This window comes from Gordonia sihwensis (assembly GCF_029632925.1).
Taxonomy (GTDB): domain Bacteria; phylum Actinomycetota; class Actinomycetes; order Mycobacteriales; family Mycobacteriaceae; genus Gordonia; species Gordonia sihwensis.
This window is the reverse complement of the sequence record NZ_CP121248.1, coordinates 1-56,235: the sequence shown is the minus strand read 5'-3', so window position 1 is coordinate 56,235 and position 56,235 is coordinate 1. Positions and strand designations below refer to the sequence as shown.

Below are 56,235 nucleotides of genomic sequence, written 5' to 3'. Positions count from 1 at the left end.
GTGCGCCCGTGAAGCGCGGCGACCGTGGAGACGGTCTCGGCGACGGTGAAGTCGTCGAGCAGTCCGCCGGTCTGCATGACCGCGGCGATCCGGCCGGCGCGCGCCGCCTCGCGCGGATCGCGGCCGAAGACCCTCACCTCGCCGGAGTCGGGTGTGGTGAGGCCGAGGATCATGTCGATGGTGGTCGTCTTGCCCGCGCCGTTGGGTCCGAGGAAGGCCACCACTTCGCCGGGCTGGATCTGAAGGTCGATGCCGTCGACGGCCTGGACGGTCTCGCCCTTCGAGCCGCGGAACCGCTTCGACAGATCGGAGATGGCGATGGCCGGAACCGTCGACGCGGTTCGCGCTGGGGTGAGATGTCGTTGTGTCATGACATTCACTCTCCCGCCGGGGGACGCCGGTCACCCAGAGCGGATGTCATCGGTTCGCCATGACGTTTGTCATGGGCCCGGCACAACGCTTCGCGATCGCGGCAATCGGTGTAGCCCGGGCCGCAGACGGGGCCGGTCGTTGCCCGGGTCACACCGTGCAGGCACAATCGAAGGACGAGGACCTGCGAAAACAGTCGGGAGTTGAACGCGATGAGAGACGGCGCCGGCGTGTCGACTCGCGTCCGCCGTGCCTACGAGCAGTTCCTCGCCGGTGTCTCACCCGCCGACGACTCCGTGCGCTCGCTGGTCCGGGAATCGTGGGAGCGGTCCCGCAGCCGAGGAGTGGATCCCGGTGAGGTGGAACCCGGCCACGACGCCGGTGCCCCCATGTCGGGTGATGCCTTCGACGCGTACCGCTCGTCGCATCGGCTGGCGGCCGTGCGGCCGCTGGTGCAGTCGCTGATGCTCGACGACATCGCCGATTCCGGCGTGGTGGTCGCGCTCACCGACAACCAGGGCCGGCTTCTGTGGGTGGAGGGCGACCACGGAGCCCGTGACGCCGCGGCCCGCATCAACTTCGTCGAGGGCTCGGTGTGGAGCGAGGACACCGTCGGCACCAATGCGCCCGGACTCGCCCTGACGATGAATCGCGGTGTGCAGATCATCGGTCCGGAGCATTTCTCCGGTCCCGTCCAGAACTGGAACTGCGCCGCGGCCCCGGTGCACGATCCGGTGTCGGGCGAACTGCTCGGCGTCGTCGACGTCACCGGCGGACCCGCGGCCGCGGCACCGTTCGCTCTCGCGGCGGTCCGATCGGTGGTCGCCGCGGTGGAGCGGGAACTGCAATCACGCGCCGTCGACCTCGCCGCACCCGAGACCTTCGTCCGGCCCGACACGCGCCCCCGGCTCACCGTGCTGACCGACGGCCCCGCCCACTGGCACGATGCCGCGGGCGCCGCCCGACCGCTGTCGCCGCGGCACGCGGAGATCCTGCTCCTGCTGCAGAGCTACCCCGAAGGTCTGGGGACCGAGCAACTCGCGACGATGCTCTCGGACGAGGGGCTCGGCGCGGTCACCGTGCGCGCCGAGATCTCGCGGCTGCGGCGCGACCTCGGCGATGTGATCGCCGCCCGCCCGTACCGGCTCACCGTCGACGCCGGCTCCGACGTCGACGAGTTGCGCGGGCTCATCGCCGCGGGCGATCTGACCGCGGCGGTCCGGGCGTTGGGGCGCGGCGGACTGCTGTCCGAGTCCCTCGCCCCCGGCGTGGTGGAACTGTTCGACGAAGTGCGCGAAGACCTGCGATCGCGCATGTTCGGCACCGGCGACCTCGTCGCCCTGAACGCGTGGGTCGCCTCGCCGCACGGCCGGGACGACATCACCGCGTGGAACGCGCTCGCCCAGCGGCTCCCCGCCGGACATCCGCAGCGGGCGGTCGCACAGGGGCGGGTCCGGCTGCTCGATCGGCGGTTCGGAGTGCGGCGCTGAGGGCGCCGGGCGCACCCCGCGCCGCGATGCAACGCGACTGCAACCACATCACCCCTAGTGTGTGATTCACCTCACCGATTGAAGTGAATCCACGAAGGAGTGCAAGCATCATGACCGTCTTCGCAAAGCCCGGAGCCGACGGCTCGCTGATGAGCTACCAGTCCCGCTACGACAACTGGATCGGCGGCAAGTGGGTTCCGCCGGTGAAGGGTCAGTACTTCGAGAACCCGTCGCCCGTCGACGGCAAGACCTTCTGCGAGGTGGCCCGCTCCACCGCCGAGGACATCGATCTGGCGCTCGACGCCGCGCACGCCGCCGCACCGGCGTGGGGCAAGACGTCGGTCGCCGAGCGCGCCGCCGTCCTGAACAAGATCGCCGATCGCATGGAGGAGAACCTCGAGGCGATCGCCGTCGCCGAGTCGTGGGAGAACGGAAAGGCCGTCCGCGAGACACTCGCCGCCGACATCCCGTTGGCGATCGACCACTTCCGCTACTTCGCCGGCGCCATCCGCGCCCAGGAGGGCGGCATCTCCGAGATCGACAAGGACACCGTCGCCTACCACTTCCACGAGCCGCTGGGCGTCGTCGGTCAGATCATCCCGTGGAACTTCCCGATCCTGATGGCGACCTGGAAGCTGGCCCCGGCCCTGGCCGCGGGCAACGCGATCGTCATGAAGCCGGCCGAGCAGACCCCGGCGTCGATCCTGTACGTGATGAGCCTGATCGGCGATCTGCTGCCGGACGGCGTCGTGAACATCGTGAACGGCTTCGGCGTCGAGGCGGGCAAGCCGCTCGCCTCGAGCAACCGCATCCGCAAGATCGCCTTCACCGGCGAGACCACCACCGGCCGCCTCATCATGCAGTACGCGTCGGAGAACCTGATCCCGGTGACCCTGGAGCTGGGCGGCAAGAGCCCGAACATCTTCTTCGAGGACGTGATGGCCTCCGACGACGGCTTCCTCGACCGTGCACTCGAGGGCTTCTCGATGTTCGCCCTGAACCAGGGCGAGGTGTGCACGTGCCCGAGCCGCGCGCTGGTGCAGAGCAGCATCTACGACGATTTCCTCGAGCGCGCCGTCGCCCGGGTCGCCGCCATCAAGCAGGGCAACCCGCTCGACACCGACACCATGATGGGCGCCCAGGCGAGCAACGATCAGTGGGAGAAGATCAAGTCGTACCTGGAGATCGGCAAGCAGGAGGGCGCCAAGGTGCTCACCGGCGGCGAGCCCGCCGATCTGGGCGGCGACCTCTCCGGTGGCTTCTACATCCAGCCGACCGTCTTCGGCGGCAAGAACGACATGCGGATCTTCCAGGAGGAGATCTTCGGACCGGTCCTGTCGGTGACCTCGTTCACCGATTACGACGACGCGCTCTCCATCGCCAACGACACGCTGTACGGCCTGGGCGCCGGCGTGTGGAGCCGTAACGGCGCCGTCGCCTACCGCGCGGGCCGCGACATCCAGGCCGGCCGGGTGTGGACCAACACCTACCACGACTACCCGGCGCACGCCGCCTTCGGCGGCTACAAGCAGTCGGGCGTCGGCCGCGAGAACCATCTGATGATGCTCAGCCACTACCAGCAGACCAAGAACCTGCTGGTCGGCTACGCGCAGAGCGCCAAGGGCTTCTTCTAAGCCGGCGTGCGATGAACGAGCCTGCAACCGTCGCGCGCGTGGTTGCCACCGACTCCGCCGTGGAGCTCCTGACCAAGCTGTCGGAGCTTCACGGCGGGCTCATGATCCATCAGTCGGGCGGATGCTGCGACGGCTCCGCTCCGATGTGCTACCCGGTCGGCGAGTATCGGGTCGGCCAGCGCGACGTGCTCGTCGGCGAGGTCGAACTGCCCGAACCGCTGCCCGCGGTGCGCATCTGGATCAACGGCGACCAATTCGAACTGTGGAAGCACACGCAGCTGATCCTCGATGTGGTGCCCGGCCGCGGAGCCGGATTCTCCCTCGAAGCCCCCGAGGGCGTCCGGTTCCTGTCCCGATCGCGGGTGTTCACCGATGAGGAGAACGCCGCACTCGCGGATTCGCCGCCCCTGACCGGGGCAGACCTGGGCGTGTAGCGGCGACCCGCAGAATTCTTGGCTCCCGGAACGGTCTGAGAGACCGTTCCGGGAGCCAAAGTTTTCCCGATCGGAGCTCACCCGGCGAGCAGCACCCCGCCGAGTGCCACACCGGCCACCAGGACGGTGGTCAGCGCCGCCTGGACGAAGGGACGCCATCCCACCCTGCGCATGACCTCCATGCGGACGCCGAGTCCGAGAGCCGCCATCGCGATCGTCAGCAGCACCACCTGCGCCTCGTGCCCCACGGAGATGACCGCCGAGGGCAGCACTCCGGTGGACCGCAGGATCGCGCACGCGACGAATCCCACCACGAACAGCGGAACGATGGGAGGCCGCTTGCCCGCTACCCCGGTGGCGCGGCGCTGACGGATGCTCAGCACGGTGACGACCGGCGCGAGCATCATCACGCGGGCCAGCTTCACCACCACCGCGACGGTGAGCGCGCCTCCGCCGATCATCCCGCCGGCGGCCACCACCTGCGCCACCTCGTGGATCGAGCCGCCGGCCCACAGCCCCGCGACCTCGTCCGAGAGCCCCATCGCGTGGGAGAGCAGCGGGATCGCCGGAATCATCAGCGTTCCGAAGATGACGACGGTGCCGACCGCGGTGGCGGTGTCCTCGTCGTCGGCCTCCACCACGCCGTCGACCGCCGCGACCGCCGCCGCACCGCAGATCGACATGCCGCAGGCGATCAACAGCCGGCGGGCGAACGGAATGCCCAGCGCCCGTCCGATGAGCAGACCCCCGACGATGCCGCCGACGACGATCGCGACGACCACCAGAATCATCCCGAATCCGAGTCCGAGCACATCACCGAGAACCAATTGCAGCCCCAGCAGCGCGACACCGATGCGCAGCAGCGTCTTCGACGCCAGCGTCAGTCCGGGCGCCGCGGCGGCAGGCAGCCGGACCACGTTGGCGACCACCGCGCCGATCACGATGGCCAGCAGGAGCGGACTGACCGCAGGCAGGAGCATGGTGATGCCGGTGGCGGCGAGGGCGACCGCGCCGCAGATCAGCAGCCCCGGAACCACGGCGCGGGGATCGGGCCGGTCGCCTCTCCCGGACTTTCCGGCACGATGCAGTGTCTGAGTCATACCTCCACGGTCGGCGAACCGGAGGCGATCGGGAACCCGGAGATCCGATATGCAGACATATCAAATCGATATGGTCATGACCCCGTCCGTCTCGCTAGAGACTGGCCTCCCGGCCGAGCCGGGAGGCGAGCTTCTGCAGCATCAGCAGCCCGGCGCCCATCCGGTCGGCGAACTCCAGCAGCCGGTCGACGGCGGCCGAGTCGGGATTCTCCAGCCGGAAGGCCAGCAGCTCCCGGGCACCCGCGTGCATCACGCGCGCCGTCAGTTCCGGATCGAGCTGGTCGAGCCCGATGTCGGCGACGACCTCCGCCAGGTACTTCCGCACCCGCTCCTGCGACACTTCGAGCCGCCGGCCGAACTCGGCAGGCGCCCCCAGCGGGGGCGACAGGAACAGCCGCCAGCTCGCCGGATTCTCGTCGATCGCCTCGATCAGCCGCGCGAGCACCGCACGCAGTTGCTCGAGTCCGGCGAGACCCTCCGCGCTCGCGACAGCGGCCGCGAAGTCGGCCTGGTCTCGGTCGCTCTCGCGATCGACCAGCGCGACGAACAGTCCGGTGACGTCGCCGAACTGCTGATAGATCAGCGTCCGGTGCACTCCGGCCTCGTCGGCGATGCGGGCGGGGGTCGCGGCGTGAAAGCCCTCGCGGTCGACGATCGCGAGAGCGACGTCGAGAATCTGCTCACGCCGGGCCGCACCGCTCATCCGCCGACGCACGTTCTCCGAAGTCACCCTTGACATCGTAGTTCACACATTGTTAGTTAGTAACTAACAATGTGTTAGTTACCCCGGAGGGCCGCCGTGACCACCTATTACCCCGATCTCGCCGACGTGGTCCGCCGACAAGCCGACGCCCTGCCCGAGGTGTACGGCGACGTCGACTTCAGCGGCGTTCCCTACCGGTTCACCACTGACCCGGACGTCGAATCGGCACTACCGGCGTGGGTGGGCGGCCGGTCCCGCTACCTGTCGGACGAGCGAATCGTGGAGCTGATGACCACGTCGACGATGCTCGGCGACGTGGTCGCCGACAGGTATGCGGCGCTCGCGGCCGACCACAGCGTCTCGGAGCTGATCTCGATGCTCCGCACGGCGTGCCGCGAGGGGATCGACGCCGTCGAAGACGCGCCTTCCGAACTGGCGTCGTTCCTGGAAGCGATGGAGACCACCCCCGACTGGATCGATCTGGACCTGGTCGCCGAAGGCGCCCGCCTGTCGCGAGTGCCGTCCGCGCTGCTCTCGCCGTTCATCACCCGCGGGGCGTTCATCGCCACCTTCACGAATCTGTACGCCGCACTTCCGATGGTGATGACCGGCGCACTGACCGGCAAACGCGCGGCACGGCGGGTCAACGAGACGACGAGCTTCTTCGCGGTCACCACGCTGCCCGGCGCACTCGACCGCGACGGCGCGGGGTTCGAGGCCGCCGCGATGGTGCGACTGATGCATTCGATGGTGCGGTACAACGCCTTGCGCCGATCCGGAACCTGGGATGTCGACACCTACGGAATCCCGATCCCCCAACTCGATCAGGCACCGGCCGGTCTGATGGGCGCGTTCATCCTCGCCCAGCGCGCATTGCGACAGGGTCGCTCCGAGTTCACCCGGGCCGAGCGGGCGACGGTGGAGTTCCACCGGTACCGCTGCTTCCTGCTCGGGCTTCCCGAGGAACTGGTCCCCGCCACGCCCCGGGGAGTGGTCGACGTGTTCACCGGCCGCGCTGCGCTGCTGCGCGCCGGATTCGACGGCTCGTGCGCGTCACTGGTCTCGTCGACGATGAACGCCTACCTGCGCTCGGGACACACCGCCTTCGACCGTGCCGCCGAATCCGTCGAGCGCAGCTACAGCAAGATCGCGTTCATGATCGCGTTCTGCCAGGGGAATCGCCGTGCCGCGGCACGGATGGGCGTCGAGATCGCCGCCGCCGACTTCGCCAGGATCGCGGTCACCGCACCGTTCATCGTCGGTCGCCTCGCGGCCGCCCAGTACGCGACGCGGATCCCGTTCCTCGCCCCGCACGTCGACCGGTACGCGACGCGGATGGTCGAGCGACGGCTCGCCGACTACGGCAAGCCGGAGTTCCGGACCGACCACACCGAGTACGCCGTCGCGCACTGAACGATGCACGACCGCCGGCGCGACCGGGGTACTGTCCAGCCGTGGACTTGCGATCGATCGACCTGGGGGCGCTCGAGTTGCTCGTCGGAGTCGACGACCACGGCAGTCTGAGCGCGGCGGCCCGCGCGTTGCACGTCGCACAGCCCAATGCGTCACGGGCCATCGGGCGGCTGGAACGCCTGCTCGGCGTCCGTCTGCTCGATCGGGTCACCACCGGCTCCCGCCTCACCCCGGATGGGACCGTGCTGGTGCATTGGGCCCGACGCACCGTCGACGATGCGCGCGCACTGCTGGATGTGGCGGCCGGGCTGCTCAGCGATACCGCCGCCGAGGTGACCGTCGACGCCTCGATGACGGTCGCCGAACACCTGATGCCCCTGTGGCTCGGGACATTCCGCACCGACCATCCCGAGACCACCGTGCACCTGCGGGTCCGCAACTCCAGCGCGGTGTTCGAGGCCGTCGCCTCGGGCGGCTGCGACGTCGGCTTCGTCGAGAGCCCGTCGATTCCGTCCGGACTGCACAGCGCGGTGGTCGCGCGCGACCGCCTCGTGCTCGTCGTTCCGCCCGGCCACAAATGGTCGCGCCGTCGGCGCCCCATCGACATCGCCGAACTCGCCGCGACGCCGCTGCTGGTCCGCGAACCCGGATCGGGCACGCGCACGACGCTGGAGGTGGCGTTGACCGGATACGACATCGCCCCGCCGATCCTCGAACTCGGCAGCAGCGCCGCGATCCGCACCGCGGTGGCCGGCGGGGTCGGCCCCGCCGTGCTCAGCACCCTCGCCGTCCAGGAGTCCGCGCGCAGCGGCGAGTTGCGCGTGATCGATGTGGACGGACTCGATCTGACCCGGGAACTGCGCGCCGTGTGGCGACCGCCACGCACTCTTCAGGGCCCCGCGGCCGAACTCGTCCGGATCGCCCGCCGGTCGGCACAATAGATCCGTGACCGCCGACCAGCCCGGCTACGACGCCCTCGCCGATCTCTACGACAGAACGTTTCCGGATCCGTTTCAGACGGCGCTCGAGCGCCGGGCCGTCGACGCCTTCGCGGACATGGTGCTCGAGTCGCGGCCGGATGCGGGGGTCGTCGACGTCGGCTGCGGCACGGGCGGTGTCTCCGCGCATCTCGCCGGACGCGGGCTGAGCGTGTGCGGCGTCGATCCGAGCGCCGGAATGCTGGCGGTGGCCCGACGGAGGCACCCGCAGCTGACGTTCCGGACGGACGACGCCCGGCTCGTCACCGTCGACCTGTCACGGGTGGGCGGCGTCGTGGCGCGGCACAGCCTGATCCACGTACCTTCGGACGAGGTGCGCGAGATCCTCGTCGACTGGTCGGCACGACTGTCCGCCGGCGCCGTGGTGCTCATCTCGACGCAGGCCGCCGACGAGCCCGGTGTGCACGAATTCGATCACGCCGTCGCAAAGGCGTGGCGCTGGCATCCGGACGCGCTCGCCGACGCGGTCGTCGCGGCCGGCTTCGCGGAGATCTGGCGCACGGTGAGCCGAGCGGACGCCGACCACCGCTTCCCCGACGTCCATCTGGCGGCGCGGCGCCCATGACCGATCACGCTCCGGTCCCGCCGTCGCGACCGTCGGTCCGCGCACTACTCCTGTCGCGGCCGTCCACCCGTGGACGCTGGGCTCCGGCACTGCGCGGAGGGCTGGCCTTCCTGCTGCCCGCGCTGACGCTGTACGGGCTGGGATTCGAGCGAAACGCGGTCCTCGCCGCACTGGGCTCGTTCGCGCTGATGTACGGCGAACGTCGCCCGTACCGGATCAGGTGGCGCGTGAACCTCACCACGGGTCTGCTGCTGGTCGCCTCCGCGGCCCTGTTCGGCGCGCTCGGCTCATGGATGGGTCCGGGTGGATCGACGGCTCGCGAGATGACGATGGTCGGCGCGCTCGCGGCGCTCACCGCCGTCTCGGTATTCGGGGTGAACACCCTGCGTCTGGGGCCTCCCGGTCCGTTCTTCCTGGTCTTGGTCGGAGGTGTCGCCGTGGTCGTCTGCCGCGCCGGCGGCTCCGCCGCGACGGTGGCCCTGTGTACGGCCGCGGGCGCGGCCGCCGCGTTCATCGTCAGCATGTCGCCCGGACTGTGGCGCCCGCACGGACCCGAGATCGCCGCCACCGAGACCGCACTGGCCGAGGGCGAGCGCTTCCTCGCCGACAACCGCGAGCCCTCCCGCAGGCACAGTGTCGCGGCGTCGACGCTGAACGCGTGGTCGGTGCTGCACGACGCGGCGCAGATCGACGGCGATCTCGCACATCGTCTCTGGCTCACTCATCACCGCGTTCACGGCGCCGAGGCCGGCGCTCTGATGGCGCCGCTCCCCCGTCCCAGCATCGTGCACCGCCTCAGATTCGGAGCGCGCCTCGACAGCCACGCGACAGTGACGGCCACCCGGGCGACGGTGGCCACGCTGCTCGCGGGCGGGGTCTCGGTCCTCGCCGGCCTGGGACGCCCCGACTGGGCGATCATGGGCGCGGTCCTGGTGCTGCAGTTGGGGCCCGACCGTGTCCGCGGCGCGGTGCGCGGTGTGCACCGCGTGCTCGGAACGCTCGGCGGTCTGGCGATCTTCGCCGTGCTGCACACACTCGATCTGCACGTCGCCGCGCTGATCGTGGTGCTGGCCGTGCTGAACATCATGATCGAGCTGACCGTCACCACCAACTACGCGCTCGCGGTCACCTTCATCACGCCGCTCGCGCTGCTGATGGGAGCGCCGACTCAGCCGCTCGGCGAGCAGATGCTCTCACGCGTCATCGAGACCCTGTTGGGCGTCGCGTTCGCGGTGGCGACGATGTGGCTGCTGTTCCCGCGGATCCACCGCAGCACCCTCCGCTCCGCGGACGAGGCGGCCAGGGCGGCGTGTTCCGATGTGTTGAACCGGGCGAGCACGGATGTCCCCGCGTCGGCGTCCATGCGCGTGTCGCGGCGCGACCTCCAGTGGCAGTTGCTGGAAGCCGAGCTGGCCGCGACCGACAGCGCGAACGACGAGCCCGCCTGGGCGTACCGCTACTGGCCCGCCCATGCGGCGGTCCGATCCGTGGGCTACGACACGCTCGGCGCCTGCTGGCGCGCCGGCCCCGACACCCTGATCGGCGAGACGATCCGCGCCGACCTCGCCGACCGCGTCACCGCGAGCCGCACGATCGGCCTCACCCCTCCCCCGACTGAGCGAGGCCCTGAACAGGCAGGTTGAGCAGCCTTCATATAGGCCAGTTGAGCGAGCGCAGCGAGTCGAAACCCTCCCGACCCAGCGACCTCCAACAGGCCAGTTGAGCGACCTCCAACAGGCCAGTTGAGCAGCCTTCAACAGGCTGGTTGAGCGAGCGCAGCGAGTCGAAACCCCACCGACCGCCACACCCACACTCACCGACCCCCTCAGTACCCCGCATCCGGCTCGACCACCGCCAGCAGCTCCTCGCCCGCTTCGAACCGCCGGATGTTCTCCGCGAGGAAGGGCGCCATCTCGCGCGTGAGCCCGGACGCCGGATTGGCCACGTGCGGGGTGATGATGACGTTGGGCAGCGACCAGAGCGGGTCGTCGTCCGCGGGCGGTTCCGGATCGGTGACGTCGAGCGCCGCGCCCGCGATCACTCCCTCCGACAACGCCCGGTGAAGAGCAGCCTGATCGATCAGCGGCCCGCGGGCGATGTTGACGACCCAGCTGTGCGGGTGCAGTCTGCCGAGGGTCTCGTCGTTGAGCAGGTGACGGGTATCCGGAGTGTCGGGTGCGGCGAGCACCACGTGGTCGGTCCGCTCCCACACCTCGTCCATTCGGTCGGCGGGCAGCGTCAGCTCAGCGCCTTCGACGGCGCGGCCGCTGCGGTTGACGGCGATCACCGAGGCGCCGCACGCCGCCAGACGCGGCGTCAGTTCGCGCCCGATCCCGCCCGCACCGATGATCGCGACCGTCGCACCCCGCAGTGTCCGGACGGCCGGGTCGATCCGTTCCTTCGCCCACCCGTCCCGGACCGCCGTGGTGATCTGCCGCAGCCCGGCCAACAGCAACGCGAGGGCGTGTTCGGCGACGCCCGCTGCGTAGAAGCCCGAGGCGTTGGTCCAGAGTCGACGGCCGTCCAAGACGCCGGCGTCGACGAAGCGTTCGATACCGGCGGTACTGAGCGCCACCCAGCGGACGGCGTCGCCGAGTTGCGGGAAGCCGTCCGGCCCGCCGATCCAGACGAGAGCCTCGGCGTCGTCGAGCCCGGTCACCTCACTTCCGGCTCCGGTCACCGCCTCCGACAGGTGCCGGTCCACAACCGGTTCGATCGCGATCTTCACGAGCGCCTCCTCAATCTCCGGTCCCACGGTAGACCGAATGCTCTGTTCCGATCACGCGTGCCATTCGTTCGATTCACCATCGGCTCGCATGGCACACTTGCCCGGTCGATGCTGCGACCGAAAAGAGCACTTCATGGAGATGACGGAAATCGCCGGGTACAGGATCCTGCGCACTCTCGGCGCCGGCGGGATGGGACAGGTGTTTCTCGTCGAGCATCCCCGTCTGCCGCGTCGTGATGCATTGAAACTGCTCGACGCGGGTGTCTCGAGGAACAGCGAGTTCAAAGCCAGGTTCCAGCGTGAGGCGGATCTTCTGGCCCAACTGTCACACCCGAACATCGTTACGCTGTACGACCGCGGCGAGTACGACGGCCGTCTCTGGGCCACCATGGAGTTCGTCGAAGGCACCGATGCCGGCCAGTTGCTCGAATCGACTGGCCCGCTGTCGCCTACCCGAGTGATGTCTCTAGTCGCGAGCGCAGGGTCAGCGCTCGACTACGCGTGGCGTAAGCAGCGGATCACCCACCGCGACGTGAAGCCCGCGAACATCCTTCTCGCGATCGACGATCACGACACCGTCGAGGCAGTGAAGCTCGCCGATTTCGGCATCGCCAAAGCGGCCGAAGAGACGACGACCTTGACCTCCACCGGAATCACCGTCGGCACCTTGGCGTATATGAGCCCGGAAGCGATTGAGGGCGCGGAAATCGACAACCGATCAGACATCTACTCACTCGGTTGTACCGCGTTCCATTTGTTCTCTGGTCAGGCTCCCTTCACAGGTAAGACTATGACCGCGCTGATGTCGGCTCATTTGAACGGTGAGCCGCCCAGCCTCTCGAAGGTCGCCCCGCATCTGCCGGCGACGTTGGATTCGGTGTTCACTCGAGTCCTGTCGCGAGAGCCCGACTCGCGATACTCGAGCTGTGCCGAATTCGTGGCTGCGTTGTCCGATGCGATGGATGGCAGAACGACGCCGCTGACCGGTCCGGCCTACGCCCAGACGATTGTCGGAACGCACCCGGGTCCAGGGCGCCATCCGCACCACCGATCGTCGTCGCGCCGGAACCGATGGATCACGGCGGTCTCGGCACTCGCCGCGACCGCGGTCCTCGCAGTCGGTGGAGCCGCCGCGTACGCGTACTTCCAGCAACGGGACGAGACGCCGACAGCTTCGGCACCCATCACACAGACCACACAGACCACGGTCACGACGCACGTCACGTCCACGCCAGCGACCACCGCCGCTCCTGCGATCGCCACGGTCTACGAGCAGGTCACGCCGACCGAGGAGCCCGAACCCGTGACCGTCACGCCCGAACCCGTCGAAGGGCAGGAGTGCGGGTTGGATCAGTTCGGTGACATCTCCGCTGACGGCACACTGTTCTGCAGCGCAGAGAACGGCGCGTGGACCGACCGTACACACCAGTCTCGTCCTGCTGTGACGTACGGTACTGAGTGTTCCGAACCCGGGGCGCGCGCCCGGATCAGCGGTACCGACGCAATCGCAACCTGTGAGTCCGACACTGACGGGACTCTGACCTGGGGCTACTAGACTCCGACCCTCATCGTTACCGCCGACCGCGTCGTGCGGCCTTACCGAAGTTCTTGCCTGCGATCTTGCCCGCCGCCTCGCGGTTCGCCCGCTTGGCGGCAGCCTTCTCCTTCGCGGTCCGCTTGGGCTGCGGCTCCCTGCCGCGCGACGAGTTCGCCCCGCGACCACGGACGAGTCCGACGAATTCGTCGGCGAGTTGGGACGTGGGCGACGGCCAGACCAGTCCCACCCGGCTGACGGGGGCGTCGAGCAGCGGCCGGTAGACGAGGTCGCGGCGATGGTGCAGCCGGGCCAGCGACTGCGGCACGGCGAGCAGTCCGGTGCCGGCCGCCACGAGTTCGATCGCGTCGGCGGTGGTCGCCGGACGGTGGTCGAGCAACGGCCCGGGCCACCGATCCCAGGTGAGGGCGTCGTCGAGGGGCGACAGAAAGGTCTCGTCGGCGACGTCGTCGGCGCGCAACTCGTCCGCCAGGGTCAGGTAGTGGTCCTTCGGAACCACGACCACCGTGGTCTCGACGTACAGATCGATGGTGTGATGGGGTCCGGGATCGACGGCGTCGAGGGCCTCCGGCAAGCGTGTGACGGCCGCGTCGACCGCGCCGTCGGCGAGCAGCCGCACGCTGTCGGACACACTGCACGCCACCAACTCGAGCGGCACGTCGGCGAACCGTTCGCGCCATTTGCGTTCCCATTTCGCCGGCGTGACGCCGGGGACGTACGCCAGACGGAAGCGGCGGTGCGCAGCGGCGTTCTCGGCCGAGTCGGGAGTCACGGGGAAAGACTATCGGGGCCGGGCGGTCACGCGCCGCGTCCGGCGACGGCGAGCAGCCGGTCGGCGGGGTGATCGGAGGCGGCGGGCAGCTCCGGACCGAACAACCCGAGCGCGCGAAGGTCCTCGATGATGGGCGTGCCCACATCGAGCAGGTGAGCGACCAGTTCCGCCGGGGGCGACCATTCCACGCCGAGCGCGTCGGCGAGGTCCTTGCTGTGCAGGGTCAGTTCCAGCAGCCGCAGATGCATCAGCGAGGCGCCGGTGCGCCGCCCGGCCCGGTGATCGACGAGCGCGGTCAGATCCGCGTGCTCGGCCGCCTCCCGCAGTCGGTGCTCCTGTTCCCAGAAGCTGCCGACAGCATCGGCGCCGATGTAGTCGACGCCGCGGGTAGCCGCCGTGTCCGCCGCGCTGCCGCCGTCGAGCAGGATGGCGTACCGCTGCGCACCGCCCGCGACATGGTCGACGAGCTGTCGGACCGTCCAGTCGCCGCAGCCGCCGGCGCGGTCGAGATCGCCGTCGACCCGCTCCAGCAACTCCACCCACAGCGTCTCCGCGGAACCGAGCAGTTCGTCGCCGGCCAGTGCCGCGACCACCTCGTCGGCGGTGCGCAGCTGCACGCCGATCGACTCCAGATCGGCCAGCCGAGCCGGCGTGACCTGCGAGGTCGCGTCGGAGATCAGGACGGTGCGGTAATCGAGTTCCGAGGCGTCGAAGAGGGTGGCCCGGGGGCAGTTGGGCAGATTGCAGCCCGCGACCACCACGGTGCTCACGTCGTGGTCACCGAGCAGCGAGTCGAGGGGCGTGCGGAAGAACGCCGACCACCGGGGCTTGTACACCACGTACTCCGCAGCGCCGATCTGCTGCACCGCACCGAATCGCAGTGAATCCCAATCGAACTCGACGGGACCGGGCAGCAGATCTGGGGGAATCTCAGCTCCCGGAGTGCCCGGCGCGACGACCGCGTCACCGGCCTCTACCGCGGCGCGCCGGAGCAGGTCGACGTCGCTCTCCCCCGGGCGGTACGACCGCACGATGTGGACCACCGGCCGGCCGAGCCGACGGAACTCCGCGACCGCCGCCGTCATCGCCGGAATGGCTTCGCGCGTACCCGGCACAGCGGCCGGGCCGTCGACGAAGTCCCGCTGGACGTCGATGAGCACCAGCGCCGCGTCGGCCCAGTCGGGAACGAGGTAGTCGGCCACGTCATCGATGGTCGCACAGCGCTGCGCAGAGCGTCAGTCGCCCGCCGGCAGCGGAATGTTCTGAAGGCGCAGCTGCCCGCGGGCGAGATCCTTGCCGGTGGCCTCGTCGCTGATCCGGACGAGCCAGAGCTGCTGCGTGCGGCCCTGAACGATCGGTTCGGCGACCACCCGCGCACGAGTGCCTCGCGACGACCGCAGGAAGTCCGTCGAATTGTTCAGCCCCACCGCGAACTGCCCGCGGTCGGCCACGGCCACGCTGGCGCCGATGCTGCCCGCGCTTTCGACGATGGCCGCGTACACGCCGCCGTGGACCACACCGAACGGCGTGTGGTGCCGCTCGTCGAGATCGGCGTATCCCTCCACGCGAGTGCCGGAGGCCTCGGTGACGACGAGCCCGGAAGCGTCCATGAACTCGCTCGACGTCGACGGAATCGGTGCGGTGTCGGTCATCGTGTCTCTCCTGCGATCGATGTCGGCGACACGTCGCCGCTGACTTCTGATAGAGAAGTTAGATCGCCGATCGACTGACTGTCAACATCGAAGCCAGCTAGACTGGCGACGTGGACTGGCTGGATTTCGACACCGACAACTGCTCCGTCCAGCGCACGCTCGACGTCATCGGCGACCGCTGGAGCGTGCTCGTGCTCCGCGAGGTGTTCAACGGCGTGCGCCGGTTCGACCGCATCAAGCAGCACACCGGGATCTCCGACTCGGTCCTGTCCGACCGTCTGCGCAGGCTCCTCGACGCCGGCGTGCTGGTGGCCTCCGAGTATCGGGAGCCGGGGTCGCGGCGCCGGAAGGAGTATCGACTCACCGACGCCGGGCTCGACCTTCAGCCGGTGCTGATCTCCATGCTCCGGTGGGGCGACAAGCACCGCGCCGACCCGGCGGGCCCGTCGCTGAACGTGGTGCACCGCGGGTGCGGCGCTCCGGTGCGCACCGAGATCGTCTGCGACGCCGGGCACCCCGTGCCCCAGCGCGAGGTGCGCAATGAACCGGGTCCGGGTGCACGCAAGCGCGCCACCGGGCCCGTCGCCTGACGAATCCGCGCCGTCAGGCCTCTCCCAGCTCCGGCGGAGCGCTCCGATAGACCGGCGGCGTCTCCGACATCCGGATCGGATTGGCCACCGTCCTGACCGGCGCGTCGCGCCGCGCGTCGTCGACCTGCGCGATCGGTTCCAGTCCGAGCCGATCGGCCAGTGCGAACGCCTCGGCGATGTCGTTGACCGGTCCGCATGGGACTCCGACCGCCGCGAATCGGGTGAACCAGCCGTCGGCGGTGTCGGCGCGCAGCAACTCGGTGAGTTCGTCGATGAGCGACTCGCGATTGGCGACGCGGTCGGAGTTGGTGGCGAACCGCGGATCGTCGGCCATCCCGGGGGCGCCGAGTTCGGCGGTCAGCGCGGAGAACTGGCGGTCGTTGCCGACCGCGAGGATCAGGGGACGGTCGGCCGTCGGGAACGGCTGATACGGCACCACACTCGGATGCAGGTTGCCCATGGCCCGCGGGACCACACCCGCGCCGACGTATCCCGAACCCTGATTGGCCAGTGCCGACAGCAGCGACGACAGCAGGTTCACCTCCACCCGCTGGCCTCGGCCGGTGCGGTCACGGTGGCGCAGTGCCGACAGGATGCCGACGGCCGCGTGCAGACCGGTCACCACGTCGACCAGCGCGACGCCGACCTTCGTCGGCTCCTCCGGCGACGCGCCGGTGATGCTCATCAGACCGCCGACGGCCTGCACCAAGAGGTCGTATCCAGGCAGGTCGTTGTGTCCGCCGAAGCCGGTGATCGAGCAGTAGACGACGCCGGGGTTGACCGCGGCGACTTCGGAATAGCCCAGACCCAGCCGGTCCATGACTCCCGGCAGGAAGTTCTCGACCACCACGTCGGCCCGTGCGACGAGGTCCCGAGCCGAGGCGAGATCGTCGGCGTCGCGCAGATCGAGCGCGAGCGAGGACTTGTTGCGGTTCACCGCCTGGAAGTACGTCGCCTGCCCGCCCGCGTACGGCGGCCCCCACGACCGCGTGTCGTCGCCCGAACCCGGCCGTTCGATCTTCACCACCTCGGCGCCGAGGTCGGCGAGGAGCATGGTCGCGTAGGGCCCGGCGAGCACTCGGCCGAAGTCGGCGATCAGCAGCCCGTCGAGGGCTCCGCCAGCGCCGTCGCCCGTCACCGGAAGGCGGCTTCGCCGGTCAGGGCGCGGCCGATGGTGAGCTGGTGGACCTCGGACGTGCCCTCGTAGGTGAGCACGGACTCGAGATTGTTGGCATGCCGGATCACCGGGTACTCCAGGGTGATCCCGTTGGCGGCGAGGATGGTGCGGCATTCGCGGGCGATCTTGATCGCCTCCCGGCAGTTGTTGAGCTTTCCGAGACTCACCTGGGCCGGCTCCACCTCACCGGCGTCCTTGAGCCGGCCGAGCTGGTAGGCGAGCAGGTGCCCCTTGCCGACCTCGAGCGCCATGTCGGCCAGTTTGGCCTGGGTGAGCTGGTAGGCGGCCAGCGGCTTGTCGAACACCCGGCGGGTCGACGCGTACTCGATCGCGGTCTCCAGGCAGTCGCGGGCGGCGCCGATGGAGCCGAAGATGATCCCGAAGCGCGCCTCGTTGAGACAGCTCAGCGGACCGCTCAGACCCGCCGCCTCGGGCAGCATCGCCGATTCGGGCAGACGCACGTCCTCCAGGACCAGCTCCGAGGTCACCGATGCGCGTAGCGACATCTTGGCGCGGATCTCCGGCGCCGAGAATCCGGGCGTGTCGGTCGGGACGACGAAGCCGCGGATCCCCCGGGCGCCCTGCGCCAGGTCGGTCTTGGCCCACACCACCGCGACGTCGGCCACCGAACCGTTCGTGATCCACATCTTGGCGCCGTTGAGCACCCAGTCGGAGCCGTCGCGGACCGCCCGCGTGCGCATGCCGCCCGGATCGGACCCGAAATCCGGTTCGGTGAGCCCGAAGCAGCCGAGCGCGTCGCCCGCCGCCATCTGCGGCAGCCACTGCTTCTTCTGCTCCTCACTGCCCCAGTGATGGATGGCGAACATCGCGAGCGAGCCCTGCACCGAGACCAGCGAACGGATGCCCGAGTCGATCGCCTCGAGCTCCAGGCACGCCAGGCCGTAGGTCACCGCACTCATTCCCGCACAGCCGTAACCGTCGAGGTGCATGCCGAGCACCCCGAGGCCGCCCAGTTCCTTGGCCAGTTCGCGCGCCGGGATCCGCGCCTCGTCGAACCAGCCCGCGATGTGCGGCCGGATCCTCTCCGCGCCGAACTTCCGGACGGTGTCGCGGATCGCCTTCTCCTCGTCGGAGAGCAGTCCGTCGAGGGCGAAGAGTTCGGTGACGGTGCGGGTGTCGACCATGAGGATTCTCCTGAGTTCGGGGACGACGTGGCTGCAATGCTTTGCGCAATCGATTGCATATGGTGGAGTGAGAGTATCCATCACGGCGGCGAGCCGTCAATGCCCATCGACGTCAATGCCCATCGACGAGGACCCACCCGATGACAGATCACTCCGGCCCGCGCCGCACGCGCCCGCCGACGATGAAAGAGATCGCCGAACGTGCCGGTGTGCACGTCTCCACGGTCTCGCGGGTACTGCGGCAGACCGAACCGGTCGACGGATGGTCCGAGGCGGCCAAGCGCGTCCGCGAGGTGGCGCAGGAACTCGGCTATCAGCCCAACCTGTGGGCCGCGAGCCTGCGCACCCGGCGCACCACGACCATCGGCGCGGTGATGCCGCGGCTCACCGACGGCGTGGTCGCGACCGTCTACCAGGGCGTGGAGCAGGCCGCACGCGAAGCCTCGTACTCGGTGCTCCTGTCCAGCCCGCCCGACGACCCCGACGCGCAGCGACAGGCGATCGAACTGCTCACGGGCCGTCAGGTGGACGGTCTGATCCTCAGCAGTCTGCACAGCCCGGCGGCCGAGTTCGTCCGCCGATTGAAGCTCACCGTCCCCGCGGTGGCGTTGAACCGCCATGCCGGGTCGGGCCTGCCCTTCGCCGGCGGCGACGACCGTCTCGGCGGCGCGCTCGCCGGGCGGCATCTGCTCGACTGCGGATACCGGCGCATCGCGGCGGTGGGCGGTCCACTGTTCGCGACGACCGGCCACGACCGGCTGTCGGGCTTCCTCGACGCGATGAGCGACGCGGGCGTCCGCATCCCCGACCATCGCATCGCGCACGCTCGAATGGATGTGCAGGGCGGGATCGACGCGGCCCGCTCACTGCTCACCCGCGACGACCGGCCCGACGCCGTCTTCTGCGTCAGCGACACCATGGCGATCGGCCTGCTCGGCGTGGCCCGCGACCTGCGTCTGTCCATCCCCGGCGATCTCGGCGTCGTCGGCTACAACGACATCCCGGTGGCCGCACAGCTCCCCGTCCCGCTGACCACCGTCGTCACGCCCGCACACGAGATCGGTGCAGCGGGAGTGCGCCTACTGCTCGGGATGGTCACCGGCACCGACCCCCAACCGGACGACGTCCGGCTCCCGGTCCGGTTGGTCGTGCGGGGGTCGACGGCGCAGCAGCGTTGACGGGTTCGTCGACGGGTGACATCACTGCCCGTAGCTGTATCGGAGCCCGGCGAAGAGCAACTCGTTGACTCGCTTGCGCATATGACCGGTCAACGATGCGTCCGGCACCTCGCCTGTGACATCGAGCCGCCACGTCAGCCGAGTCCCGCTGCCGCGCGAGGCGAGCTCGAACTCGATTCGGGCGTCCGGGCGCCTCTTCCAGATCGACGACCAGATCACCCGATGTTCGGAAGCGACGATCGTCACTCCTGGAACCGCTTCGTCGTCCAGGAGGCTCAGCCACGGACGCGCGGGCTGTCGTTTCGGATCGATCAAGTCCTCGAACACCGCCCGAGGCGGCGCCGGCAGGTCGCGGGTCCGCTCGCCGATGACGGTCCGAAGCGGCTCGATCACTCCGGACGGCCGTCACCGGGTGCGTCCTCCGACGCCGTCTTGATCCAAGCCAGCGTCGCGGACACGTGCTCGGAGAGTTCATCGGTATGGCGTTCGATACCGCCGAGCAGGACGCGGGCGAACAGCCGTGCGGTGGCCGACGCACCGTCGGGCATCTGGCGACGCTCGCGGAGCACGGTCCCGTCACCGTCGGCGGTCAAGGTGTAGGTCCACACCGCTCCGCTCGATCGCGTATGCCACGCGATCTCCCGGCCGATGTCGAACGTCGTCACGGTGTTGACCGTCGGCCAGAGCGCCAGACCGTTCCGGTTCCATCCGACGAACGTCTCGCCGGCGCGCAGCGGTCCGCGACGACGGCGGGTGGTGGCGAAGAGTTCCGGACTCGCCTGCGTCATCGTCCGGGGATCGATCAGCAGCGACCACACTCGATCAGGTGCCGCGTGGATGCGGATCGACTCGTCCAGGTCGCGCTCAGCACGTTCGGGGTTCACAGTTCGACCATAGAGGCCGCGAGCGCGGCGTTCAGTAGCAGAAGCCGCATTCACCCGATGTCGAGAGCACGGTGAAGCAGTTCGGGCACAGCTTGGGCTTGGGCTCTTCCGGCTTCGGGTCGGCTTTGGGTTTGGCCTTGGCCTTCTTCGGCTTCGGTTCGGCCGCGGCCGCGGGCTTCGTTCCCGGCGCAGCGGACTTGGCCGCCTTCGCCGGCGACTTGGCCGCCTTGGGCGGTCGTGCCGGACCGCGAGCGGCGCGCTTCTCCGCTACCCGGGGAGCCAGCGTCGGGCGGGCACCCGCCGAGATCGTCGCGCCGAAGAACTCGTAGCAGCGGAACCGCACATGCGCCGCATCCGAGTCGAGATCGGCGGGGACGGACCGGCCCGCGACACCGAGCGCATGCGCGTAAGCATCACCGGCTGTCTGGTCGAGCAGCACACACAGCGACGCCAGGAGCGGTTCGCCGTCGTCCTGCCCCTCGGTGACGGCGCCGAGGAGATCGGCGATCCACTTGCGCACCGGAGCGCCGGCCTTGATGCCGGTCTGGCTCTGAACCTGGAATCCCAGCTCAGCCTGGGTGATGAGGGAGCCGTACACGCGCGCGGTCTCGATCAAGGCCTCCCGGGCCGCGACGGCCCACGCGGCGAGGGCGTCGGAGAACGGAACGGGGATTTCGCCGGTCACCCGCCATGCGGGGACTCTCGTGTCGTCGTCGGAGTGCACCCGAAAACGCTACGGCGTCACGCCCCGATAGTCGAATCGCCGGTCCGGGCGGAGCAGCACCGCTCGGACCATCGGCGAAGACAATCCACAGTTGGAATCACTTCCATATTTGGATCTCATTCTATATCGTCGGAGCATGCCTCGAAACGATGTGACCTTTCCTTCGACCGGCGGAACCTGCGCCGGCTGGCTGTACGAGCCCGCCGACGCGGTCGGTACACCCGGGCCGATCATCGTCATGGCGCACGGTCTCGCCGGCGTGAAGGAGATGCGGCTCGACGCCTTCGCGGACCGCTTCGCCGCCGCCGGATACCGATGCCTGGTCTTCGACTACCGGCACTTCGGCGCCAGTAGCGGTGAGCCACGCCAACTGCTCGACATCGGCAGCCAGCTCGACGACTGGCGCGCGGCGATCGCGTACGCGCGGACTCTGGACGACGTCGATCCCGAGCGGGTGGTGATCTGGGGCACGTCCTTCGGCGGCGGCCACGTGATCCATACCGCCGCGCGTGATCACCGCATCGCCGCAGTCATCGCGCAGTGCCCCTTCACCGACGGACTGGCGTCGTCGATGGCGATTCCGCCGGTCACATCCGCCAAGGTCACCGCACTCGCGGTGCGCGACCTGATCGGCGCCCGCCTCGGACGCACGTCGATCATGGTGCCTAGTTACGGGCCGCCGGGGTCGACAGCCCTGATGACCGCACCGGATTCGGCACCGGGAGTGGAGGCCCTCATGCCGCCCGGCGCCGACATCAGGTCCGACGTGGCGGCTCGCTTCGCGCTCGACATCATCAGGTACTTTCCGGGTCACGACGCGGGCCGGGTCAGCTGTCCGATCCATTTCGCCGTCTGCGAGAACGACACGGTCGCTCCGACTCGCGCCACCCTGCGTCACGCCGCGAAGGCGCCCAAGGGTGAGATCCGGATCCAGCGAGGCGGCCACTTCGACATCTACGTCGGGGACGACTTCGAGACCAACGTCGCACAACAACTCGCATTCCTCGCCGAGCACGTTCCCGCCGGCGACTGACCCGCCCACCGCCACACCCACCGCACCACCAGTTCAGGAGTTTCGAATGTCCCGCTACCAGCTCGCCGGCCGCACCGTTCTCATCACCGGATCCACCGGAGGCCTCGGGTCGGCCGTCGCCCGTGCACTGCGCGACCGCGGCGCCAACCTCGCCCTCGTCGACCTCGACGCCGATCTCGCCCAGCGCCAGGCCTCCGAGCTCGGCCCCGAGACTGTCGCACGCGGCTGGTCCGCCGACGTACGCGACCTGGACAGCCTGCAGTCCGCGGTCGATGCGGCCGCCGAGCACTTCGGCCGCATCGACGTCGTGATCGCCAATGCGGGCGTCGGATCGATGGCGCCGCTCGAGACGATCGACCCCGCGGCCTGGGAACGGATCATCGACATCAACCTCAACGGCGTGTGGCGCACGTTCCGGGCCGCACTTCCGCATGTCAAGTCCGAGCGCGGATACATGCTGGCCGTCTCCTCGATGGCGGCGTTCGTGCACTCTCCGCTCAACGGCCCCTATGTGGCGAGCAAGGCCGGCGTCTGGGCCCTGTGCGATGCGACCCGTCTCGAAGTGCGTCATCACGGTGTCGGTGTCGGCAGCGTGCACCCGACCTTCTTCAAGACGCCGATGATGGACGACGTGCATTCCGATCCCGCGGGCAACACGCTCTGGGGAGGGAACAAGAGCGGACTGTGGAAGATGATTCCGCTGGAGACGGTGGTCGACGCCTTGGTCCGCGGCATCGAGCGGCGTGAAGATCTGATCGTCCCGACGCGAACGAACGCGCTCGCGGCGCGGATCCCCGGGCTGGTCCGGCCCTTCGTCGACCGTTTCGGGTTCCGCGGCACCACCATTCCGGATGCGATGGCTCAGGCGTCGACATCCGGCTGGATCAGCCGCTGACACCGGCTCCCGCTCAAGGCCTATTCACTAGCGTACGAACAATAGAGAGACGCCGTGTTGAATTAACTTGTTCGGGCACCCGAATCCTCGCTAGGGTGGCGTGACGTACGAGAGTCACGCTCAACGAGGAGAGTCACCGGTGCCCGTCTACCACCTGCCCGATCTGCCCTACGACTACGGCGATCTCGAACCCGCCATCAGCGGCGAGATCATGGAGTTGCATCACGGCGCGCACCATGCCGCCTACGTCAAGGGAGCCAACACCACGCTCGAGCGGATCGAACAGGCTCGGGCCGAGCGCGACTTCTCGAATCTCCCCGGGTTGGAGCGCGCGATGGCGTTCCATCTGGCTGGACACATCCTGCACTCGATGTTCTGGACCAACCTGTCGCCGGAAGGCGGCGGCCGGCCCGCCGGCGCACTTGCGGCCGCGATCGACGAGTACTTCGGCGACTTCGACTCATTCCAGGCCGAGATGAACGCCGCCGCCGCGAGCGTGCAGGGAGCCGGCTGGGCGGCCCTGTCGTGGGACCCGCTCGGCGTACGGCTGGTGGTGACTCAGATCCACGATCACCACATCACCGTCGCACCGACGACCACCCCGATTCTCGTCTTCGACACGTGGGAGCATGCGTTCTACCTCCAGTACCGCAACGTCAAGACCGATTACATCGACCGGCTGTGGTCGTTGATCGACTGGTCCGACGTCGCCGACCGCTTCGAGGTCGCGCGGCGCGGCACCGCTACGTCGTTCCTCACTCCGGCCACCGGAGCCACGGAATGAGCACCTCACCGCTGGAGGCGATCAATTGGAACGACATCGCCGATCAGCGGGACCTGGACGTCTGGAACCGACTGACCGCTAACTTCTGGCTTCCCGAGAAGGTGCCGCTGTCGAACGACCTGCCCAGCTGGGGCACCCTGAGCCGCGAGCAGCAGACGCTGACGATCCGGGTGTTCACCGGCCTGACACTGCTCGACACCATGCAGGGCACCGTCGGCTGCATCGAGATGCTGGCCGACTCCGTCACGCCGCACGAAGAAGCCGTGTACACGAATATGGCGTTCATGGAGTCGGTGCACGCGAAGAGCTACAGTTCCATCTTCTCCACCCTGTGCTCCACACCGGAGATCACCGAGGCCTTCGCATGGTCGCGCGAGAACACATATCTGCAGCGCAAGGCTCGCATCGTGCACGACTACTATCGCGGCGACGACCCGCTGAAGAAGAAGATCAGCTCGGTGATGCTGGAGTCGTTCATGTTCTACAGCGGCTTCTACCTGCCTCTGCACTGGGCGGCGCGATCGATCCTCACCAATACCGCCGACATCATCCGTCTGATCATCCGGGATGAAGCAGTCCACGGCTACTACATCGGATACAAGTTCCAGCGCGGCGTGCAGGACGCCGACCGCGCGCGGCGCACCGAACTCGCCGACTTCGCCTACTCCATGCTCACCGATCTGTACGACAACGAGGTCGATTACGCACACGATCTGTACGACGGACTCGGGATGACCGAGCCGGTTCTTCCCTACATGCGCTACAACGCCAATAAGGCACTGTCGAATCTCGGACTCGATCCGTTGTTCCCGCCCGACCAGTGTCGCGTACCCGCCGAGATCATGTCCGCACTCGATCCGGGCGCCGCCGAGAACCACGATTTCTTCTCCGGCTCGGGAAGCAGCTACGTCATCGGCTCCCAGCAGCCGACCACCGACGCCGACTGGGATTTCTGAACCGACGCCCACGCATGGCCGCGTTGACAGCGATCGGGGCCGAGCCTACGATGATGTAATCAGTGCATACATATCGGTGGCCTCGTCTAACAGGCGGCCGGCGGAAGGACATTCGGCGATGACGCAGACGATTCTGGGGGCGAACGGTCAGATAGCGATCGAGTTGGCGCGTGAGTTGCGGCGCTCATACACCGACGACCTTCGGCTCGTCAGCCGGAACCCACGCAAGGTGGACGCCGCAGACCGGGTTGTGAGCGCCGATCTGCTCGACGCCGAGCAGACCGCGAAGGCGGTTGCCGGCAGTGAGATCGTGTACTTCACCGCCGGTCTCCCCGCGAACACGCATCTCTGGGAGACCCAGTTCCCGACGATGCTGCGCAATGCGCTGGGCGCCGCCGAGGCCGCGGGAGCGAAGTTCGCCTACTTCGACAACACGTACATGTATCCGCAGGACGACCGCGTGCAGACCGAGAGCACTCCGTTCGCTCCCGTCGGCCGCAAGGGTCGAGTCCGCGCCGACATGGCCACGATGGTGCTGGACGAGATCGCACGGCGCGACATCCCCGCCCTCATCGCCCGCGCACCGGAGTTCTACGGCCCCGGGCGTACACAGGGGTTCACCAACTCACTGGTCATCGACCGGATCAAGGCGGGAAAGACGCCGCTGGTCCCGGTGCGGGCCGACCGTGCGCGCACCCTCATCTGGACACCCGACGCGAGCCGCGCACTCGCCGCCCTCGGCAACGCACCGGACGCTTACGGCCAGACCTGGCACCTCCCGGTCGACCACAGTCACCCCACCTACCGGGAATTCGTTCACATGGCCGCCGACACCTTCGGCGCGCCCGACCGGTACACCGTCATCCCGAAATGGGCTCTCACCGCCATCGGCACCGTCAGCCCGCAGGTGCGGGAGATCCGGGAGTTGCTGCCCCGCTACGCGCACGACAACGTCTTCGACGCTTCGAAGTTCGCCGAGCGCTTCCCGGATTTCCGCATCACCACGTATCGCGAGGGCCTGGGCGCGATCCGCGCCGAGTCGGCGGACCGGCCGGACCCGGCCGGCCACCGCTGAGCCGACGACGCTGGGCCGACAACACTGAGCCGGCAGCGTCGCGGCGGCCCGAGCGCTCGTCCCGAACGTCGTCAGCTACGGAAGGCCGCGGCGATCAGATCGGCGGTGTACTGCCGTCCGGCGAGCGTCGGGTGGATCGGTACGCCGTCGTCCTTCGGCCCGACCCCGGTCATCGAGACATATCGCTGCCCGTCGGGGGCACACATGTCGTGTCCGGCCTGTTGATCGTCCGCCACAGTGAATCCCGCACGCTTCGCGGCACCGATGATCGTCGCATTCAGCTTGTTCTCGGCCCTGTTCGCGAAGGCGACCGCATCGCGTCCCATCAGGCCGTCGACGAAACATCCGCGCGGATCACCGGGAAGGACACGCAGGTACGGCAGCACGACGACCTTCGCATTAGGCGCCGCGGTGCGGATCGCAGCGTACACCGTGTCGAGTCTGTGTCCGAGACGGTCGATCTTGGCCATTGTCGCCTCCCGGAACTGCGTATTGCACAACGCCCCGATCAAGCAGTTCGCCATCAGTCCGCCGAAGATCATCTCATCGTTGCCGCCGATCGAGACCGACACATAACGGGTCTTTCCGCTCAACCCGTTCAATTGACGTCCCTTGGGCGTGTTCTTGAGGACGTCTGCGGTCTCGGCGCCACTGCACGCCCAGTCCGCGAAGCTCACGCGGAGTCGTTTCGCGACCAGATGGCCGACGTCGTCGGGCGCCTGGCTGCAGGACGGTGTCGGGTTTCCTCGGCTGCCGTACAGGTCCGCCAGTGCGCCGGCCGCCACGTACGAATCGCCGATCGAGACGTACTGCGCCCCGCGCGGTCCGAGGTCGGAAGCGGCGGAAGCGGCCGGAGCCGCGAGCCCGCCTCCGACGAGCAAAAGTGCGGAAGCCAGCGCTGCCGAGGCGAATCGTTTCATCACATCTCCTTCTCGATGCCACCGATCGACCGAAGGAATAGCCCTGAATCACATTCGACGTCGATGGTCGCCTATGTCACCACCGATGAGAATAGACATTCGTTACTCGCCGGTACAAGAGTTTGGTACCAATCAGTACCGCCCTACCGGCGAGCTGCGGCCACCCGCCACCGCGCCGATCAGAGAAGAGCGGCTACCTTCTCTGCAGTCTCCTTAGCCGAACCCGGATTCTGTCCGGTCACGAGATTGCCGTCGACGACCGCATAGGAGACGAAGGGCAACTTCGCCTTCTCGTACAGAGCTCCGCGTTCTTTGCAGCGCTCCTCGGCGTTGTACGGCACGAGCTTGTCGACTCGGGCGAGCACTTCCTCCCGCCAAGCGAACCCGGTCATCCTCCGGCCGGCGATGAGATACGAACCGTCGGACAGTCTGGTGTTGAGCAGACCGCAATATCCGTGACAGACGGACGAGACGATGCCGCCGCGCTCGAAGATCTCCCTGGTGATCCGCTGGAGTCCTTCACTGTCGGGAAAGTCGTACATCACGGCGTGACCGCCGGTGAAATAGATCGCGTCGAAATCCACGGAGTCGACGTCCTCCGGGCTCAGCGTGTTCTCCAGGAGAGCCATCCGCGCGGGGTCGGCCCGCCACGCTTTGGCCGTCTTGTCATAGTTGGGGAACTTGAGCGCCCGCGGCTCGAGAGGCACCGCGCCGCCCTTGGGACTCACCAGAACCTGTTCGAAGCCCGCGTCTTCGAAGACGTGCCAGGCGTGAGTGAGTTCGGAGAGCCAGAGGCCGGTCTTGCGTGAGGGATCGTCGTAGTGACCCACATTGGTGACGACGTTGACGATGCGCTTCGACATGGGGCAATGCCTCCCGGTAGATCGCCCGACAATCGGGATCGATTGGTGAATCTCGCGCACTCCGCGCCGAGCTCGTCGCCGGACACCGACATGTGCACGCCGCTTACATTATTGCTTCCGACCAAGGCCGTCAACGGAATGGGCCGATTCGATCGACGGAGCGAGGAGCCGACGCACCGATCGAGACACACTGTCCGCTTGGTACCGTTGGAGTATGCAATCGCGTTCGGCGTATCACCACGGCGACCTGCCTGCGACGCTCGTACGCACCGCGATCGAGCTGCTCGACGAGAACGGATCAGAGGCCGATCTCTCCCTGCGCGCCGTCGCCCGAAGCGCGGGAGTCTCCACCGGTGCACCGTACCGGCACTTCGCCGACCGCAACGCACTTCTCTCCGCAGTGGCCGCCGTCGGTTACCGGGACCTGGCCACGGCCCTGGAAGCCGCGCACCCGTCTCCGCGCGACCCGTCCGACTTGGGCGAGATCGCTGTGGCGTACGTGCAATTCGCGATCACCCGCCCCGGACTGTTCCGCGTCATGTTCGGCGGAGTGTGCGACGCCGACAGCCCCGAACGCGTCGACGCGGTTGAAGCCATCAACGCCTACCTGCTCGACATCGTGACGCGCACCATGCCGTCCGATACGCCGGAAACGGTGGCGACCGGCGCCTGGGCACTGGTCCACGGCCTGGCCTTCCTCTTCCTCGACGGCAAGCTCGACTCCTCGTCGAGCGAGTTCGTCTCGTCGACCGTCCGGTCGGTCGTCACGGCGACGCTCCGCGCCCGCACCGAAGCCTGACCGGAACCCCTTTCACCTCGCACCTCACCCATATCGCCGGGGCGACTCGCGCGACCCGTGGACAGTGCCGCAGTCGAGGTCTATGCTCATGTAAGCAACGCATACATGACGACGGAAGCGAGAACCCGATGAGCACACCAGCCGAAGACACCGTCGAGGTCGATCTGGGCGGCAGGACCGTCACGGTTCCCAGGGGAGGCTTGTTCGACCGTTATCGCATGGATACCCCGCTCGACGAGGTCGCGGACGACCCGCGCGTTCCCGGCGTCGACTTCTTCCGCGCACTCCCCAAGACGCAGGTCGAATCACCCATCGGTCCCACGCGTACGCCGAACTTCTACTACTCGATGTCGTCCGCCCGACTCACGATGCTCGCGCCGAGCAGCGCCATCCGTAAGCGGCTCCCCGATCAGCTGTCACCTCTCGAAATCGCCCCCGGCCTCGGCGTCGCATCCCTGATGCTGTTTCGCTACGACGTGTGCGACATCGACTTCTACACCGAAGCGGCCGTCGGCGTGGCGGTGCGCCCCGCCCGCAACGGTGGTCGCCGGACCGCCCTGGCCGACGTGATCGCCGCACTCGGAGACGATCATCTCCACACTTACGTGCTGTCGCTCCCGGTGAACACTGAGATCGCCCAGGTCCGCGGCCACGACGGGTACGGATTCCCGAAATGGGTCACCGACCTCGACGTCGACATCGACGACGCCCGCACCAGCGCACGGATCGCCAACAGCGACGGCGGGATCGACCTCGAGTTCTCCGCCCGCACACCGAAGCAGAAGACCCACGCGAGCGGCGAGAAGGTCTCCACCCTGACCTCGTACACCCAGCGCGACGGCGCCTGGCATTCCACGTTGAATCAGACCAACGTCCTCCGGTCGGGCGGCGCACGGTTCCCGAGCGGGCTCGATCTGACTCTCGGGACGGGCCGACTGTCGGACGACCTGCGATCGCTCAAGCCGATCCGCGCGATCCAGTTCGACGTGAACACCTCCGCGCAGGCGGCCCTGCACATGCCTGTCCCCTTCTCCGTTCGTTGAACGGCCGAGCCATGACCATTCACCACACCGTGCGACCGCAGAACGAAACACGCCGCCTGCCGAAGGGAGGCCGGTCATGATCGGCGGATTCAACCATCGAGATCCGGGGCGCTACCAGGGAACGACGACACTGATCACCGGCGCGAGTTCCGGCCTCGGCGCCGAGTTCGCCGCACAGCTCGCACGCCGCGGCTCCAACGTGGTGCTGGTGGCACGTCGTGAGGAACGACTCCGCGAGCTGGCCGCACGGCTCGAACGCACTCACCGCATCACGGCGACTGTCATCGCGATGGATCTGCTGCGGTCCGACGCGGCGCCGGCCCTGAGCGCCGCGCTCACCGAGCGCGGAATCACGATCGATTCGTTGATCAACAACGCCGGTTTCGGGATCAAGGGAGCGTTCGCGGAGAACGACCCGACTGCCCTGGCCGACATGGTCACGCTGAATGTCTCGACGCTGACGGCGCTCACCCGGGAGTTCCTGCCTCACCTGCGCTCAAGCGGACGTGGCGTACTGATCAACATCGCGAGCACGGCCGCACATCAGCCCACCCCCGGGATGGCGGCGTACGGCGCGTCGAAAGCCTATGTCCTCTCGCTGACCGAGGCGCTCGCCTACGAGTCGCGCGATTCCGGGCTCAGGGTTCTGTGCCTGAGCCCGGGACCCACGAGGACGGAGTTCTTCGACGTGGTCGGTACCGAAGACGCTGCGGTCGGCCGCTTCCAGACACCCGCGCAGGTGGTCTCGAACGCGCTGGCCGAACTCGACCGTTCCCATCCCCGAGCCGGAATCGTCTCCGGCCGGATCAACGCGATCAGTGCTGTCGCAGCCCGGCTCGCGCCTCGCTCGGTCGCCACCGCCATCGCGGGTAAGGCATTGAAATGACCGAGATTCCGAAGACCATGCGCGCCATCGTCGTCGACGACGAGCAGAACCTCGTGCTCGACGGTGTCGCCACTCCAGTCCCCGCCGAGGGCGAGGTCCTCGTACGCGTCGCCGCCGCCGGCATCAATCGAGCCGACCTCATGCAGCGCCAGGGACTCTATCCGCCGCCGCCGGGCATCACCGACATCATGGGCATGGAGATCTCGGGGACGGTCGCGGCGCTGGGGCCCGGAGTGGGCGACGTGGCAGTGGGCCAGGAGGTGTGTGCCCTCATCGCCGGCGGCGGGTACGCCCAGTACGCCGTCGTCCCCGCAACACAACTGCTGCCGGTTCCCGCCGGGGTGCCGCTCATCGACGCGGCCGCACTGCCCGAGGTGGCCAGTACCGTCTGGTCGACGATCGTCATGGACGCCGGGCTCCGGGCCGGAGAACTGTTCTTGGTGCACGGCGGCGGCAGCGGCATCGGCACGCACGCCATCCAGGTCGCGAAGGCGATCGGCGCCCGTGTCGCGGTCACCGTCGGCTCCGCGGGCAAGGCCGAGCGTGCCCGCGAACTCGGTGCCGACATCGTCATCAACTACCGGGAACAGGACTTCGCCGCCGAACTCTCCGGGCAGGTCGACGTGATCCTCGACATCATGGGCGGCAGCTACCTCTCGCGAAACATCGACGCGCTGAGTGTCGGCGGTCGTCTCGTCGTCATCGGCATGCAGGGCGGGCTCACCGGCGAGGTGAACGTCGGCGCACTGATCGGCAAACGCGCACGAGTGATCGGCTTGAACGTGCGGAACCGGCCGCTCACCGGACCGGGGTCGAAGGCCGACATCGTCGCGGCCGTGACCGCCGACGAGTGGCCGCTCGTCGAGCAGGGGCTGATCGCACCGGTCATCTCCGCCACTCTCCCCCTCGCCGAAGCCGACCGGGGGCAGACTCTGCTGGAGTCCAAGGACTCCGTCGGCAAGGTGCTCCTGCTCCCCTGATCCGTCCGCTCATCCAGTGGTGAGCGAACGATGCGATCACCCATGACCTCAAGGAGTTCCGCCCGTGAGCGAGAACCGTTCCACCGACCCCGCGCACCCGCAGGACGTCCCCGCGACGCGGGTCACCGGCGAGCCCGCGACCCGGCGCTTCCTCTGGCATCCCCGGACCTGGATCGCCGCCGTCGTGCTCGTCATCGGGTTGGGCTTCGCGATACCCGCGGTGTATCTCGGCGGCACCCTCGATCCCCAGGGCGACCTCGAGGACCTGCCCGTGGCGCTGGTCGTCACCCCGCAGACTGTCCAATTCGGAGGGCAGAGCCCGGCAGGGCGCGTGGCCGACGAGATCGCACGCCACGTCGACCCGCAGAAGATCGCTCTGCAGCGGCTGCCGGGTGACGAAGCGGATGCCCGCATGCGCGACGGCTCGATCGTCGGCATCATCAGAATCCCCGCAGACTTCGACGCGCAGCTTGCGGCGCTGACCGGGCCGGGGCCCGGCGAACCCGCGAACGCCACCGTCCACCTCGACACCACGTCGCGGGCGGGCGCGATGACCACCGGCCTGTTCACCGGCAACGTGACCCCGGTGGTCGAAGCCGTGCGCACCGCCTTCGGCAGGCAACTCCTCGCGTCGGCCGGTTCTGCCCCGAACGTCGCGGCTGCCACGGCGCTCGCCACCCCGTTCTCGATCTCCACCGCTGCGCTCGACCCTCTCCCGTCCCACACTGGGCTCGGCACCAGCGTCTTCTATCTCGCGATCGTGCTGATCATCGTTGCGTTCATCGGTGCCTCGGCGATCCATCCGCTGATCGACACCGCCGTCGGGTTCCTACCCCAGGAGACCGGGCCGCGGGTTCGCCGTAACCCCTACCGACACCTGTCTCGGATGCGCACGCTGATCGCCAAATGGCTGGTCATGATCGGCGTGGCTCCGGCGACCGCGGGCGCCGTACTGCTCATCGCGGGCCCGGTCCTGGGCATGCCGATGGCCAGACCGCTGGACCTGTGGCTGTTCTCGACCGCCGCGCTGATCGCGGTCGGACTCGGTGCGCTCACTGTGTTCGCCGTCTTCGGTTCCTTCGGTCCGCTGGTGAACACCTTCCTCTTCGTGGCCCTGGCGATGACGTCCTCCGGAGGCGCGATCCCGCTGGAAGCGACCCCCGCCTTCTTCCGGACGATAGCGCCGGTGGAACCGATGCGAGCCATCGTCGACGGTCTGCGCTCGATGCTCTATCTGGATTCGAGTCCGGGTTCGGGCCTCGGTCACGCCTGGGTGTATCTGGGCGTCCTCACCGCCGTCAGCGTGATCGTCGGACTCACCGCGACGCGGTTGTTCGACCGCGTGCCGGCCTTCACCCGCCATCCCGATGACCCCGTACGCACAGCGGTCCGACCTCCCGAGCCCGCCACCGAAGAAACGACGAAAGGCGCGTCATGAACGCATTCGATCCCGCCCGCTCCCGCTACGTCTCCGTCGCGACCTTCCGGAAGTCGGGTGAGCGCGTGGCCACCCCGGTGTGGACGGTCCCGCTCGACGACGGCCGGATCGGCGTGGTCACCGCACCCGAATCGGGGAAGGCCAAGCGGCTGCGCAATGATTCTCGGGTAGAGCTCACCGAATGCGACGTCCGCGGCCGGATCGGGCCCGACGCTGTCACTCTGACCGGCCGGGCGACGATCACCGTCGGCGGGGCGGAACTCGATCGGGCACGGCGGGCCCTGCGCACCAAGTACGGAGTTCAGGCCGTCGTCGTCGGTGCATGGAGTTCGATCAAGGCGAAGCTGACGCGCCGCCCGCTCGGCGAGGCCGTCCTGGTCATCACGCTCGACGAAGCACTCCGATAGCCCGCGCGATCCGGAGTCGGGCACGTCGGCGATTCTCCTCGCCGGAAGGTCTACCGCTCGATCATCCACGGTGATAGCGTCGCAGGTGTCCACATGTAAGCAATGTCGACATCGTGGACTCCGGCACGCACCAGAACATCCGACACGCTGAACGGAGTTGTCATGTCCGAACTGCCCCCGCCGATCACCCCGGTCCTCGAACCCGCCGCCAAGGAGTTGGCCGACGCGACCGACCCGCACCCCCGGATCTACGAGGTGCCGCCCGAAGAGGGCAGAAAGATCCTGTCCGACCTGCAGGCCAACCCGGATGTGCCGCGACCCGACGTGGACGAGGAGTGGGTCGAGGTGGATGCGGGCGAGTGGGGAACAGTGAGGACGCGCATCATCCGGCGCCGCGGCGAGACCGGGCCGCTGCCGGTCCTGGTCTACATCCACGGTGCCGGCTGGGTTTTCGGCGACGATCAGACCCACGACAGGCTGTTCCGCGAACTGACCGTCGGAGCGGGCGCCGTAGGAGTCTTCCCGGTGTACGACCGCGCCCCCGAACACGGCTACCCGACCCAGGTGGAACAGAACTACGCCGTCGGCCGATGGATTCTCGAGAACGGCGCGTCGTACGGCATGGACACCAGCCGGATCGCGGTGACCGGCGAGTCCGTCGGCGGCTGCATGTCGGCGGTGTTCGCGCTGATGAACAAGGACCGCGGCGGAATCGACCTCAAAGCACAGGCGCTGCTCTACCCGGTCACCAATGCCGACTTCGACACCCCGTCGTACCTGCAGTTCGCCGAGGGCTACTACCTGACGCGCGACGGGATGAAGTGGTTCTGGGACGCGTACACCACCGACCCCGCACAACGCGCCGAGAAGTACGCGTCACCGCTCCAGGCGAGTCTCGACGAACTCGAGGGACTTCCGCCGACACTCGTGATCACCGACGAGGCGGACGTGTTGCGCGACGAGGGCGAGCAGTACGCGAACAAACTGCGTGAAGCCGGGGTCGACGTCACTTCCGTCCGCGTCGCGGGCATGGTGCACGACTTCCTGCTGCTCGACAGCCTGCGCGACACCAAGGCCGCCATCGTCGCCCGGAAACTGACGATCGACTTCCTCCGGGACGCGCTGAACTGACCGAGTGAGGGATGATCAGATGATCCCGCGCCTGACCAGAGACTGGGCGCCCAAACTGATGAACTGGGCCCACCGCCTGGTGCTGACCGTCAGCGGGGGCCGACTGCTGGACCGGCCGTTCGGCATGCCGGTGGTCGAACTCCACACCGTCGGCAGGAAATCCGGCCTGCCCCGCAGTTGCTACCTCACCACCCCGGTGCACGACGACCATCGACTGATTCTGGTCGCGTCGAAAGGCGGCGACGATCGCGACCCGGACTGGTATCGAAATCTCATGGCGACGCCCGACGCCGAGATCACTCTCGACGGAAATCGGATACCGATCCACGCACGGACGGCTGATCCGCAGGAGAAAGCTGAACTCTGGCCCGAAGTGGTCCGCGCATACCGCGGATACGCGAAGTACCAGGAGCGCACCAGCCGCGACATCCCGCTGGTGATCTGCGACCTGCGTCCCTGACAGCGGCGCAGCGAATGGAGTCGGACTCCAGCCGAAGGTCGTCCGGCCATACTGCCGAACTCGCGGTGGCCCTGCCGTTCGTCCCGTCGCGGAGTCATATCTGACCGCCTCGGATGGCTGTCCCATTTGCGCGGACATTCATCGGCGCCGGTCGATGAGATCTCACACCGCAGACACGGCGCCCCGGAGCACCTCACGTTTCCACCGGAGATCGCTTCCAAGCACACAGCCTGCGCGAGTGGCCTGAACTCAGCGGCCCGTCTCACGCTGTCGCTGGAACGGATGATCTCAGGTCCTCAATATGAGGGATTCTCCTGCGCAGCAACCGCACTCCAAGTCGGTTGACCGTTAGCGTCACTCCACACCGTGTCGCACTCGGTCCGCGTTCGAGGACACTCGACCGGCAAGAATTTCGAAGGAGAAACCATGAATAAGTTCCTGACCCCCGTCGCACTGGCCGGGGCCGCCGCTGCGCTCAGCCTGGGTCTCGGCACAGGAGCCGGAGTAGCCGATGCCCGCATCTCTGCCGGTCCCCTCACCCTCAGCGTCAAAGGAACGTGCTCCGCGCCGGGCGACAGCATCAAGGAGTTCTACGTCTGGACCCCGGAGAACGGCAAGAAACGCGCCACCTCCGGCAAGTCGGCGACGCATACGTTCCAGATCAACAAGAAGAAGATGGGCGACACATACTTCAACTGGAAACTGACATGCAAGATGTCCGGTAGCACCGGCGAGAACCAGAAGAAGTACGGCGGCAGCATCAACGGGACCAAGTACAACTACACCGTCGAACGCTTCTACAACAAAACCAAGAAGCCGTAGACGCTCACCGGACTCTATCCCGGTCTTCGTGATGTCTTACGAAAGGCTGGGCAGGACGGAAGCGCGAACTCGGCGTAGACCAGTCGTCAGCGACGCACATGTGCACGACCCCCGCCCCGCGATTGACTCCGTGGGACGGGGGTCAAGGGCGGCCGATCGTCATGCAGCGAGGCTGCCAAGTGCCGCAGAGCATCCACCTCGTTTTCGTCGGACTTTACTCACACCGGCGCTCGGTGCGGGACTGTCAAATCCTCCATCGAGGACAATCACTAGGGCGCGAGTAGGCAACACAGATAATGTTGCGCCCCACGAAGCAGCAAGGGCCGCGCCTTGCGATCGATCTCGGTGTCGGCGCGCGGAACCTACGAACACCGAACATTGCTGTTCGGCTATCCGTTGTTTGAGCATTCCGCTCACCGACCGAATTGCGGATAATTCCGTTGCCAGTGAGCCGATCATCTGCCGGTTTCCACGTGGGCGATCAGTTCGACGCCAGCGGTCCCAGATTCGCCAAGAAGGTCAGCTGAGCGCGTGCAGCCAGCGTCCAGCCGCGTCACACTTGGCGCTGATGTCGGCGTTGACCATATCGACAATCGGCGGGTCTCTGTGCGCTGTTGATCGCACGCGGGCTCGGATGGAAGGTTGAGAACAACTTGACTCCTGTTGCCACGCCAGGATCAGTCCGAAGCAGCAGGAGCCAGATCCGCTTCGCCACGGTTCCGTTCAGGACTACGACCGAAAGGGTCGGAACCGTGGCGAAGGAAGCCGAGAATTCTGCATTTTCGAGGCAGAGCATCCCGGATCCGTGCCGGTTAGCGGGATCTGTCTTCGGGCCGGGATCCTGGTACAGCGTGAGCAGCCGCGCGTTGACGCCACCGTGGGTCGGCGCAACATAGGGAATGAACGCCCCACTTCGCTGAGAGCGCAGTTCATCGACGTACTCATTGATCGTTCGGACGTGCGGCTCGTATCGGCGTCGGTAGAGCCCTTCACGGTCCTTCCGATCACTTCATCTCTGTCTCTTGAGCCATTCCAAGGGCTCCGTCCCGGTACGCACGTGGTTGTCGACGCACTCGGCCCCCTTGAGGCTCGACCGCCTCGGGCTTGCGCCCGACATCCGCTGGTGCGCCTCGGAAGCCGGGCCGGACATCGTGCACCACCAGGGGTGCGCCAGCGGGCAGCGAGACGCGGTCGCCGATCCTCCGACGACGCACTGCCAACCCCATAGGGGACCGGTACGAGACGACATCGTACTCGGTGTCGAATGGCCGCTCCGTCAGCACGAAGGTGTCCATGTCACCACTGAGATACTTCACTGTAACGATCGAGCCCGCGACCACTCGTTCGTCCGTGGGACCCCAGGCGATAAGACGATCACGGTCAGCGACGTACTGTGCCCGTCCGACGGCTAGGTCTGAGAGTCGCCTCTTGGCCTGCGCATGCTGAGCGGCGTAGCGCTTGTAATCGACCAGCAGGTCTCCACCGTCGCGGCAATCGTCCATCTTCGCCTCGAGGTCGCGAATCCGCTCGGTGATCGACTCTTTAACAAGGTCGTACTGCTCAATCTCTCGATCGAAGGCGTCTGCCGACTCTCTGGTCCGCGGAACGCTGTCCCCGACCCGCGTATCCCCTGCATCTGGGTCGCCCGTGCTGTCAACTCCAAACCCCTTCGAAGGCTTCTTGCGGGGCCGTGGAAAGTGTGTCAGCTGATCGACCGGTTCCGGCCGTGCAATGCTGGACCGGATCCGATTGGAGATCCGGCCGGATAGTCTCGCAGCCAGTCCATGTCGCTTCCACGCACGCTTCGTCACTCAACAATGGTATCGAGGACGTGTGACAGTACCCCTCCGAAGCCACTGTTCATATCACGTCGCGTCCATGCCGACTAACGGTGCGAGTTGGAGCACAGGACCGTCTGAGTCGTGAGATCGTCGGACAGACCACCGCTTTCGGGGGCCGATAGATTGGTCGAATGACCGACAAGGACGACTTCGACCGCAGAGACACTGGCGTTATCAGGTACGGCTGGTGGAAGACCAACGAGCACTTCAGCGCACCGAAATCGGAGCCAGAGGCCATCAGCCGGGTGTCCGGTTCCGAGCCCGGAACACTCAGGCGGAGCAGAGACCTCGTCGAGGACGATCTGCGAGAACACACCGAGAAGTACGGTGGCGACTTCGGGTGGCCGGTCATTGCGGTCGATTTCGGCGATGGTTGGCAGTACGTCTACAGGGCACTGAAGGGCAAGCTCGTCGATGTTCGGAATATGAGTCCTGATCAGGCAGCAAAGTATCAGGGCGTCCGTGACGGGAAGACGACCAACCGAGGCGGGTTGCGAGAAGAGCCGCCACGCGACGAACTCGACATTCTTCCCCGTGACCTGGACGAGTCTGAGGCGGCCCTCTCGGATCACGGCACGAGCGAGCCCGAACTGCAGACGGCCATCGCGCTCGGAGGCGAGACCGAACGTCGGTACGCGGAGCGCGTCGTCTGGCAACGACTCCATCAGCCGGAGCTCCGCAGGCTGACTCTCCTGCATCACGGAACGGCGTGCGCGTACTGCGGCATGGATGTCCCACAGATCATCGAGGCGGCTCACCTAGTCCCCGACTCGGAAGGCGGCGAGGCGAGCGCGAAAAACACACGACCGATGTGCCCGAACCACCACCGTGCCTTCGACGCCGGACTCTTGGCCTGGAACGGAATCCGGTTCGAGCCAGTCGACGGCGCTGTACCGGTGGGGCCGGATCCTGGCCCGGCATAAGTGCTCTGTCTCGCAGCAGGTCCCGGTCACCGCAGGTCGAATCGGCGCATACCTCTGCGAGATCCCGCGGCGTGCGCTTGTGCCGGCGGCAGCCTCAATCGCTCGCCTCTCGCGGAACGACCGGCTTGCAGAAGCTGGTGAAAGCTGCACCCCTTCTGCATTAGGTGTCAGCTCTACTTGCGCATTCAAGTAATTGCGGTTTCTACCCGAGCCTTCTGCATTCCGAAATTCCACGTGAACGCCGGTTCGAAGCGCCAGTTGACCACCGCCGAAGTGGCCCAGCCACGCGGCGATCTGCGCGGGCGGCACGCCGGCGTCGACGATGACTCACCTCGTACTAGACCGAACCGGAACGTATCACTGCGAACTGGACCTGCTACCAGCAATCACGCACTACCCCCGGAAAAGCAATGAGTCGCGACATCGTGTGTAAACGATGTCGCGACTCATCACATGGCGGAAGCGGAGGGATTTGAACCCCCGGTGGTTTTACCCACGCTCGCTTTCAAGGCGAGTGCATTCGGCCGCTCTGCCACGCTTCCCTGGCGATCCACGTTATCGCATGCTCGGTGGCCGGGAGCCCGCCGGTGGTCCCGGGTCGCACCGGACGAATGGGCTCTCGACGCGACCGGGCTCGTGCTGGAACACTGAACCGTATGCGAGCCATCCCCGGTACCGCGTCCGCGACCCTCACCGACGTCCCCGACCCCGAACCACAGCCCGGCGAGGTCGTCATCGACGTGGCCGCGGCGGGAGTCAATCGAGCCGACCTCCTCCAGCGCGCAGGGCACTATCCCCCGCCGCCGGGAGCCTCCGACATCTTCGGGCTCGAAGTGTCGGGCGTGGTCAGCGCGCTCGGCACCGGCGTCACCGGGTGGCGGGTCGGCGACGAGGTCTGCGCGCTGCTGGCCGGCGGCGGTTACGCCGAGCGCGTCGCCGTGCCAGCGGTCCAGGTGATGCCGATTCCGCGCGGCGTCGACCTGATCTCGGCGGCATCGCTGCCGGAGGTCGCGTGCACGGTGATGTCGAATGTGGTGATGACCGGCCGGCTGGCGCCGGGCGAGCTCTTCCTCGTCCACGGCGGCACCAGCGGCATCGGCACACACGCCATCCAACTGGCGAGCGCGCTCGGCGCGCGCGTGGCGACCACCGCGCGCAACGAGAAGAAGCTCGCACGCGCGGCCGAGTTGGGCGCCGACATCCTGATCGACTACACCGTCGACGACTTCGTCGAGCGCCTCAAGATCGAGGGCGGCGCCGACGTCATCCTCGACATCATCGGCGCCAAGTACCTGGCCCGGAACGTCTCGGCGCTGGCCACCAACGGCCGCCTGGTCATCATCGGCATGCAGGGCGGCGCCAAGGCCGAACTGAACATCGGGCAACTGATGGCCAAGCGCGCGTCGGTCAGCGGCACCACCCTGCGTCCCCGCCCCGCCAGCGGCGGACCGGATTCGAAGGCCGCAGTGGTCACCGAGACCGTGGCACGCACGTGGCCGCTCATCGAGTCGGGCGACATCCGGCCGGTGATCGACTCCACCTTCCCGCTCGCGGAGGTCGATGCGGCGCACGCGCGTCTCGAATCCGGCGACGCCGTCGGCAAAGTGCTTCTGACCATCGGCTGACGGCCGCGGCGGCATCGCCCTTCGGCGTCAGTCCTCGGTCTCGGCGATGCGCGCGCCGAGGTTGCCGAAGAGCGTGCAGAGCTGCTCGAACTCCTCGGGAGTCAGTTGGTCGACGACGAGTCGGCGCACCGCCCGGTCACGCGTGTCGAGGATCGGCTTGAGCGCTTCCATACCCTCGTCGGTGATCTGCACCCACTTCTGACGGGCATCGTCCTCCACCGACTCCGCGCGCACCACGTAGCCGCGCTCCAGAAAGCGGCTGACCTGGCGCGACACCGTGCTGAGACCGATCTGGGTGGCATCGGCGAGATCGCTGATGCGCAGTTGCGGCGCGGACGCGAGAACCTCGAGCAGTCGCCAGTCCGCCGACGTCAGCGGCGCCGCACGGTCGATCTCGCGGAAGAACGCGCGGTACATCATCCAACCGCCGCTCACGAACTGCTGCCACAGCTTCTGCTGCTCCGGCGTCAACGCAGGCCCTTCAGCGCCGCGCTCAGCGAAATCGCCACCTTCCGGTTCCGCCAAGGTCGTGTCCTCCACCCTCATGAGATTCTCGATCGACCGCCACGACGAGTCACGGTCGGCCGATCACGACCCTACCGGCGGGTACGCGGTGGCCAAACTCGACGTCCGCCGAACGGATCAACACCGTATGCGCGATCAGCCGAACGAGCCGAGCACCCTCACCAGCTGGTCTACCTCGTACGGAGTGGAGTACGGAGAGAGCCCCACCGTGACGGCGCCGCCGATCTCGTCGACGCCGATCGCCCCCAGCGCGCGGCTGGGAACCTCTGCCAGTGCGGCGATCCCGTTGTCGCTGAGCCGAACACAGACTTCGGTGGCCGGAACACCCTCGACGACGAAGCTGACCACGGGGACCCGGTGCACATCGGGCCCGATGACCCGCACGTTCGACAGATGGGACAGGGAGTTCACCAGGTAGTACAGCAGACGGTGCACGTACTCGAAGGTCGCGTCCATCGACGCGGTGATGCGTTCGCGGCGAGTGCCCGCAGCTGCTTGATCGAGGCCGGCGAGATACTCGATCGACGCGATCAACCCGGCGAGCAGGGCGCCCGGCAGCGGCTCGGGTTCGAGGCGTGCCACGCCGGCGGCCTTCGGATTCATCGACACGCGGACCAGTGAGCCCAACTGCTCCGGATCGGCGAAGACGAGGGCGGCGACCCGCGGGCCGCCCCACCGCTCGGCGCTGACCAGCACCGCATCGGCGCCGAGCTCGTCCATCGACAGCGGCACATAGGGCGCCGCGGTGGTCGCGTCCACCAGAAGCCGGGCCCGCGCGGCGCGGGCGTGCCCGGCGATAGGACCGATATCGGTGATCGCGCCGTTCACCGACGAGGCGAGAGTGACTGCCACCAGTGAGGTGCGGTCGTCGATGATGTCGGCGAACTGCCAGGTCGGAAGGGTCCCGTCCTCCACGTCGATCTCCGCCCACCGGACCTGAGTCCCGTGGCGTGCCGCTCCGGTCAGCGCCGGCGTCAGAACGGCCTCGTCGTCAGACCGCGAGAGCACGATGTTCCGGTTCAGCCACGCGGACAGGGGCAACGCGTCGGCCAGCGCCGACATCAGCGCAGCTCGAGACGACCCCAGCACCACACCGGCGGGATCGGCGCCGAGCAGATCCGCGACCGCCCGCCGGGCGTTCTCGATCGTCTCCGCCGCTGCGCGAGCCTGGGGGCTACGACTGCCCGCGACCACCGGAAGCGACCGGAATCCGGTCGAGACGGCGGACGCCACCGAATCCGGGATCTGCATCCCGGTCTGCGGATCGAGGTAGATCCAGCCGTCCCCCAACGCGGGAAAGAGCCCCCTGACCGAGGCGATGTCGAACGGCATGCGCACAACGATACTGGCACCGAAAAGGCACAATGGACGCCATGCACCCCGCAATGTTCGGCTCCCCGACACCGGGCGGCCCAGACGACCAGCCCGATTCGGGCTTTCCCCAGCAGCAGTCCATCATCCTCCCCGGCGGACTGCCGTCGAACGAGGAGAGCCGCGCTTCCGCGGACGACGACCAGCCCGGCACCGTCGCGTCGATGGTGGAACAGCCCGCGAAGGTGATGCGGATCGGGACGATGATCAAGCAGTTGCTCGAAGAGGTGCGCGCGGCTCCTCTCGACGACGCCAGCCGCAACCGGCTCGCGGAGATCCACCGCACGTCGATCGCCGAGCTCGCCGACGGGCTGGCGCCGGAACTCCGTGACGAGCTCGACCGGCTGGCCCTGCCCTTCTCGGACGATGTGACCCCGTCTGACGCCGAGCTGCGGATCGCGCAGGCTCAGCTCGTCGGCTGGCTGGAGGGCCTGTTCCACGGCATCCAGACCGCGCTGTTCGCTCAGCAGATGGCCGCCCGCAGCCAACTCGAACAGATGCGCCAGGGCGCGCTGCCTCCGGGAGCTGTGCCACACGACGGGCACAGCACAGGTCAGTACCTCTGAGGCACTTGTATGCTGTGGCCTTGTGTCAGCCGTAGTCAATGACGGCGGAATCCCGCCCGCGCCCCAGGCCTCCGACTCGAAGACGTTCGGTCGTGGCTTCAAGGACCTCGTCGACGGGTTCCGCAACTCCGAGCTGTGGTTGCACCTCGGCTGGACCGACATCAAGCAGCGCTACAAGCGCTCGGTGCTCGGTCCGCTGTGGATCACGGTCGCCACCGGCGTCACCGCCGTCGCGATGGGAATCCTCTACGGCGAGCTGTTCCACCAGGACATCAAGGTCTTCCTGCCGTACGTGACCCTCGGCTTCATCTTCTGGGGCTTCATCGAGACCTCGATCCTCGACGGCTCGGTGGTCTTCTCCACCAATGAAGGACTGATCAAACAGCTCCCCGCGCCCACCAGCGTGCACGTGTACCGGGTGGTGTGGCGCAGCCTCATCATCTTCGCCCACAACATCGTGATCTATCTGATCCTGCTCGCGGTGTTCCCGCAGCCCCTGGGCTGGACGGTCCTGCTCGTCTTCCCGGCGCTGCTGCTGTACGCGCTGAACGCCGTCTGGACGACGATCGTCTTCGGCATCATGTCGACCCGGTTCCGCGACATCGGCCAGCTGCTGACCACCGCCGTCCGGCTCGTCTTCTTCATGACGCCGATCATCTGGTCGGCGCAGTCGCTCAGCAGCACCGGCGCCGACGAGTCGAGCCGGCTGAAGCTGGTGGAGCTGAACCCGATGTACCACTACCTGGAGATCGCGCGCGGCCCGCTGCTCGGCCAGCACGTCGCGCTGTACCACTGGCTGATCGTGATCGGTTGCACAGCCGTCGGCTGGACGGCAGCGATGTTCGTGATGCGCAACTACCGCGCCCGCGTGGCGTACTGGGTCTAGGAGGACCTGTGACAGCCAACACCGACATCCGCGTCGACACCTGGGACGCCTGCGTCGACTTCCCCATCTTCGACGCCAAGACGCGCTCCCTCAAGAAGGCGGTGATCGGCGCCGCCGGCGGCGTGATCGGCGCCAACAATTCCAAGACCGTCGTGGTCGAGGCCCTGCGCGACATCAACCTGCACCTGCAGCACGGCGATCGCGTCGGCCTCGTCGGCCACAACGGCGCGGGAAAGTCGACACTGCTGCGTCTGCTCTCGGGTATCTACGAGCCGACCCGCGGATCGTGCCGCGTCACCGGCCGCGTGGCGCCCGTCTTCGACCTCGGCGTCGGCATGGATCCGGAGATCTCCGGGTACGAGAACATCATCATCCGCGGCATGTTCCTGGGGATGAGCCGCAAGGAGATGCTGAAGAAGACCGACGAGATCGCGGAGTTCTCCGAGCTCGGCGACTACCTCGAGATGCCCCTGCGCACCTACTCCACGGGCATGCGCGTGCGTCTGGCGCTGGGCGTGGTCACCAGCATCGATCCGGAGATCCTCATCCTCGACGAGGGGATTGGCGCGGTGGACGCGGAGTTCATGAAGAAGGCCCGCGTCCGGCTGCAGGCCCTGGTGGAGCGTTCGGGAATCCTGGTCTTCGCCAGCCATTCCAACGAGTTCCTCGCTCAGCTCTGCGACCGCGCACTGTGGATCGACCACGGTCAGATCCGGATGGACGGCGGCATCGAAGAGGTCGTCGGCGCCTACGAGGGTCCCGACGCCGCGCAGCACGTGCGCAAAGTGCTCGACGAACTCGCCGACGAGCGCGACGGCGCCTCCGGCACCCCGGGTTCGGCGTGAGTGCGCCGACCGCCGAGATGGTCGTCGGCGTCGTCGTCACCCATAAGCGCCGCGAACTGCTCGCCGAATCCCTGAAGGTGCTGGCGGCGCAGGACCGGCCGCTCGACCACCTGATCGTCGTCGACAACGCCGCCGAGCCCGAGGTCGGCGAGCTCGTGGCGAGCCAGCCCGTGCCGACCACCTACCTGCCCTCGCGGCACAACCTCGGCGGTGCCGGCGGCTTCGCCCTCGGCATGCTGCACGCGCTGGCGCTGGGCGCCGACTGGGTCTGGTGCGCCGACGACGACGGCCGGCCGGAGGGCCCGGAGGTGCTCTCGACACTGCTGGACTGCGCTCGCCGCCACCGCCTCGGCCAGGTCTCCCCCGTGGTGGTGAACATCGACGCGCCCGACGACCTCGCCTTCCCGCTGCGCCGCGGTCTGGTGTGGCGGCGCAAGCGGTCGGAACTCTTCACCGATACCGAGACACCCGGTCACGACGATCTGCTGCCGGGCATCGCGTCACTGATGAACGGTGCGCTGTTCTCCGCGGACACCCTCGACGCGATCGGCGTCCCCGACCTCCGGCTGTTCTTCCGCGGCGACGAGGTGGAGATGCATCGACGCCTGGCACGTTCGGGGATCGGCTTCGGCACCTGTCTGACCACCGCCTATCTGCACCCCGACGGCAGCGACGAGTTCCGGCCGATCCTCGGAGGCCGGATGCACACGCAGTACCCCGACAACGAGGTGAAGCGGTTCTTCACCTACCGCAATCGCGGTTATCTGATGAGCCAGCCCGGCATGCGGAAGCTGCTTCCGCAGGAGTATGCGCGATTCGCGTGGTACTTCCTCGTGCAGCAGCGCGATCCGGCGGGGTTCCGCGAGTGGATGCGGCTGCGCCGCCTCGGTCGCGCGGAGCGGTTCGGCCGCCCCTGAGCCACGTGCGGAGGCGGATGGGCGGACCCGGTCGCCGGAGATCCGGAAACCTCGTCCCGCACTAGAACGTGTTCTAGTCTGGGGTCCATGCGATTCACCTTTGCCGAAGCGATGACCGACTACACCTACTATCCGGCGCTGGCGCAGGCGGCCGAGCGATCCGGGTTCGCGGGCATGACGATCCCCGACTCCCTCGCCTACCCCAAGGAATCGGACTCGGTGTACCCCTACACCCCGGACGGCAGGCGGGAGTTCCTCGAAGACAAGGACTTCATCGAGACCTTCATCCAGGCCGCCGCCCTCGGCGCCGTCACCAGCACCCTGCGCTTCCTGCCCTTCGTGCTCAAACTGCCCGTCCGACCGCCGGCACTCGTCGCCAAGCAGGCCGCGTCGGTGGCCTGCCTGACCGGCAACCGGCTCGCCCTGGGCGTCGGAACCAGCCCCTGGCGCGAGGACTACGACCTGATGGGCGTCGACTACGCCCGCCGCGGCAAGCGCATGGACGAATGCATGGACATCATCCGCGGCCTGACGACTCCCGGGTACTTCGAGTTCCACGGTGAGTTCTACGACATTCCCGAGATCAAGATGAGTCCGACACCCTCCGAGCCGATTCCGCTCCTGGTCGGCGGGCACGCCGACGCCGCACTGAAGCGAGCCGTGATCCGCGGCGACGGCTGGATGCACGGCGGCGGCGCCCCCGAGGAACTCGACGCTCTGATCGACAAGCTCGGCGCGATCCGCAAGGCCGAGGGCAAGGAGAACGATCCGTTCGAGATCCACGTGATCTCCCTGGATGCGTACACCGTCGACGGGTGCCGCCGCCTCGAGGACAAGGGCGTCACGGACGTGATCGTCGGGTTCCGGCTGCCCTACATCATGGGCCGCGACACCGAGCCGCTGGAGACCAAGATCGCGAATCTGGAGCGCTTCGGCGAGTCGGTGATCGCGAAAGTCAACGGGTGATCGCAGTCGTGCGACGGCCCCACCGGGCGCCGACCGGCCCCGAACCCGGCATTTTTCTGCTCCCTCGCACGTCAGGTACCTTATTCGAATGACCAGCCGTGAACTGACTCGCGCTGAGGCCATCGATCAGGCGATCGGAAAGGTCTTCACGACAGCCGACTACTACGAGGTGGGTCGCGAGAAGATCCGCGAATTCGCCCGCGCCCTGCACGACGACAACCCGCTTCACTGGGACGACGCCAAGGCCCGCGAAGGCGGGCACGCCGCGCTCGTCGCACCCCTGACGATCGTCGCCATCATGGGTGCCAAGGCGCAGGCCCAGCTCCTGGAGAAGGCCGTCCCCGGCGACCTGCTGAAGTCGGGCGTCCTGCAGATCGACCAGCGGTTCGCCTTCCACCGGCCGATCGAGGCCGGCGACCGGCTGTACTGCGACGTCTCCCTCGAGTCGTACCGCACTGTGGCGGGAGCCGACCTGTTCACTGTCAAGACCCTGGTCCGAGACATCGACAAGGGCGTGCTGCAGGAGTCGTGGACGTCGCTGGCCGGTCCCGGCGAGGACGCCGACCGTCTTCCCGACGACTTCGAGGAGATCGTCGACGGCATCATGTTCACCGGTGGCGACCGGCACGTGCAGCCGCTCAGCCCGGCCGAACCGGCGGCGATCCCGCCCGAGTCGGATGTGCGTTGGACGACGATTCCGTTCGACTCGCTGACCGAGGGCATGGACCTGCCGGTCCGCGCGCAGCGCTTCACCCGCGGCGACGTCATCAACTACATCGGCGTATCCGGCGATCCGAACCCGATCCATCACAGCGCGAAGGTGGCGCAGGCCGCCGGGCTCGACACCGTGGTCGCGCAGGCGATGTTGACCCTCGGAACCGCCGCCGGCTACCTCACCTCGCAGGTGGGCGACCCCGCGGCCTTCCGCGACATGAGCGCACGGTTCACCAGCCCGGTCTACGTCCCGGCTCACGAACCGGCGGTCGTCGAATACACCGCGAAGGTCAAGTCGCTCGACCCCGAGACCCGTCGCGCCCTGATCGTCTTCGGCGCCAGCGTCAACGGGAAGCGCGTCTTCGGCCGCTGCACCGCGACCGTCCAGTTCGCCTGATCGTCTCAACGCTTATGCCGTATTCCGTTACCCGATTCGGGTAACGGAATACGGCATAACGCTTCTCGGACGTCAGCGGATCTTGAAGATCACCGCGCGCTGGACGACGAAGTTGATGACGGTCGCGACACCTTGCGCGATGCAGAAAGCCAGGACGATGAGGAGGAAGCCCGTCCCCCAGGCGTGCATCAGCCAGTTGTAGAGACCGATGTTGACGAAGAAGGTCACCGCGTAGAGCAGGACGACGGCGATGAACCGCGCGGTGCTCGGCTCGGCTCGGAAGGTCCACCGGCGGTTGATCAGATAGGCGATCGTGGTGCCGAGAATGAAGCCCGCCGCTTTGGCCAGCCAGAACGGCGCACCGAACACCTCCTGGAGCAGGAAGGTGAGGCTGAAGTCGAAGACCGCCGAGAGCGCTCCGGTCGCGATGAACCGGATGATCTGGGTCTTGATGTCGACATCGGTCGACGCCTCTTCGTCGTCGAGCGGCAGCTCGATCGGCATCGGTGCGTGACGGGTGTGGAAGTCCTCGTGCTCCGGATGATGTCCGGGCTTCGCAGGATCCTCGTTCACGGGCGACGTATCTGACACCGTGCCAGCCTAGCCCGTGGCCGACCGAGGTCGATATGAGCGAAAGCTGAGAACGCGGTCCCGCAATCGAGCCGTCCGGCTACCGGATTGTGAGGCGGTTGGCTTAGGGTCGTCCACTATGAGCAGTCCCTCCCTCCTCCGTTTCAAGCGATCGGTGGTCGCCCTCACCGTGGCGGCGACTGCGGCCGCCGGCCTCTTCGCCACCGCTCCGGCCGCTCGCGCCGACGACGCCGCCACCGGCGCACCGGTCTGGTCGGGTCTCGACGCCCGGGGCTACAACGGCCCGATCGGCGCACCCGGCACACTGATCCAGAAGACGCCGCTCGCCGGGTCGGTCGACCTGACCGGCGCGTCGAGCGCCTATCGCATCCTCTACGCGACCACCGACGTCCACGGTGCCCCCGCGGTCAGCACCGGCGCCGTCTTCCTCCCGAAGCGCCCGGCACCGAAGGGCGGCTACAAGGTGATCGCCTGGGCGCACGGGACCACCGGGCTCGGCGACGACTGCACCCCGTCGGCCCAGCCACGAAGCGATCGCGACCAGGAGTACCTGAACCACTGGCTGAACCAGGGCTACGCGATCGTCGCGACCGACTACGCGGGCCTCGGCACTCCGGGCCTGATGAACTACCTGAGCAGCAAGGTGCAGGCCCACTCGATCGTCGACTCGGTGAAGGCCGCATCGCACTCCGGCCTGCCGCTGTCGAAGACGTGGGCGATCGTCGGACAGTCGCAGGGCGCGAGCGCGGCGCTCAACGGCGCCCGCCGTGCGACCGAGTACTCGCGCGGATCGGGCCTGGACTACCGCGGCGTGGTCGCCACCGGCACCCCCGCCAACATCGAGCACATCGTCTGGCAGGCCGGTCCCGGCTTCCCTCCGGTCGCGTTGCCCACCGGTCTGAACGTCTACGCCGCCTACATCTGGGCCGGTTTCTCCGACGCCCGGCCCGACCTCAAGCCGCTGTCGATCCTCACTCCCGAGGGGCGTCGAGTGGTGAACGAGGCACGCACCCGCTGCTACCCGGAGATGCGTTCGGTGGTCGAGGGAGCGAAGATCCGCGACTGGTTCCGCAAGCCCGTCACCTCCATCCCAGGCGTGCAGGGCGCGCTGGTGGACTACATGAGCACCCCGTATCGCGGCTACGACCGTCCGATCTTCCTCGGCCAGGGGCTCAAGGACATGGACGTCCCGGCTCCGTCGGCGCTGTCGCTGTACGCGCAGATGGTCTCGGCCGGGCAGCCCGTGGAACTGCACGTCTACCCGACCCAGGATCACTCGGGCACCGTCCTGGCCTCGATGAAGGACTCGACGCCGTTCGTCGCGCGGATTCTGCGCTGACGCCCGGCGCACAGTAGACACTCCATTCGACGACAGAACCCCCGTCCCGGACGGGGGTTCTGTCGTCGAACGGCGCGGAGGCGCGCGGCTCAGGGTTCGGGTTTCACCACGAGGACGGGCTTGCGGCATTCGACGAGCAGGTATTGCGAGGTACTGCCCAGCAGCAGCTTGCCGACCTGGGTGCGTCGCCGCATGCCGATGATGAGCAGTTCCGCCTCGGGATCGTCCATCGCGTTGAGGAGTTCCTCGGCCGGGGTGGTGCCGATCGGCTGCGTGATACGGAACTTCACCCCCGACGACGACAGCCGCTCCTGAATCTGCACGATCTCGTCGGCCTCGGCGTAACGCTGGCCGCGTGCCTCGGAGACCGCGTTGATCACCAGGAGATCGGTCCCGCGGCGGCGCGCCTCATCGATGCCGTGCTCCAGGCAGGTTCGCCCGAACGAGCCGGACGAGTATCCGACGACGATCATGCCCGCCACCTCCCTGGTTCCTGTCACACGTCTCGAGAACAGAATGTAGTCGACGCCGGCGATCACCACAGTCCGCGGCGGCCACAGCCCGACCTCGATACGCAGTGCCGCCCGACACAGCGCCGACTCAAGGATCCCGGACCAGCTGACCGACGAGTAGTCTCTACTCCGATGACGAACACAGCTGTACTCCCGATCGAGACCCGCAAGCTCATGGGGTGGGGCCGGACCATGCCGACAGAAGGCCATGTCCTGTCGACTCCGTACCCGGAGCTCATCGCCGAAGCGGTGGCACGCGTGGCCGACGACAACGCAGACAAGCCCAGCTACCTTCGCCGCGGCGTCATCGCCCGCGGCCTCGGCCGGTCGTACGGCGAGAACGCCCAGAACTCAGGCGGTCTGACGATCGACATGACCCAGCTGACCAGGATCCACGAGATCGACGACGAGACCGGGATCATCGATCTCGACGCCGGCGTCGACCTGGACACCCTCATGCGCATCGCGCTGCCCCACGGCCTGTGGGTTCCGGTGCTGCCGGGCACGCGCCAGGTGACGATCGGCGGCGCCATCGGCTGCGACATCCACGGCAAGAACCACCACAGCGCCGGCAGCTTCGGCAACCACGTGGTCGAGATCTCGCTGCTCACCGCGTCGGGCGAGATCCTGACGCTGACCCCGGGCGGCACCTCCGACGACCCCGACGCCTCCATCTTCTGGGCGACGATCGGCGGCATCGGCCTCACCGGCATCATCCTGCGCGCCAAGATCCAGATGACGCGCACCGAGACCGCGTACTTCATCGCCGACGGCAGCGTCACCAACAGCCTCGACGAGACCATCGCCCTGCACATGGACGGGTCGGAGGAGAACTACACGTACTCCTCGGGCTGGTTCGACGCGATCAGCAAGCCTCCGCGTCTGGGCCGAGGCACCTTCTCGCGCGGGAGCCTCGCGCGGCTCGACCAGTTGCCCGACAAGCTCGCGAAGGACCCGCTGAAGTTCGACGCGCCCACGCTGGTGAACTTCCCGGACATCTTCCCGAACGGGCTGGCCAACAAGCTGAACTTCTCACTGGTCGGCGAGGCCTACTACCGGATGGGCGGCAACTACCAGGGCAAGATCCAGAATCTGACGCAGTTCTACCACCCGCTCGACCTGTTCGGGAACTGGAACCGCGCGTACGGATCGAAGGGTTTCCTGCAGTACCAGTTCATCGTTCCGCCCGAGGCCGTCGAGGAGTTCAAGGGCATCATCTACGACATCCAGGCGTCTGGCCATGTCAGCTTCCTCAACGTCTTCAAGCTGTTCGGCGAGGGCAACCAAGCGCCGCTGAGCTTCCCGATGCCGGGCTGGAACATCTGCGTCGACTTCCCGATCAAGCGCGGCCTGCACGAGTTCGTCACCGAACTCGACCGTCGCGTGATGTCCATCGGCGGACGCCTCTACACCGCGAAGGACTCGCGGACGAGCGCGGAGACCTTCCACGCCATGTACCCCGAGATCGACAAGTGGATCGCCACCCGGCGCCGCGTCGACCCGAACCACGTCTTCATGTCCGACATGGGCCGCAGACTGGAACTGGTCTGACCCGAGCCGGCTGAGTCCGAACCGGCTCGACGAGCCCTACACCGACCGCACGTGAGAAAGCAGACACCCATGTTCAACGCCGTCGGCGTTCCGCAGTCCATCCTGATCCTCGGCGGCAGCTCCGAGATCGGTCTGGCCATCGCTTCGGAGTTCCTCACCCGGGGTCCGATGCGCGTGGTGCTCGCCACCGTCCCGAACGACCCGGCGGCCGCCGCTGCGGCCGAGCAGATGACCGCCGCCGGCGCGTCGTCGGTGGAGCAGATCGACTTCGACGCGCTCGCCACCGACACCCACCGCGAGGTGATCGACAAGGCCTTCGAGGGCGGCGACATCGACGTCGCCATCGTCGCGTTCGGAATCCAGGGCGACGACGAGCAGGCCTGGCAGGACCAGAAGCTCGCGGTCCTCGAGGCCGAGATCAACTACACGGCCGCCGTCTCGGTGGGCGTCCTGCTGGGCGAGAAGATGCGCGAGCAGGGCCACGGTCAGATCATCGCGATGAGTTCGGTGGCCGGCGAGCGCGTCCGCCGCTCCAACTTCGTCTACGGCTCCACCAAGGCCGGCCTCGACGGCTTCTACCTCGGGCTGGGCGACGCGCTGCGTCCCGAGGGCATCCGGGTGCTGGTCATCCGCCCAGGCCAGGTCCGTACCCGCCTGTCCGCGCACGTCGCCGAGGCCCCGCTGACGGTGAACAAGGAAGACGTGGCACGGATGGCCGTCGCCGCGGTCGACAAGGGCAAGGACGTCATCTGGGTGCCCGGCCCGTTCCGCTTCATCATGATGGTGTTGCGGCACATCCCGCGCCCGGTGTTCCGCAAGCTCCCCATCTGACGGCCGGTGGAGACCTCCGCTGCCGACCGGCCCCGGCTCTCCGGTCGTACCCGTGACGTCGTCGAACTCGGCGGCGCGGTCCTCGGTGCGGCGGTCATCGCCTTCGCCGGGCTCAAGATCATCGGCGCAGTCGGCTGGCCTGCGTTCAACACCTCCAATGTCACGCGGGCGCTGACCACGCTCGGGCAGACGGCCTGTCTGCTGCTCGCCGTGGTCGCCGTGGTGTGGTCGCGCTACGGCTCGCGGATCCTGGCCTCGCTGTTGTCGGCGTTCGCGTCCGCCGGGCTGGTGACGGTGACGCTGGGCATGCCGCTCGGCGCCACCAAGCTGTATCTCTTCGGCCTGTCCGTCGATCAGCAGTTCCGCACCGAGTATCTGACGCGCCTGACGTCGAGCCCGCATCTGGCGGACATGACCTACGCGGATCTGCCGCCGTACTATCCGGCGACCTGGTTCTGGCTCGGCGGCCGGTACGCGAACACCCTGGGGTTGGCCGGCTGGGAGGCCTACAAGCCGTGGGCCATCCTGTCGGTCGCGGTGGCCGCCGCACTCGGCGCGGCCTTGTGGAACCGGATGGTCGGCGTGACGGCCGGAACCGCCGTCTCGATCGCCGTGACCCTGGTGACCCTGCAGTTCGCGTCGCCCGAACCCTATTCCGCCACCCTCATCCTGGTCGGCATCCCGATGCTCGTGGTCTGCGCGTACGCGCTGCGCGGCCGGTCGAGACTGGCCGGCGGTCCCACGCCGCTGTCGCAGACGAGTTGGCTCGCGGTGATCGCGGGCGGCGTCTTCATCGGCCTCTCCGCCACTGTGTACACCCTGTTCACCGCGCTCTTCGCCGGCACCGCGGTGCTGATGGCGCTGGTCTATCTGGTGCAGGCCTGGCTGCTGCCGCGCAACAAGACGGTGCCGCGCGAGACGATCTCCGCGGAGCGACGGCCCCGCATAGTCGCGGTTCTCATCCGGCTCGTCGTGATGGGGGTGCTCGCCGGCGCCATCGCGCTCATCGTGTGGGGGCCGTACCTCGTCGAGCGGTTCAGGACCGACGTCGCGGTGAGCGGCAGCGCCGAGCACTACCTGCCGGAGTCCGGTTCGATTCTCGCGCTGCCCATGTTCCATGTGAGCCTGCTCGGCCTGCTGTGCCTGATCGGCTTCGTCTGGATCCTGATGCAGTGCCGCCGGCGCACCATCGCGATGAGCATGGCGTGCACCCTCGTCGGCGTCGTCGGACTGACGCTGCTGTCGCTGGCCCTCACGGCCAAGGGAACCACCCTGCTGTCGTTCCGCCTCGAGCCGGTCAGCACCGCCGTCCTCGCCGCGGCCGGCGCGTTCGGCGTGGTATGGCTCAGCCGGGCGGCGATCGCCCGATTCGGCGACATCCGGACCGTGATCGGAGTGGTGGCAGCGGCCGCCGCGCTGGCCGTCGCCCAGCAGATTCCGTCGGTGCTGTCGGTGGAGATCACCACCGCGTACACCGACACCGACGGCCGCGGCGTGCGCGCCGATCAGCACGCTCCCGGCGCCGAGTCGTACTACCCGAAGATCGACGAGACCATCCGTGCCCAGACGGGCCGGCCGGCCACCGACAACGTGGTGCTGACGGCCGACTTCGGTTTCCTCTCGCTCTACCCGTACTGGGGATTCCAGGGGTTGACCTCGCATTACGCGAACCCGCTGGCGGAGTTCACCGAGCGTGCGGCGACGATCGAGAAGTGGTCACAGGCGTCGACGCCGCAGGAGATGAAGGACAACCTCCGCACCAGCCCGTGGCGGCCGCCGAACGTCTTCCTGTTCCGCTACAGCCCGGACGGATACACGCTGCGACTCGCAGAGGACGTCTATCCCAACGATCCGAACGTCAAGCGGTATACCGTCACCTTCAACCCCGCGGCCTTCGACGATCCGGCGTTCACCGTGACGGAGATCGGGCCGTTCGTTCTCGTCGTGAAGAAGAGCTGATCGCATGGCAGACCTCGACATCACCACCATCGACCACGGTTCGGCCAAGACGCACCTGGTGCACACGAAGTATGTGAACTGGGTGATCCTTCAGTCCGATGAGGGCGTCACGCTGGTGGACGGCGGGTATCCCGGTCACGCCGACGCGGTGGCCGAGTCGCTGCGCCGGGTGGGCAGCGACCTGTCGGAGGTTCATGCGGCCCTGCTGACCCACGCGCACATCGATCATCTGGGCGGGCTGGCGCGGATCGGCCGGACGCGATCGTTCCCGGTCTACGCCGACCCTGCGGAGGTGCCGCATGCGCGTCGTGAGTTCCTCGAGCAGGCGGACGCGTCGACCATCGCTCCGATCGCCTATCGTCCGCGGGTCCTCGGCTGGCTGCAGGGCGTGGTGCGCCTGGGCGCCCTCGACAAGTCCGGCATCGGCGACGCTCAGCCGCTCGGCGACCTCTCGCTGCTACCGGGCTCGCCGACCGCGGTGCCGACCCACGGGCACACCCGCGGGCACAGCGCCTTCCTCGCGGGCGACGGCGAGGTGCTGATCTCGGGCGACGCGCTGATCAGCGCTCACCCCACCACCAAACGCCGCGGACCGCAGTGCCTCGACCACGTCTTCACCCACGACGTCCCCGCGAACGAGGAATCCGTCGCGGCGCTGCGCGACCTCGACGCGGTGATCGTGATGCCCGGCCACGGCCCGATGCTGTGCGGCCGGGTCGCGACCTTCGTCGATCAGGCCCTGAGCCGATAGCCTCGGCCGGGCCCGAAGCGAACCGTCAGCCGCGCGGGGCACCCGCCGGGCGACTGGCGCGGCGACGACGGCGCGGGGCCGCCGAACCCGCATCGGACTTGGGCGTCGAGGACGTGTGGACCGCCTTGGCGGCCGGACGCGACGGCTGCGTCTCGCCGTGGCCCGCGCTGCCGGAACGCGGACGTCCCGAACCGCCGCGAGCCGAAGCACCCCGCCCCGAAGCACCCCGTCCCGAACCGCCGCGACGAGCACCGCCGCCGGATGCGGAACCGGAGCCCTGACCCGACCGGCGACGCCCCTGGCCGCCGCCCTGCCGCTGCGACTGCTGCGGCGCCACCGGCGGCGCCTCGCGGTACGGCGCACGCTCACCCACGAGTTCGTCGACGACATCCGACTTCGCCGTCACCTGCTGGCCGGGAACCTTGATCGCGGCCTTCTGCAGCAGCTTGCGGAGATCGCCCCACTGCTCGGGCAGGCAGATGGTGACCACGTCGCCCGCCGAGCCCGCACGCGCGGTGCGGCCCGAACGGTGCAGGTACGCCTTGTGCTCGGCCGGCGGATCCACGTGGACGACGAGTTCCACACCGTCGACGTGAACGCCGCGCGCCGCGACATCGGTCGCGACGAGGACCTTGGAGCCGTCCGGTGCGGCGAACGAGGCGAGGTTGCGGTCGCGCTGCGCCTGCGACAGGTTGCCGTGCAGATCGACGGCGGGCACGCCTTCGGCGGTCAGCTTCTTGGCCAGCTTCTTGGCCTGGTGCTTGGTGCGGGTGAACAGGATGCGCCGTCCGGTACCGGAGGCGAGCTCGCGAACCAACTCGGTCTTGTCGGCGGCCGAGCCGACGCGGAACACGTGATGGGTCATCTGCGCCACCGGCGAGGTCGCGTCCTCCAGCGAATGCGTCACCGGCGTGGAGAGGAATCGCTTCACCAGCTTGTCGACGCCGTTGTCGAGCGTCGCGGAGAACAGCATCCGCTGGCCGCCCGCGGGGGTGGCGGCCAGGATGCGGGTCACCACCGGAAGGAAGCCGAGGTCGGCCATGTGATCGGCCTCGTCGAGCACCGTGATCTGGACGTCGTCGAGACTGACGATGCGCTGTCGCATCAGGTCCTCGAGACGTCCAGGGCAGGCGACGACGATGTCGGCGCCCGCGCGCATCGCCGACTCCTGGCGGGTCTGCTTCACACCGCCGAACACGGTGGTGACACGCAGGCCCACGGCCGAGGCCAGCGGCTCCATCGCGGTGGCGATCTGTGTCGCGAGTTCGCGGGTCGGCGACAGCACCAGTCCGGTCGGGCGGCCGGGCTTGCGGCGCACGCCGGCTCCGGCCAGGCGGGTCACCAGCGGCACGGAGAAGGCGAGAGTCTTACCGGAGCCGGTCTTGCCGCGGCCGAGGACGTCGCGGCCGGCGAGAGTGTCGGGGAGCGTGCGCTCCTGGATGGGGAACGCCTCGGCCTTGCCTTCGGCGGCGAGCGCGTCGGCGATGGGGGCGGGCACACCGAGATCGGCGAATGTGGTCAT

57 protein-coding genes, 1 tRNA gene and 1 pseudogene (1 of these 59 only partly in view) are annotated in these 56,235 nt (G+C 67.9%); 37 read left to right on the top strand and 22 right to left on the bottom strand.

Annotation, left to right across the window (positions count from 1 at the left end; translation table 11 throughout):
* Window positions 1-371, bottom strand: the start of a protein-coding gene (locus P5P27_RS00295; RefSeq protein WP_006897473.1) for an ABC transporter ATP-binding protein. Its footprint begins 568 nt before the window's first position; only the first 371 of its 939 coding nucleotides appear in the window; the start codon lies at window positions 369-371; its stop codon lies beyond the left edge, outside the window.
* A gap of 210 nt (window positions 372-581) precedes the next feature.
* Between P5P27_RS00295 and P5P27_RS00290 the strand changes: the two genes are divergently transcribed.
* The 3 genes from P5P27_RS00290 (at window position 582) to P5P27_RS00280 (ending at window position 3,927) form a co-directional block, all read left to right on the top strand.
* Complete coding sequence (locus P5P27_RS00290) at window positions 582-1,859, top strand: sigma-54-dependent transcriptional regulator family protein (RefSeq protein WP_278127476.1); 1,278 nt, start codon at window positions 582-584, stop codon at window positions 1,857-1,859.
* Between the two features lie 110 nt (window positions 1,860-1,969).
* Window positions 1,970-3,493, top strand: coding sequence for an acetaldehyde dehydrogenase ExaC (gene exaC, locus P5P27_RS00285; protein WP_006897475.1), 1,524 nt, complete (start codon window positions 1,970-1,972; stop codon window positions 3,491-3,493).
* Window positions 3,494-3,504: 11 nt separating this feature from the next.
* Window positions 3,505-3,927: a DUF779 domain-containing protein gene (locus tag P5P27_RS00280; RefSeq protein WP_006897476.1), complete on the top strand. Its 423-nt coding sequence runs from the start codon at window positions 3,505-3,507 to the stop codon at window positions 3,925-3,927.
* A gap of 77 nt (window positions 3,928-4,004) precedes the next feature.
* Here the strand turns inward: P5P27_RS00280 and P5P27_RS00275 are convergent, their stop codons facing one another.
* The gene (locus P5P27_RS00275) at window positions 4,005-5,027 is read right to left on the bottom strand and encodes a YeiH family protein (RefSeq protein ID WP_006897477.1); all 1,023 of its coding nucleotides are present in this window, start codon (window positions 5,025-5,027) and stop codon (window positions 4,005-4,007) included.
* Window positions 5,028-5,121: 94 nt separating this feature from the next.
* Window positions 5,122-5,757 (bottom strand): TetR/AcrR family transcriptional regulator, encoded by a 636-nt coding sequence (locus P5P27_RS00270; RefSeq protein WP_278125854.1) that lies wholly within the window; start codon window positions 5,755-5,757, stop codon window positions 5,122-5,124.
* Between the two features lie 69 nt (window positions 5,758-5,826).
* Here P5P27_RS00270 and P5P27_RS00265 point away from each other — a divergent pair, with 69 nt between their 5' ends.
* Genes P5P27_RS00265 through P5P27_RS00250 form a run of 4 tightly spaced genes read left to right on the top strand, consistent with a single transcriptional unit; the run spans window position 5,827 to window position 10,349 of the window.
* On the top strand, window positions 5,827-7,143 hold the full coding sequence (locus tag P5P27_RS00265) for an oxygenase MpaB family protein (protein ID WP_006897479.1): 1,317 nt from the start codon (window positions 5,827-5,829) through the stop codon (window positions 7,141-7,143).
* Window positions 7,144-7,184: 41 nt separating this feature from the next.
* A complete protein-coding gene (locus P5P27_RS00260) occupies window positions 7,185-8,084 on the top strand; it encodes a LysR family transcriptional regulator (RefSeq protein ID WP_222110895.1) in 900 nt (299 codons plus the stop codon).
* A 4-nt stretch (window positions 8,085-8,088) separates the two neighbouring features.
* The gene (locus tag P5P27_RS00255; protein WP_278125852.1) at window positions 8,089-8,706 is read left to right on the top strand and encodes a class I SAM-dependent DNA methyltransferase; all 618 of its coding nucleotides are present in this window, start codon (window positions 8,089-8,091) and stop codon (window positions 8,704-8,706) included.
* Complete coding sequence (locus P5P27_RS00250; RefSeq protein WP_045537911.1) at window positions 8,703-10,349, top strand: FUSC family protein; 1,647 nt, start codon at window positions 8,703-8,705, stop codon at window positions 10,347-10,349. Before P5P27_RS00255 ends, P5P27_RS00250 begins: the two co-directional genes overlap by 4 nt.
* A gap of 182 nt (window positions 10,350-10,531) precedes the next feature.
* Here the strand turns inward: P5P27_RS00250 and P5P27_RS00245 are convergent, their stop codons facing one another.
* Entirely contained in the window at window positions 10,532-11,434 is a 903-nt protein-coding gene (locus tag P5P27_RS00245) for a D-isomer specific 2-hydroxyacid dehydrogenase family protein (RefSeq protein WP_278125849.1), read from the bottom strand.
* A 133-nt stretch (window positions 11,435-11,567) separates the two neighbouring features.
* Here P5P27_RS00245 and P5P27_RS00240 point away from each other — a divergent pair, with 133 nt between their 5' ends.
* Window positions 11,568-12,989: a serine/threonine-protein kinase gene (locus P5P27_RS00240; RefSeq protein ID WP_278125847.1), complete on the top strand. Its 1,422-nt coding sequence runs from the start codon at window positions 11,568-11,570 to the stop codon at window positions 12,987-12,989.
* Between the two features lie 16 nt (window positions 12,990-13,005).
* Here the strand turns inward: P5P27_RS00240 and P5P27_RS00235 are convergent, their stop codons facing one another.
* The 4 genes and pseudogenes from P5P27_RS00235 to P5P27_RS00220 all read right to left on the bottom strand — a co-directional run bounded on the left by P5P27_RS00235 (window position 13,006) and on the right by P5P27_RS00220 (window position 15,413).
* Complete coding sequence (locus tag P5P27_RS00235; protein WP_278125845.1) at window positions 13,006-13,761, bottom strand: LysR family transcriptional regulator substrate-binding protein; 756 nt, start codon at window positions 13,759-13,761, stop codon at window positions 13,006-13,008.
* A gap of 26 nt (window positions 13,762-13,787) precedes the next feature.
* The gene (locus P5P27_RS00230) at window positions 13,788-14,300 is read right to left on the bottom strand and encodes a TIGR03086 family metal-binding protein (RefSeq protein ID WP_278127475.1); all 513 of its coding nucleotides are present in this window, start codon (window positions 14,298-14,300) and stop codon (window positions 13,788-13,790) included.
* A 33-nt stretch (window positions 14,301-14,333) separates the two neighbouring features.
* A pseudogene (locus P5P27_RS00225) lies at window positions 14,334-14,963 on the bottom strand (cysteine hydrolase family protein); the annotation flags it as partial.
* 33 nt (window positions 14,964-14,996) lie between these two features.
* On the bottom strand, window positions 14,997-15,413 hold the full coding sequence (locus P5P27_RS00220) for a PaaI family thioesterase (protein WP_006897487.1): 417 nt from the start codon (window positions 15,411-15,413) through the stop codon (window positions 14,997-14,999).
* Between the two features lie 110 nt (window positions 15,414-15,523).
* On the opposite strand from P5P27_RS00220, the gene P5P27_RS00215 reads away from it, so the two are divergent.
* Entirely contained in the window at window positions 15,524-16,003 is a 480-nt protein-coding gene (locus P5P27_RS00215; RefSeq protein WP_006897488.1) for a winged helix-turn-helix transcriptional regulator, read from the top strand.
* Between the two features lie 13 nt (window positions 16,004-16,016).
* Here the strand turns inward: P5P27_RS00215 and P5P27_RS00210 are convergent, their stop codons facing one another.
* Entirely contained in the window at window positions 16,017-17,141 is a 1,125-nt protein-coding gene (locus P5P27_RS00210; protein WP_278125841.1) for a CaiB/BaiF CoA transferase family protein, read from the bottom strand.
* Window positions 17,138-18,325, bottom strand: a complete 1,188-nt coding sequence (locus tag P5P27_RS00205; RefSeq protein ID WP_278125840.1) for an acyl-CoA dehydrogenase family protein — start codon at window positions 18,323-18,325, stop codon at window positions 17,138-17,140. The genes P5P27_RS00210 and P5P27_RS00205 overlap by 4 nt, the downstream gene beginning before the upstream one ends.
* A gap of 140 nt (window positions 18,326-18,465) precedes the next feature.
* On the opposite strand from P5P27_RS00205, the gene P5P27_RS00200 reads away from it, so the two are divergent.
* The gene (locus tag P5P27_RS00200; RefSeq protein WP_062366143.1) at window positions 18,466-19,503 is read left to right on the top strand and encodes a LacI family DNA-binding transcriptional regulator; all 1,038 of its coding nucleotides are present in this window, start codon (window positions 18,466-18,468) and stop codon (window positions 19,501-19,503) included.
* Window positions 19,504-19,524: 21 nt separating this feature from the next.
* Here P5P27_RS00200 and P5P27_RS00195 read toward each other — a convergent pair whose 3' ends face one another.
* Genes P5P27_RS00195 through P5P27_RS00185 form a run of 3 tightly spaced genes read right to left on the bottom strand, consistent with a single transcriptional unit; the run spans window position 19,525 to window position 21,111 of the window.
* Complete coding sequence (locus P5P27_RS00195; RefSeq protein ID WP_082083923.1) at window positions 19,525-19,896, bottom strand: SRPBCC family protein; 372 nt, start codon at window positions 19,894-19,896, stop codon at window positions 19,525-19,527.
* A complete protein-coding gene (locus P5P27_RS00190) occupies window positions 19,893-20,387 on the bottom strand; it encodes an SRPBCC family protein (protein WP_062366140.1) in 495 nt (164 codons plus the stop codon). The genes P5P27_RS00195 and P5P27_RS00190 overlap by 4 nt, the downstream gene beginning before the upstream one ends.
* A gap of 31 nt (window positions 20,388-20,418) precedes the next feature.
* The gene (locus tag P5P27_RS00185; RefSeq protein WP_278125834.1) at window positions 20,419-21,111 is read right to left on the bottom strand and encodes a hypothetical protein; all 693 of its coding nucleotides are present in this window, start codon (window positions 21,109-21,111) and stop codon (window positions 20,419-20,421) included.
* 136 nt (window positions 21,112-21,247) lie between these two features.
* On the opposite strand from P5P27_RS00185, the gene P5P27_RS00180 reads away from it, so the two are divergent.
* From P5P27_RS00180 to P5P27_RS00160, 5 genes are all read left to right on the top strand, one after another.
* The gene (locus tag P5P27_RS00180) at window positions 21,248-22,144 is read left to right on the top strand and encodes an alpha/beta hydrolase (protein ID WP_278125832.1); all 897 of its coding nucleotides are present in this window, start codon (window positions 21,248-21,250) and stop codon (window positions 22,142-22,144) included.
* A 46-nt stretch (window positions 22,145-22,190) separates the two neighbouring features.
* A complete protein-coding gene (locus P5P27_RS00175) occupies window positions 22,191-23,039 on the top strand; it encodes an SDR family NAD(P)-dependent oxidoreductase (RefSeq protein WP_278125829.1) in 849 nt (282 codons plus the stop codon).
* 139 nt (window positions 23,040-23,178) lie between these two features.
* Window positions 23,179-23,823 carry a superoxide dismutase gene (locus P5P27_RS00170; protein WP_278125828.1) on the top strand — a complete coding sequence of 215 codons (645 nt, stop codon included), beginning with the start codon at window positions 23,179-23,181 and terminating at the stop codon, window positions 23,821-23,823.
* Window positions 23,820-24,779: a class 1b ribonucleoside-diphosphate reductase subunit beta gene (gene nrdF, locus P5P27_RS00165; protein WP_278125827.1), complete on the top strand. Its 960-nt coding sequence runs from the start codon at window positions 23,820-23,822 to the stop codon at window positions 24,777-24,779. The genes P5P27_RS00170 and nrdF overlap by 4 nt, the downstream gene beginning before the upstream one ends.
* A 118-nt stretch (window positions 24,780-24,897) precedes the next feature.
* Window positions 24,898-25,854 carry an NAD-dependent epimerase/dehydratase family protein gene (locus P5P27_RS00160; RefSeq protein ID WP_278125825.1) on the top strand — a complete coding sequence of 319 codons (957 nt, stop codon included), beginning with the start codon at window positions 24,898-24,900 and terminating at the stop codon, window positions 25,852-25,854.
* A 71-nt stretch (window positions 25,855-25,925) separates the two neighbouring features.
* Here P5P27_RS00160 and P5P27_RS00155 read toward each other — a convergent pair whose 3' ends face one another.
* Together P5P27_RS00155 and P5P27_RS00150 are read right to left on the bottom strand one after the other, a co-directional pair.
* Window positions 25,926-26,774: an SGNH/GDSL hydrolase family protein gene (locus P5P27_RS00155; protein WP_222110902.1), complete on the bottom strand. Its 849-nt coding sequence runs from the start codon at window positions 26,772-26,774 to the stop codon at window positions 25,926-25,928.
* Between the two features lie 179 nt (window positions 26,775-26,953).
* Window positions 26,954-27,637 carry a type 1 glutamine amidotransferase domain-containing protein gene (locus P5P27_RS00150; RefSeq protein ID WP_222110903.1) on the bottom strand — a complete coding sequence of 228 codons (684 nt, stop codon included), beginning with the start codon at window positions 27,635-27,637 and terminating at the stop codon, window positions 26,954-26,956.
* 214 nt (window positions 27,638-27,851) lie between these two features.
* Between P5P27_RS00150 and P5P27_RS00145 the strand changes: the two genes are divergently transcribed.
* From P5P27_RS00145 to P5P27_RS00105, 9 genes are all read left to right on the top strand, one after another.
* Complete coding sequence (locus tag P5P27_RS00145; protein ID WP_278125821.1) at window positions 27,852-28,436, top strand: TetR/AcrR family transcriptional regulator; 585 nt, start codon at window positions 27,852-27,854, stop codon at window positions 28,434-28,436.
* A gap of 128 nt (window positions 28,437-28,564) precedes the next feature.
* On the top strand, window positions 28,565-29,479 hold the full coding sequence (locus P5P27_RS00140) for an acetoacetate decarboxylase family protein (RefSeq protein WP_278125819.1): 915 nt from the start codon (window positions 28,565-28,567) through the stop codon (window positions 29,477-29,479).
* A gap of 76 nt (window positions 29,480-29,555) precedes the next feature.
* A complete protein-coding gene (locus tag P5P27_RS00135; protein ID WP_278125817.1) occupies window positions 29,556-30,365 on the top strand; it encodes an SDR family NAD(P)-dependent oxidoreductase in 810 nt (269 codons plus the stop codon).
* A gap of 17 nt (window positions 30,366-30,382) precedes the next feature.
* Window positions 30,383-31,345 carry an NAD(P)H-quinone oxidoreductase gene (locus tag P5P27_RS00130; RefSeq protein ID WP_278127474.1) on the top strand — a complete coding sequence of 321 codons (963 nt, stop codon included), beginning with the start codon at window positions 30,383-30,385 and terminating at the stop codon, window positions 31,343-31,345.
* 64 nt (window positions 31,346-31,409) lie between these two features.
* The gene (locus tag P5P27_RS00125; RefSeq protein ID WP_278125815.1) at window positions 31,410-32,783 is read left to right on the top strand and encodes a YhgE/Pip domain-containing protein; all 1,374 of its coding nucleotides are present in this window, start codon (window positions 31,410-31,412) and stop codon (window positions 32,781-32,783) included.
* Complete coding sequence (locus tag P5P27_RS00120; RefSeq protein ID WP_278125813.1) at window positions 32,780-33,190, top strand: PPOX class F420-dependent oxidoreductase; 411 nt, start codon at window positions 32,780-32,782, stop codon at window positions 33,188-33,190. The genes P5P27_RS00125 and P5P27_RS00120 overlap by 4 nt, the downstream gene beginning before the upstream one ends.
* Window positions 33,191-33,352: 162 nt before the next feature.
* Window positions 33,353-34,321 (top strand): alpha/beta hydrolase, encoded by a 969-nt coding sequence (locus tag P5P27_RS00115; RefSeq protein ID WP_278125811.1) that lies wholly within the window; start codon window positions 33,353-33,355, stop codon window positions 34,319-34,321.
* A gap of 19 nt (window positions 34,322-34,340) precedes the next feature.
* Window positions 34,341-34,781, top strand: coding sequence for a nitroreductase family deazaflavin-dependent oxidoreductase (locus P5P27_RS00110; RefSeq protein ID WP_278125809.1), 441 nt, complete (start codon window positions 34,341-34,343; stop codon window positions 34,779-34,781).
* 426 nt (window positions 34,782-35,207) lie between these two features.
* Window positions 35,208-35,603 (top strand): hypothetical protein, encoded by a 396-nt coding sequence (locus P5P27_RS00105; RefSeq protein WP_006897508.1) that lies wholly within the window; start codon window positions 35,208-35,210, stop codon window positions 35,601-35,603.
* A 1,004-nt stretch (window positions 35,604-36,607) separates the two neighbouring features.
* On the opposite strand, the gene P5P27_RS00100 is transcribed toward P5P27_RS00105, so the two are convergent.
* Entirely contained in the window at window positions 36,608-37,414 is an 807-nt protein-coding gene (locus P5P27_RS00100; RefSeq protein ID WP_278125806.1) for a GreA/GreB family elongation factor, read from the bottom strand.
* Window positions 37,415-37,575: 161 nt separating this feature from the next.
* Between P5P27_RS00100 and P5P27_RS00095 the strand changes: the two genes are divergently transcribed.
* Window positions 37,576-38,367 carry an HNH endonuclease gene (locus P5P27_RS00095; RefSeq protein ID WP_278125805.1) on the top strand — a complete coding sequence of 264 codons (792 nt, stop codon included), beginning with the start codon at window positions 37,576-37,578 and terminating at the stop codon, window positions 38,365-38,367.
* A 454-nt stretch (window positions 38,368-38,821) separates the two neighbouring features.
* Here the strand turns inward: P5P27_RS00095 and P5P27_RS00090 are convergent.
* Window positions 38,822-38,909: transfer RNA gene (locus P5P27_RS00090), tRNA-Ser, on the bottom strand.
* A gap of 114 nt (window positions 38,910-39,023) precedes the next feature.
* Here P5P27_RS00090 and P5P27_RS00085 point away from each other — a divergent pair.
* Window positions 39,024-39,992: an NAD(P)H-quinone oxidoreductase gene (locus tag P5P27_RS00085; RefSeq protein ID WP_278125803.1), complete on the top strand. Its 969-nt coding sequence runs from the start codon at window positions 39,024-39,026 to the stop codon at window positions 39,990-39,992.
* Between the two features lie 27 nt (window positions 39,993-40,019).
* Here the strand turns inward: P5P27_RS00085 and P5P27_RS00080 are convergent, their stop codons facing one another.
* Complete coding sequence (locus tag P5P27_RS00080; RefSeq protein WP_278125801.1) at window positions 40,020-40,517, bottom strand: MarR family winged helix-turn-helix transcriptional regulator; 498 nt, start codon at window positions 40,515-40,517, stop codon at window positions 40,020-40,022.
* A gap of 135 nt (window positions 40,518-40,652) precedes the next feature.
* Entirely contained in the window at window positions 40,653-41,849 is a 1,197-nt protein-coding gene (locus tag P5P27_RS00075; protein ID WP_278125799.1) for an aminotransferase class V-fold PLP-dependent enzyme, read from the bottom strand.
* A gap of 32 nt (window positions 41,850-41,881) precedes the next feature.
* Here P5P27_RS00075 and P5P27_RS00070 point away from each other — a divergent pair, with 32 nt between their 5' ends.
* From P5P27_RS00070 to P5P27_RS00045, 6 genes are all read left to right on the top strand, one after another.
* Entirely contained in the window at window positions 41,882-42,454 is a 573-nt protein-coding gene (locus tag P5P27_RS00070; RefSeq protein WP_411815724.1) for a bacterial proteasome activator family protein, read from the top strand.
* A 22-nt stretch (window positions 42,455-42,476) separates the two neighbouring features.
* Window positions 42,477-43,340: a galactan export ABC transporter permease subunit Wzm/RfbD gene (gene wzm / locus P5P27_RS00065; RefSeq protein WP_006897094.1), complete on the top strand. Its 864-nt coding sequence runs from the start codon at window positions 42,477-42,479 to the stop codon at window positions 43,338-43,340.
* A gap of 8 nt (window positions 43,341-43,348) precedes the next feature.
* On the top strand, window positions 43,349-44,185 hold the full coding sequence (gene wzt, locus P5P27_RS00060) for a galactan export ABC transporter ATP-binding subunit Wzt/RfbE (RefSeq protein ID WP_006897095.1): 837 nt from the start codon (window positions 43,349-43,351) through the stop codon (window positions 44,183-44,185).
* A 17-nt stretch (window positions 44,186-44,202) separates the two neighbouring features.
* A complete protein-coding gene (gene glfT1 / locus P5P27_RS00055; RefSeq protein ID WP_062367982.1) occupies window positions 44,203-45,102 on the top strand; it encodes a galactofuranosyltransferase GlfT1 in 900 nt (299 codons plus the stop codon).
* 87 nt (window positions 45,103-45,189) lie between these two features.
* The gene (locus P5P27_RS00050; RefSeq protein ID WP_006897097.1) at window positions 45,190-46,068 is read left to right on the top strand and encodes a TIGR03619 family F420-dependent LLM class oxidoreductase; all 879 of its coding nucleotides are present in this window, start codon (window positions 45,190-45,192) and stop codon (window positions 46,066-46,068) included.
* A gap of 88 nt (window positions 46,069-46,156) precedes the next feature.
* A complete protein-coding gene (locus tag P5P27_RS00045; protein WP_006897098.1) occupies window positions 46,157-47,179 on the top strand; it encodes a fused (3R)-hydroxyacyl-ACP dehydratase subunits HadA/HadB in 1,023 nt (340 codons plus the stop codon).
* Between the two features lie 72 nt (window positions 47,180-47,251).
* On the opposite strand, the gene P5P27_RS00040 is transcribed toward P5P27_RS00045, so the two are convergent.
* A complete protein-coding gene (locus P5P27_RS00040) occupies window positions 47,252-47,752 on the bottom strand; it encodes a GtrA family protein (RefSeq protein WP_006897099.1) in 501 nt (166 codons plus the stop codon).
* Between the two features lie 136 nt (window positions 47,753-47,888).
* On the opposite strand from P5P27_RS00040, the gene P5P27_RS00035 reads away from it, so the two are divergent.
* On the top strand, window positions 47,889-49,109 hold the full coding sequence (locus P5P27_RS00035; RefSeq protein ID WP_006897100.1) for an alpha/beta hydrolase family protein: 1,221 nt from the start codon (window positions 47,889-47,891) through the stop codon (window positions 49,107-49,109).
* 89 nt (window positions 49,110-49,198) lie between these two features.
* Here P5P27_RS00035 and P5P27_RS00030 read toward each other — a convergent pair whose 3' ends face one another.
* Window positions 49,199-49,582 carry a universal stress protein gene (locus P5P27_RS00030; protein ID WP_039867714.1) on the bottom strand — a complete coding sequence of 128 codons (384 nt, stop codon included), beginning with the start codon at window positions 49,580-49,582 and terminating at the stop codon, window positions 49,199-49,201.
* A 171-nt stretch (window positions 49,583-49,753) separates the two neighbouring features.
* On the opposite strand from P5P27_RS00030, the gene dprE1 reads away from it, so the two are divergent.
* The 4 genes from dprE1 to P5P27_RS00010 all read left to right on the top strand — a co-directional run bounded on the left by dprE1 (window position 49,754) and on the right by P5P27_RS00010 (window position 54,713).
* Entirely contained in the window at window positions 49,754-51,172 is a 1,419-nt protein-coding gene (gene dprE1, locus P5P27_RS00025) for a decaprenylphosphoryl-beta-D-ribose oxidase (protein ID WP_006897102.1), read from the top strand.
* 69 nt (window positions 51,173-51,241) lie between these two features.
* Entirely contained in the window at window positions 51,242-52,003 is a 762-nt protein-coding gene (gene dprE2 / locus P5P27_RS00020; protein ID WP_006897103.1) for a decaprenylphospho-beta-D-erythro-pentofuranosid-2-ulose 2-reductase, read from the top strand.
* A 6-nt stretch (window positions 52,004-52,009) separates the two neighbouring features.
* Window positions 52,010-53,962, top strand: coding sequence for an arabinofuranosyltransferase (locus tag P5P27_RS00015; protein WP_006897104.1), 1,953 nt, complete (start codon window positions 52,010-52,012; stop codon window positions 53,960-53,962).
* A 4-nt stretch (window positions 53,963-53,966) separates the two neighbouring features.
* Window positions 53,967-54,713 carry an MBL fold metallo-hydrolase gene (locus P5P27_RS00010; protein ID WP_006897105.1) on the top strand — a complete coding sequence of 249 codons (747 nt, stop codon included), beginning with the start codon at window positions 53,967-53,969 and terminating at the stop codon, window positions 54,711-54,713.
* A 25-nt stretch (window positions 54,714-54,738) separates the two neighbouring features.
* On the opposite strand, the gene P5P27_RS00005 is transcribed toward P5P27_RS00010, so the two are convergent.
* The gene (locus tag P5P27_RS00005; protein WP_006897106.1) at window positions 54,739-56,235 is read right to left on the bottom strand and encodes a DEAD/DEAH box helicase; all 1,497 of its coding nucleotides are present in this window, start codon (window positions 56,233-56,235) and stop codon (window positions 54,739-54,741) included.

Excerpts from the sequence above, each read along its gene's own strand:
- P5P27_RS00155 (WP_222110902.1), bottom strand. The coding sequence starts at position 26,774 with ATGAAACGATTCGCCTCGGCAGCGCTGGCTTCCGCACTTTTGCTCGTC.
- P5P27_RS00180 (WP_278125832.1), top strand. The coding sequence starts at position 21,248 with ATGCCTCGAAACGATGTGACCTTTCCTTCGACCGGCGGAACCTGCGCC.
- P5P27_RS00160 (WP_278125825.1), top strand. The coding sequence starts at position 24,898 with ATGACGCAGACGATTCTGGGGGCGAACGGTCAGATAGCGATCGAGTTG.
- P5P27_RS00240 (WP_278125847.1), top strand. The coding sequence starts at position 11,568 with ATGGAGATGACGGAAATCGCCGGGTACAGGATCCTGCGCACTCTCGGC.
- P5P27_RS00135 (WP_278125817.1), top strand. The coding sequence starts at position 29,556 with ATGATCGGCGGATTCAACCATCGAGATCCGGGGCGCTACCAGGGAACG.
- P5P27_RS00250 (WP_045537911.1), top strand. The coding sequence starts at position 8,703 with ATGACCGATCACGCTCCGGTCCCGCCGTCGCGACCGTCGGTCCGCGCA.
- P5P27_RS00085 (WP_278125803.1), top strand. The coding sequence starts at position 39,024 with ATGCGAGCCATCCCCGGTACCGCGTCCGCGACCCTCACCGACGTCCCC.
- P5P27_RS00070 (WP_411815724.1), top strand. The coding sequence starts at position 41,882 with ATGGACGCCATGCACCCCGCAATGTTCGGCTCCCCGACACCGGGCGGC.
- P5P27_RS00275 (WP_006897477.1), bottom strand. The coding sequence starts at position 5,027 with ATGACTCAGACACTGCATCGTGCCGGAAAGTCCGGGAGAGGCGACCGG.
- P5P27_RS00045 (WP_006897098.1), top strand. The coding sequence starts at position 46,157 with ATGACCAGCCGTGAACTGACTCGCGCTGAGGCCATCGATCAGGCGATC.
- P5P27_RS00010 (WP_006897105.1), top strand. The coding sequence starts at position 53,967 with ATGGCAGACCTCGACATCACCACCATCGACCACGGTTCGGCCAAGACG.
- P5P27_RS00005 (WP_006897106.1), bottom strand. The coding sequence starts at position 56,235 with ATGACCACATTCGCCGATCTCGGTGTGCCCGCCCCCATCGCCGACGCG.
- P5P27_RS00030 (WP_039867714.1), bottom strand. The coding sequence starts at position 49,582 with ATGATCGTCGTCGGATACTCGTCCGGCTCGTTCGGGCGAACCTGCCTG.
- P5P27_RS00120 (WP_278125813.1), top strand. The coding sequence starts at position 32,780 with ATGAACGCATTCGATCCCGCCCGCTCCCGCTACGTCTCCGTCGCGACC.
- P5P27_RS00095 (WP_278125805.1), top strand. The coding sequence starts at position 37,576 with ATGACCGACAAGGACGACTTCGACCGCAGAGACACTGGCGTTATCAGG.
- P5P27_RS00130 (WP_278127474.1), top strand. The coding sequence starts at position 30,383 with ATGCGCGCCATCGTCGTCGACGACGAGCAGAACCTCGTGCTCGACGGT.
- P5P27_RS00290 (WP_278127476.1), top strand. The coding sequence starts at position 582 with ATGAGAGACGGCGCCGGCGTGTCGACTCGCGTCCGCCGTGCCTACGAG.
- P5P27_RS00050 (WP_006897097.1), top strand. The coding sequence starts at position 45,190 with ATGCGATTCACCTTTGCCGAAGCGATGACCGACTACACCTACTATCCG.
- dprE1 (WP_006897102.1), top strand. The coding sequence starts at position 49,754 with ATGACGAACACAGCTGTACTCCCGATCGAGACCCGCAAGCTCATGGGG.
- P5P27_RS00220 (WP_006897487.1), bottom strand. The coding sequence starts at position 15,413 with ATGACCGACACCGCACCGATTCCGTCGACGTCGAGCGAGTTCATGGAC.
- P5P27_RS00105 (WP_006897508.1), top strand. The coding sequence starts at position 35,208 with ATGAATAAGTTCCTGACCCCCGTCGCACTGGCCGGGGCCGCCGCTGCG.
- P5P27_RS00035 (WP_006897100.1), top strand. The coding sequence starts at position 47,889 with ATGAGCAGTCCCTCCCTCCTCCGTTTCAAGCGATCGGTGGTCGCCCTC.
- P5P27_RS00280 (WP_006897476.1), top strand. The coding sequence starts at position 3,505 with ATGAACGAGCCTGCAACCGTCGCGCGCGTGGTTGCCACCGACTCCGCC.
- P5P27_RS00140 (WP_278125819.1), top strand. The coding sequence starts at position 28,565 with ATGAGCACACCAGCCGAAGACACCGTCGAGGTCGATCTGGGCGGCAGG.
- P5P27_RS00205 (WP_278125840.1), bottom strand. The coding sequence starts at position 18,325 with ATGGTCGACACCCGCACCGTCACCGAACTCTTCGCCCTCGACGGACTG.
- glfT1 (WP_062367982.1), top strand. The coding sequence starts at position 44,203 with ATGGTCGTCGGCGTCGTCGTCACCCATAAGCGCCGCGAACTGCTCGCC.
- P5P27_RS00075 (WP_278125799.1), bottom strand. The coding sequence starts at position 41,849 with ATGCCGTTCGACATCGCCTCGGTCAGGGGGCTCTTTCCCGCGTTGGGG.
- P5P27_RS00110 (WP_278125809.1), top strand. The coding sequence starts at position 34,341 with ATGATCCCGCGCCTGACCAGAGACTGGGCGCCCAAACTGATGAACTGG.
- P5P27_RS00200 (WP_062366143.1), top strand. The coding sequence starts at position 18,466 with ATGACAGATCACTCCGGCCCGCGCCGCACGCGCCCGCCGACGATGAAA.
- P5P27_RS00145 (WP_278125821.1), top strand. The coding sequence starts at position 27,852 with ATGCAATCGCGTTCGGCGTATCACCACGGCGACCTGCCTGCGACGCTC.
- nrdF (WP_278125827.1), top strand. The coding sequence starts at position 23,820 with ATGAGCACCTCACCGCTGGAGGCGATCAATTGGAACGACATCGCCGAT.
- P5P27_RS00115 (WP_278125811.1), top strand. The coding sequence starts at position 33,353 with ATGTCCGAACTGCCCCCGCCGATCACCCCGGTCCTCGAACCCGCCGCC.
- dprE2 (WP_006897103.1), top strand. The coding sequence starts at position 51,242 with ATGTTCAACGCCGTCGGCGTTCCGCAGTCCATCCTGATCCTCGGCGGC.
- P5P27_RS00175 (WP_278125829.1), top strand. The coding sequence starts at position 22,191 with ATGTCCCGCTACCAGCTCGCCGGCCGCACCGTTCTCATCACCGGATCC.
- exaC (WP_006897475.1), top strand. The coding sequence starts at position 1,970 with ATGACCGTCTTCGCAAAGCCCGGAGCCGACGGCTCGCTGATGAGCTAC.
- P5P27_RS00150 (WP_222110903.1), bottom strand. The coding sequence starts at position 27,637 with ATGTCGAAGCGCATCGTCAACGTCGTCACCAATGTGGGTCACTACGAC.